This window comes from Halalkalibaculum sp. DA3122 (assembly GCF_043951865.1).
Lineage (GTDB): Bacteria > Bacteroidota > Rhodothermia > Balneolales > Balneolaceae > JAMQKA01.
The window spans coordinates 1-57,671 of sequence record NZ_JBINJF010000004.1 but is presented as its reverse complement, the minus strand read 5'-3'; the positions used below and the strand labels follow the sequence as shown (position 1 = coordinate 57,671).

45 protein-coding genes (1 of these 45 running past the window's edge) are annotated in these 57,671 nt (G+C 50.9%); 18 read left to right on the top strand and 27 right to left on the bottom strand.

What is annotated here, in order from left to right; genetic code table 11:
* The 5 genes from pstC to ACG2F4_RS03965 all read left to right on the top strand — a co-directional run.
* On the top strand, positions 1–646 hold the 3' portion of the coding sequence (gene pstC / locus ACG2F4_RS03985) for a phosphate ABC transporter permease subunit PstC (RefSeq protein ID WP_395258707.1). Its footprint begins 236 nt before the window's first position; the window shows 646 of its 882 coding nt (coding positions 237–882); its start codon lies beyond the left edge, outside the window; its stop codon occupies positions 644–646.
* Complete coding sequence (gene pstA, locus ACG2F4_RS03980) at positions 639–1,496, top strand: phosphate ABC transporter permease PstA (RefSeq protein WP_395258705.1); 858 nt, start codon at positions 639–641, stop codon at positions 1,494–1,496. Before pstC ends, pstA begins: the two co-directional genes overlap by 8 nt.
* Positions 1,497–1,543: 47 nt before the next feature.
* Positions 1,544–2,374 carry a phosphate ABC transporter ATP-binding protein PstB gene (pstB, locus tag ACG2F4_RS03975; protein ID WP_395258703.1) on the top strand — a complete coding sequence of 277 codons (831 nt, stop codon included), beginning with the start codon at positions 1,544–1,546 and terminating at the stop codon, positions 2,372–2,374.
* A gap of 41 nt (positions 2,375–2,415) precedes the next feature.
* Positions 2,416–3,105 (top strand): phosphate signaling complex protein PhoU, encoded by a 690-nt coding sequence (gene phoU / locus ACG2F4_RS03970; RefSeq protein ID WP_395258701.1) that lies wholly within the window; start codon positions 2,416–2,418, stop codon positions 3,103–3,105.
* A 206-nt stretch (positions 3,106–3,311) separates the two neighbouring features.
* Entirely contained in the window at positions 3,312–4,361 is a 1,050-nt protein-coding gene (locus tag ACG2F4_RS03965) for a hypothetical protein (RefSeq protein ID WP_395258699.1), read from the top strand.
* Between the two features lie 226 nt (positions 4,362–4,587).
* Here the strand turns inward: ACG2F4_RS03965 and ACG2F4_RS03960 are convergent, their stop codons facing one another.
* The 5 genes from ACG2F4_RS03960 to ACG2F4_RS03940 form a co-directional block, all read right to left on the bottom strand.
* Positions 4,588–4,785 carry a histone H1 gene (locus ACG2F4_RS03960; RefSeq protein WP_395258697.1) on the bottom strand — a complete coding sequence of 66 codons (198 nt, stop codon included), beginning with the start codon at positions 4,783–4,785 and terminating at the stop codon, positions 4,588–4,590.
* A gap of 218 nt (positions 4,786–5,003) precedes the next feature.
* Positions 5,004–5,618, bottom strand: coding sequence for a hypothetical protein (locus ACG2F4_RS03955; RefSeq protein ID WP_395258695.1), 615 nt, complete (start codon positions 5,616–5,618; stop codon positions 5,004–5,006).
* Positions 5,618–6,346 (bottom strand): cytidine deaminase, encoded by a 729-nt coding sequence (locus ACG2F4_RS03950; protein ID WP_395258693.1) that lies wholly within the window; start codon positions 6,344–6,346, stop codon positions 5,618–5,620. Before ACG2F4_RS03950 ends, ACG2F4_RS03955 begins: the two co-directional genes overlap by 1 nt.
* Before the next feature lies 1 nt (position 6,347).
* Complete coding sequence (locus tag ACG2F4_RS03945) at positions 6,348–9,329, bottom strand: glycoside hydrolase family 3 N-terminal domain-containing protein (protein ID WP_395258691.1); 2,982 nt, start codon at positions 9,327–9,329, stop codon at positions 6,348–6,350.
* 265 nt (positions 9,330–9,594) lie between these two features.
* Complete coding sequence (locus ACG2F4_RS03940; protein WP_395258688.1) at positions 9,595–12,039, bottom strand: penicillin acylase family protein; 2,445 nt, start codon at positions 12,037–12,039, stop codon at positions 9,595–9,597.
* 237 nt (positions 12,040–12,276) lie between these two features.
* On the opposite strand from ACG2F4_RS03940, the gene ACG2F4_RS03935 reads away from it, so the two are divergent.
* Positions 12,277–13,131: a 3-hydroxyacyl-CoA dehydrogenase family protein gene (locus ACG2F4_RS03935; RefSeq protein ID WP_395258686.1), complete on the top strand. Its 855-nt coding sequence runs from the start codon at positions 12,277–12,279 to the stop codon at positions 13,129–13,131.
* Between the two features lie 29 nt (positions 13,132–13,160).
* Here the strand turns inward: ACG2F4_RS03935 and ACG2F4_RS03930 are convergent, their stop codons facing one another.
* From ACG2F4_RS03930 to ACG2F4_RS03915, 4 genes are all read right to left on the bottom strand, one after another.
* The gene (locus ACG2F4_RS03930; protein ID WP_395258684.1) at positions 13,161–13,868 is read right to left on the bottom strand and encodes an SIMPL domain-containing protein; all 708 of its coding nucleotides are present in this window, start codon (positions 13,866–13,868) and stop codon (positions 13,161–13,163) included.
* 277 nt (positions 13,869–14,145) lie between these two features.
* Positions 14,146–15,099 carry a threonine/serine dehydratase gene (locus ACG2F4_RS03925; RefSeq protein ID WP_395258681.1) on the bottom strand — a complete coding sequence of 318 codons (954 nt, stop codon included), beginning with the start codon at positions 15,097–15,099 and terminating at the stop codon, positions 14,146–14,148.
* A gap of 130 nt (positions 15,100–15,229) precedes the next feature.
* Positions 15,230–16,417, bottom strand: coding sequence for an aspartate aminotransferase family protein (locus ACG2F4_RS03920; RefSeq protein WP_395258679.1), 1,188 nt, complete (start codon positions 16,415–16,417; stop codon positions 15,230–15,232).
* Between the two features lie 1,353 nt (positions 16,418–17,770).
* Positions 17,771–19,945: a Tex family protein gene (locus ACG2F4_RS03915; RefSeq protein ID WP_395258676.1), complete on the bottom strand. Its 2,175-nt coding sequence runs from the start codon at positions 19,943–19,945 to the stop codon at positions 17,771–17,773.
* A 94-nt stretch (positions 19,946–20,039) separates the two neighbouring features.
* Between ACG2F4_RS03915 and ACG2F4_RS03910 the strand changes: the two genes are divergently transcribed.
* Complete coding sequence (locus tag ACG2F4_RS03910; RefSeq protein ID WP_395258673.1) at positions 20,040–20,822, top strand: inositol monophosphatase family protein; 783 nt, start codon at positions 20,040–20,042, stop codon at positions 20,820–20,822.
* Between the two features lie 3 nt (positions 20,823–20,825).
* The gene (locus ACG2F4_RS03905; protein ID WP_395258670.1) at positions 20,826–23,168 is read left to right on the top strand and encodes a hypothetical protein; all 2,343 of its coding nucleotides are present in this window, start codon (positions 20,826–20,828) and stop codon (positions 23,166–23,168) included.
* A gap of 24 nt (positions 23,169–23,192) precedes the next feature.
* Here the strand turns inward: ACG2F4_RS03905 and ACG2F4_RS03900 are convergent, their stop codons facing one another.
* On the bottom strand, positions 23,193–24,485 hold the full coding sequence (locus ACG2F4_RS03900; protein ID WP_395258667.1) for an ABC transporter permease: 1,293 nt from the start codon (positions 24,483–24,485) through the stop codon (positions 23,193–23,195).
* Between the two features lie 5 nt (positions 24,486–24,490).
* Positions 24,491–25,411, bottom strand: a complete 921-nt coding sequence (locus ACG2F4_RS03895; RefSeq protein WP_395258665.1) for an ABC transporter ATP-binding protein — start codon at positions 25,409–25,411, stop codon at positions 24,491–24,493.
* A gap of 155 nt (positions 25,412–25,566) precedes the next feature.
* Between ACG2F4_RS03895 and ACG2F4_RS03890 the strand changes: the two genes are divergently transcribed.
* From ACG2F4_RS03890 to ACG2F4_RS03870, 5 genes are all read left to right on the top strand, one after another.
* Positions 25,567–27,003 (top strand): glycogen synthase, encoded by a 1,437-nt coding sequence (locus tag ACG2F4_RS03890; RefSeq protein WP_395258663.1) that lies wholly within the window; start codon positions 25,567–25,569, stop codon positions 27,001–27,003.
* Entirely contained in the window at positions 26,996–28,294 is a 1,299-nt protein-coding gene (locus tag ACG2F4_RS03885) for a glucose-1-phosphate adenylyltransferase (RefSeq protein ID WP_395258661.1), read from the top strand. The genes ACG2F4_RS03890 and ACG2F4_RS03885 overlap by 8 nt, the downstream gene beginning before the upstream one ends.
* Positions 28,295–28,796: 502 nt before the next feature.
* Positions 28,797–30,179: a magnesium transporter gene (mgtE, locus tag ACG2F4_RS03880; RefSeq protein WP_395258657.1), complete on the top strand. Its 1,383-nt coding sequence runs from the start codon at positions 28,797–28,799 to the stop codon at positions 30,177–30,179.
* Between the two features lie 71 nt (positions 30,180–30,250).
* Positions 30,251–31,099: a thymidylate synthase gene (locus tag ACG2F4_RS03875; RefSeq protein ID WP_395258654.1), complete on the top strand. Its 849-nt coding sequence runs from the start codon at positions 30,251–30,253 to the stop codon at positions 31,097–31,099.
* Complete coding sequence (locus ACG2F4_RS03870; RefSeq protein WP_395258651.1) at positions 31,096–31,566, top strand: dihydrofolate reductase; 471 nt, start codon at positions 31,096–31,098, stop codon at positions 31,564–31,566. Before ACG2F4_RS03875 ends, ACG2F4_RS03870 begins: the two co-directional genes overlap by 4 nt.
* A gap of 77 nt (positions 31,567–31,643) precedes the next feature.
* On the opposite strand, the gene ACG2F4_RS03865 is transcribed toward ACG2F4_RS03870, so the two are convergent.
* Entirely contained in the window at positions 31,644–32,111 is a 468-nt protein-coding gene (locus ACG2F4_RS03865; RefSeq protein ID WP_395258649.1) for a GbsR/MarR family transcriptional regulator, read from the bottom strand.
* A gap of 675 nt (positions 32,112–32,786) precedes the next feature.
* Here ACG2F4_RS03865 and ACG2F4_RS03860 point away from each other — a divergent pair.
* Both ACG2F4_RS03860 and ACG2F4_RS03855 read left to right on the top strand, forming a co-directional pair.
* The gene (locus tag ACG2F4_RS03860; protein WP_395258646.1) at positions 32,787–33,788 is read left to right on the top strand and encodes an amidoligase family protein; all 1,002 of its coding nucleotides are present in this window, start codon (positions 32,787–32,789) and stop codon (positions 33,786–33,788) included.
* Positions 33,775–34,575, top strand: a complete 801-nt coding sequence (locus ACG2F4_RS03855; RefSeq protein ID WP_395258644.1) for a gamma-glutamyl-gamma-aminobutyrate hydrolase family protein — start codon at positions 33,775–33,777, stop codon at positions 34,573–34,575. The genes ACG2F4_RS03860 and ACG2F4_RS03855 overlap by 14 nt, the downstream gene beginning before the upstream one ends.
* A 42-nt stretch (positions 34,576–34,617) precedes the next feature.
* Here ACG2F4_RS03855 and ACG2F4_RS03850 read toward each other — a convergent pair whose 3' ends face one another.
* Positions 34,618–34,935, bottom strand: a complete 318-nt coding sequence (locus ACG2F4_RS03850) for a Dabb family protein (protein WP_395258641.1) — start codon at positions 34,933–34,935, stop codon at positions 34,618–34,620.
* Positions 34,936–35,166: 231 nt separating this feature from the next.
* On the opposite strand from ACG2F4_RS03850, the gene ACG2F4_RS03845 reads away from it, so the two are divergent.
* Entirely contained in the window at positions 35,167–37,131 is a 1,965-nt protein-coding gene (locus ACG2F4_RS03845) for an aconitate hydratase (RefSeq protein WP_395258639.1), read from the top strand.
* A 172-nt stretch (positions 37,132–37,303) separates the two neighbouring features.
* Here ACG2F4_RS03845 and ACG2F4_RS03840 read toward each other — a convergent pair whose 3' ends face one another.
* The gene (locus tag ACG2F4_RS03840) at positions 37,304–38,239 is read right to left on the bottom strand and encodes an SMP-30/gluconolactonase/LRE family protein (protein WP_395258637.1); all 936 of its coding nucleotides are present in this window, start codon (positions 38,237–38,239) and stop codon (positions 37,304–37,306) included.
* Between the two features lie 47 nt (positions 38,240–38,286).
* Complete coding sequence (locus ACG2F4_RS03835) at positions 38,287–41,559, bottom strand: PDZ domain-containing protein (RefSeq protein WP_395258635.1); 3,273 nt, start codon at positions 41,557–41,559, stop codon at positions 38,287–38,289.
* A gap of 293 nt (positions 41,560–41,852) precedes the next feature.
* Between ACG2F4_RS03835 and ACG2F4_RS03830 the strand changes: the two genes are divergently transcribed.
* Together ACG2F4_RS03830 and ACG2F4_RS03825 are read left to right on the top strand one after the other, a co-directional pair.
* Complete coding sequence (locus tag ACG2F4_RS03830) at positions 41,853–42,257, top strand: MerC domain-containing protein (RefSeq protein WP_395258633.1); 405 nt, start codon at positions 41,853–41,855, stop codon at positions 42,255–42,257.
* Complete coding sequence (locus tag ACG2F4_RS03825; RefSeq protein ID WP_395258631.1) at positions 42,244–42,582, top strand: hypothetical protein; 339 nt, start codon at positions 42,244–42,246, stop codon at positions 42,580–42,582. The genes ACG2F4_RS03830 and ACG2F4_RS03825 overlap by 14 nt, the downstream gene beginning before the upstream one ends.
* A 65-nt stretch (positions 42,583–42,647) precedes the next feature.
* Here the strand turns inward: ACG2F4_RS03825 and ACG2F4_RS03820 are convergent, their stop codons facing one another.
* From ACG2F4_RS03820 to ACG2F4_RS03765, 12 genes are all read right to left on the bottom strand, one after another.
* Complete coding sequence (locus tag ACG2F4_RS03820; protein WP_395258629.1) at positions 42,648–43,850, bottom strand: FAD-dependent oxidoreductase; 1,203 nt, start codon at positions 43,848–43,850, stop codon at positions 42,648–42,650.
* 12 nt (positions 43,851–43,862) lie between these two features.
* Positions 43,863–44,813: a pyridoxal-phosphate dependent enzyme gene (locus ACG2F4_RS03815; protein WP_395258627.1), complete on the bottom strand. Its 951-nt coding sequence runs from the start codon at positions 44,811–44,813 to the stop codon at positions 43,863–43,865.
* Positions 44,814–44,966: 153 nt separating this feature from the next.
* The gene (locus ACG2F4_RS03810) at positions 44,967–45,437 is read right to left on the bottom strand and encodes a thioredoxin family protein (protein ID WP_395258625.1); all 471 of its coding nucleotides are present in this window, start codon (positions 45,435–45,437) and stop codon (positions 44,967–44,969) included.
* Positions 45,438–45,515: 78 nt separating this feature from the next.
* On the bottom strand, positions 45,516–47,741 hold the full coding sequence (locus ACG2F4_RS03805; protein ID WP_395258623.1) for a TonB-dependent receptor domain-containing protein: 2,226 nt from the start codon (positions 47,739–47,741) through the stop codon (positions 45,516–45,518).
* 286 nt (positions 47,742–48,027) lie between these two features.
* Entirely contained in the window at positions 48,028–49,638 is a 1,611-nt protein-coding gene (locus ACG2F4_RS03800) for a DUF748 domain-containing protein (protein WP_395258621.1), read from the bottom strand.
* A 146-nt stretch (positions 49,639–49,784) separates the two neighbouring features.
* The gene (locus ACG2F4_RS03795; protein WP_395258619.1) at positions 49,785–50,144 is read right to left on the bottom strand and encodes a (2Fe-2S) ferredoxin domain-containing protein; all 360 of its coding nucleotides are present in this window, start codon (positions 50,142–50,144) and stop codon (positions 49,785–49,787) included.
* Positions 50,145–50,782: 638 nt separating this feature from the next.
* Positions 50,783–51,256, bottom strand: coding sequence for a hypothetical protein (locus ACG2F4_RS03790; RefSeq protein WP_395258617.1), 474 nt, complete (start codon positions 51,254–51,256; stop codon positions 50,783–50,785).
* Positions 51,257–51,541: 285 nt separating this feature from the next.
* Entirely contained in the window at positions 51,542–52,000 is a 459-nt protein-coding gene (locus ACG2F4_RS03785; protein WP_395258615.1) for a methylated-DNA--[protein]-cysteine S-methyltransferase, read from the bottom strand.
* Positions 52,001–52,385: 385 nt separating this feature from the next.
* Entirely contained in the window at positions 52,386–53,504 is a 1,119-nt protein-coding gene (locus tag ACG2F4_RS03780) for an MFS transporter (protein ID WP_395259008.1), read from the bottom strand.
* A 323-nt stretch (positions 53,505–53,827) separates the two neighbouring features.
* The gene (locus tag ACG2F4_RS03775; RefSeq protein WP_395259006.1) at positions 53,828–56,023 is read right to left on the bottom strand and encodes a TonB-dependent receptor; all 2,196 of its coding nucleotides are present in this window, start codon (positions 56,021–56,023) and stop codon (positions 53,828–53,830) included.
* Positions 56,024–56,175: 152 nt separating this feature from the next.
* A complete protein-coding gene (locus ACG2F4_RS03770; protein WP_395258613.1) occupies positions 56,176–56,688 on the bottom strand; it encodes a hypothetical protein in 513 nt (170 codons plus the stop codon).
* A 127-nt stretch (positions 56,689–56,815) separates the two neighbouring features.
* A complete protein-coding gene (locus ACG2F4_RS03765) occupies positions 56,816–57,094 on the bottom strand; it encodes a hypothetical protein (RefSeq protein ID WP_395258611.1) in 279 nt (92 codons plus the stop codon).
* Positions 57,095–57,671: the final 577 nt, after the last annotated feature.

The window sequence follows — 57,671 nt, the reverse complement described above, 5'->3', positions numbered from 1 at the left end:
GATCTCGGTGGCCCTGCCCATCGGCATCATCATTGCGGTGTATCTGAATGAATACGCCCCGAGGCGATTTCGGAACGTGGTCAAACCGTTGCTGGAAGTATTAGCCGTAGTACCCACCGTGGTCTACGGCTTTTTTGCGTTAATGATCGTAACCCCCTTTCTAAAGAATTTTGTTACCGATCTCTCCGGGTTTAATGCTCTTTCGCCCGGAATTGTGATGGGTATCATGATTATTCCGTTTGTCTCGTCGTTGAGTGAAGATGCGCTGAATTCGGTGCCTGATTCCCTGCGGCAGGCGGCCTTCGGCATGGGATCGACCCGGCTGCAGACCGCTTTTAAGGTGATGGTACCGGCGGCATCGTCGGGTATCATCGTTTCGGGTATTCTTGCCGTTGCGCGTGCTATCGGCGAAACCATGATTGTGGCAATTGCAGCGGGTATGCAGCCGCGGTTTACCTTTGATCCCACCGTCCCGATTCAAACGATCACCTCCTATATCGTACAGATAAGCATGGGGGATGTACCGTATGGGACCACCGCGTACCGGACCATCTTCGCGGCCGGGATAACGCTATTTATTTTTACCTTTATCCTGAACAATATCAGCTACTGGATTCGCGCAAAATACCGGGAGAAATATGAATAGAGCCAGATATAACAGGTTTAAAGACAAAATGTTCAAAGGGGTGGGCGTGGCTGCCACGCTTGTGGGACTGGTGGTCTTGGCCATCTTTTTGGGATTTATTGTATACATGGGAAGCGAACGTTTGAGCTGGGAATTTATCATGAGTCTTCCCTCCCGGTTTGCCGAGCGATCTGGCATCTATACTGCATGGATCGGTACGGTATGGGTGCTTGTGCTGACCACGCTCATCTCGTTTCCGCTGGGAGTGGGTGCGGGACTCTACCTGGAGGAATACGGGAAAAAGAGCAGGCTCAGTACGTTCCTGGAAATTAATATTGCGAATCTGGCGGGTGTCCCTTCGGTTATCTATGGACTATTGGGGCTGGAGGTATTTGTACGGATTATGAAACTGGGTAACAGCATCTTGGCCGGTGCGCTGACGCTGTCGCTGCTGATTTTACCGGTTATTATCGTTTCTACGCGGGAGGCTATAAGGGCGGTTCCCTCCTCCATACGTGACGCCTCCGTTGCACTGGGAGCATCCAAATGGCAGACTATATGGAATCAGATTCTGCCCGCTTGTATCGGGGGAATCCTGACCGGGGTTATCCTGGCGATTTCGCGCGCTGTGGGGGAAACGGCCCCTCTCATTGTTATAGGCGCCCTGGCTTATGTCCCATTTGCTCCCCAGAGTCCACTTGACGAGTTTACCGTACTGCCGATACAGATATTTAACTGGGTTACCCGCCCGCAGCACGAATTTGTAATAAATGCGGCCGCGGCCATCATTGTACTGCTGCTGATCACATTTGTGATGAATGGAATTGCGGTATACCTTAGAAACCGATGGCAGAAGAAAGTTAACTGGTAGGCAGCCCGGCTCACAACGATGAGTATCAAGATAAAAACTGAAATGACATGGAGACCAAAACCAAAGAGGCAAACGTAAACGCCGTGGAGAAAGAATCCAACAAGCAAAAGAAAGGTGACCAGTTGCAGTACAAGCTGCAGGCAAAGAATATTGACGTATTTTACGGGGATTTCCAGGCGATACAGAACATCAGCCTGGATATTGTTCCCAATTCCGTAACTGCTTTTATCGGTCCCTCAGGATGCGGAAAATCAACGTTTTTGCGGCTTTTTAACAGGATGAACGACTATATCGACAACTTCAAAATGAACGGCAAAATCCTGTTGGACGATCAAAATATTTACGCCCCGTCAGTCCGGGTTGAGGAACTGCGCAAGGCGGTGGGCATGGTCTTTCAGAAACCCAACCCGTTTCCCAAGTCCATTTTTGAGAATGTAGCCTACGGGCTGAAAATACAGGGAATTTCTGACAAGGATTATATTGAGGAACGGGTTATCGAATCGCTTAAGCAGGCCACGCTCTACAGCGAGGTCAAAGATGATCTTGACAAGCAGGCATTATCCCTGTCGGGCGGTCAGCAGCAGCGGTTGTGTATTGCGCGTGCGCTCGCCGTCAAACCCTCGGTGCTGCTCATGGATGAGCCCACCTCGGCACTTGATCCGATCTCCACCGGTAAAATTGAAGATCTTATCCATGGACTGAAAAAAAACTACACCATTGTCATTGTCACCCACAACATGCAGCAGGCAGGTAGGATAAGCAGTAAAACCGCCTTTTTATATATGGGAAAATTGATTGAATATGGCGATACTGAAAAAATATTTACAAATCCTGAAAAAGAGCGTACACAAAATTACATTACAGGGAGATTCGGTTAATGCATACCGATGAATCAGGACAATTAAAAGAATCAGCCACCATGTCACACCTAGAGACGGAGCTCCGCTTACTCAACGACGATATTTTAGAGATCATGTACCTGGTGAAAACCCAGCTTGAGAAAGGGAAAAAAGCGCTGCTCAATTTTGATAAAGAACTGGCCCACGATATTATTGCCAACGAACGGCGCGTCGATGCCCTGGAGTTGAAAATAGATCGCGACTGCGAGAATTTCCTGGCGCTTTTTAATCCGGTTGCAGTGGATCTGCGCTTCGTGATCGCCTCGCTTAAAATCAATTCCGACCTCGAACGGATCGGCGACCACGCCGACAGCATCGCACGGTATATCCTGGAGTACGGAGACCCCATTGATCAGAAGGTGATCAAAAAAATGCGGATCGAGGAGATGTACGAAACGGCTATCAATATGCTCAGCAACGTATTTAGCGCCTATGTCGCCGAAGATACGGAGAAAGCCCGGAAGGTATTTTCCAAAGATCAGTTGCTGAATGAGATCAACCAGGAAGCGGCAAAAACCACGGGAAAGCTTATCCAGAAAGATCCAGACAACGTAGAGCTGTACCTGTACCTGTTTTCCATCATTCGCAAGCTGGAGCGGGTGGGAGACTTGACAAAGAATACCGCCGAGCAGCTGGTATTTTATATTGAGGCCAAAGTCCTTAAACACAAAAAGCTGGGATCAAAGAAAAAGAAGAATAACGAGGAGTAGCCCGATACCGGCTTTGCAGTGGCTTTATGAGATATTAATGAAGCCGCTTCCTGAAAATATATGCCTGGGTTTACCTACAGTGGAACGGAAGCTTTATAACAGGTGCTACAGCGTGGCCGGGTAGCAGCGATGCACCGGATGATTTTTTTGAAAGGACGATCAAACGCCGTCCAAAAACGATCAGCAAAACAAAAAAACACACTTACATGAAGACGTCAGGTTTACTAGGCGCCCTGCTATTGGTATGGGCGTCCACCACATTTGCACAATCTGCTCTTACCGAAAAGGGTGAGATCAGCGGAAGGGTCTACAGCGACTATTTTTGGGTCGCCTCCAATCACAACAGTGACCTGGAGGGAAAAAACGGATTCTGGATACGCAGAGTCTATTTTACCTACGACTACCAGATAAGTGAGGCCTTTTCCGGTCGATTTCGTCTGGAGGGGAACAGCCCCGGTCAGTTTAATACCGAGGCAAAAATTACTCCCGTTGTCAAAGATCTCTACCTGCAGTGGGAGAATGACCAACACCAGATTCTGGCGGGCATATCACCAACGCCCACTTTTGCCCTCATTGAGGATGTGTGGGGCTACCGATCGGTTGAAAAGTCGCCGCTGGACTTGCTGAAATTTGCCAGCTCCCGAGATTTTGGAATTGCGTTTGAAGGAGAACTGGACACGGACGGCAGGCTGAATTACCACTTTATGGTTGGCAACGGGAACAGCAACAGCTCGGAAACCAACCCGGGTAAAAAGTTTATGCTTTCGCTTTCCTATGAACTGACCGATCACCTGGTGGCAGAAGTTTATGGCGATTATAACGATCAATTTGAAAACCAGGACTGGTTCACTCTGCAGGGTTTTTTGGGCTACCAGTCAGACAGTTTTAACCTGGGACTTCTTTTTGCCCATCAACAGCGGCAGAATGCCACGCAGTATTCAGCGGGCAACGAGGTGGACCTGAACCTGGAGATGGCCTCTGTATTCAGCAATTTTACACTCTCAGAGAAAACGCAGGGCTTCTTGCGGGTCGACCGTACGTTTGACAATATAAACGGGGTACAGAACAACGATTATTTTCCGATCAGCAGCCAGTCTGCCTCAACCATCCTGATTGCCGGGCTTGATTTCGAGCTGGACAACAATATCCATTTAATGCCCAACCTGGAAGCCGCTATATATGATGAGAGCGATTTAACGGGCACTACGCCGGGCACAGACCTGATTCCCCGGCTTACTCTGGCCTACAACTTTTAACGGACGTTAAAATACTCTTAGTGCCAGTGACTGATGCAATGAAAGGGCGGGGAGAGAAATACCCGGTTGCGGCGGGAGGGCAGGGCCAGGCCCGAAGAAATGAACAGATAATTTGCAAGAAATTTTATATCGAACGGGCATTAAAAATCATTTAAAATAGAAAAGGCCACTTCAAAAAAAGTGGCCTTTTCCGGTAGGATATTACCGAATTAAATAATTGGGTATCTTATCCTTTAATCTCGTCTACTTTACCGGTGTTTTTCCATTCTTGAATTTCCAAACGAATATCCTGTGCTGTCTTCTTAATCTCTTGAAGAGTTTTGCGAGCACGTGTGCCGGCAGCTTTGTTCCCTTTGTTGTAGAACTTGTTAATATCTGGTTCCAGCTGATCTAACAGTTCGCTCATTTCGTCATATCGGCTCATTATGTAACTCCGTTAAATTAATGTTTAATGTTAATTTTAATCGATTTGATGACATTTGTTTTTATACCGCCATCGATTGTTCGAAACTAATACATTCCAATCTGTACTGTCAAGTAAAAAACCTGATTTTTAACCTAAATTCTGCGTTTTTTCTCCTATTCTAACAGAATAAGGGGGATATCCGGAGTATCATCGGGAAATATTAATCCTTTGTACTGCTATTGGTCCGGATTTTGGTTGATTCGGGTAATGAACTCCGCCGTCGTGGTAATATGGGTTGGGACCGAGAGTCCGGTGAGATCATCCGGGGGAGCGGGGGCCGGGCCCGAAGAGTTTTCTTTGGGTGGCGAACGATGGTCGTACTTTGAAAAGAGGATGAGCTCTTCGGGTGCAAATTGCATATGGAGGAATTCCAGGTATCTGTTCAGTGGCACGGGCGTCGGTTTATTGTTCTTTCGGTTTAGCACGAGGTTGGAAAGCAGCAATACCGGGCCGTGGTGCAGTGATTCAATGTAGTCCATATTGATGTTGAGTTTTCCCTCTTCCAGCGTGATGCATTCTCGCTGATAGCCGTTTAGCCCCACCGCTGAAACACCCTGGTCGGCAAACAGGGCCACCAGTCGATGATTCAGATCCTTGATCGCTCGAATGGTGGCCTCCTCCCGCATAATTCCGGTTTGTATAAGGCGTTCGGTGTATTCACTTTCTCCGTGAACGACAACAAGCCGGGCATCATCCCGGTTGTTCTGAAACCGGGCCAGCCCCTGGGCAACATTGGTAAGGAATAAGCCATTATCGAGATGCTCGTAATCGAGCGTTAGAATATATTTCATTACTGGTTTTTTGTGTGTTGTAAGTTTTTTTTCAGGAAGTCGGATTTAAAGCTGTATGGTAACAGGTCGGAACTAAAGTGCCGGGATAGGGATCCATCCGAATGGTGGATGAAAACGGGGATTTGGGGCAGGTGCTCAATGATAACCTGCCTGCAGGCTCCGCAGGGGCTGCTGTATTCTCCGTGCCGGGTATGGAGATGCAGGGCCTTGATCGACGAAAGGTCGATCCCGCCGGCGATCGCTTTGGCAATGGCCGTGCGTTCAGCACAAAGCCCCGACTCCCAGGCGCTGAATTCAATATTCACACCCGAGACAAGGCCTCCGCTCGTTTCAAGAATTGTGGAAACCGGGAAGTTGGAATAGGGGGAGTGTGAACGGCCCAGTAGACGCTGCAGGCAATGGCTGATATCATCGTGTGAAGTGACGATCCCATCCAGCTCTTTGTCAAAATCAGGCTCAACAGAGTACTCGAGGTCCAGCTCCCGTTCCCAAAAATCGGTCTCTCCATCTGTTGATGGCGGTGTTCGGCGGTAGACTTTTGCCGGTTGTTCTCCCTCGCTTGTGCAAATTACCACGGCGCACTGCATTGCGGAGATGGTCAAGGGGAAGGAGATATTTTCAATTCTTACACCCGGATATAATTTCCCCGAGCGGCTTTCCAAAATAACAGCTGCAGGCTGCCCGGAGTAAGGAGTGTAGGATCGGGTTTCGAGCTCTTCCAACGTCATTTTACTGGTTGTCAATTATGGATGAAATAACGGCATCGGCCACGGCCGCCCTGATTTCACTGATGTTGTGGCCGTACGACCGGTGGGGATGCACCCGGTTGGCAAGAATAATAATTGCGAGGTCCCGTGCAGGATCGATCCAGATGCTGGTGCCGGTAAAACCGGTATGACCGAATGTGTTGTCACTGGTCAACGTTCCCGCCGAACTGAAACCGGTACTTTTCCGGTCAAATCCGAGTCCCCGCTCAGGATTGGCCGGCTGCGGGGCAGTAAAGGCTCGAATAACAGCATCGCTCAGGTACCTGCGTCCGCCATACGTTCCCCCGTTCAGGAGCATCTGTGCGTATACCGCAAGGTCGGTACCGTTGGAAAAAAGACCGGCATGCCCAGCCACTCCGTCCATAAAATAGGCCCGCTCGTCATGAACCCGGGCCCGGACGGTCTCTTTTCGAAAGACGGTGTCGATCTCCGTGGGAGGAATACGGTTGCTGATCCACTCTCCCTTTGCCAGGGGATTAAAGTAGGTGGAGTTCATCCCCATCGTGTAAAACATCTCCTGACGGATGAAGCGGTCGATCCGCCGGCCGGAGACTTTTTCTGCTATTTCGGCAAGCAGGATGAATCCCAGGTCGCTGTATTCGTACCTGCTTCCCGGCGAATAGATGAGAGGTTCATCCCTGACGGCCTGGATCAGTTGACTGCGTTCTTTCAGGGAATCGACATACACCCGAAACGGGGGCAGTCCCGAGTTGTGAGACAGCAGATGGCGAATCGTGATATTCTTTTTAGGTCCCGTATTGAATTCGGGAATATATTCGGCCACCCGGTCGTCAAGGTTCAATTTTCCGGTATCGACCAGTCGCATTACCGCTGTTGTGGTGGCAACTACCTTGGTCAGGGACGCCAGGTCATAGATGTCGGTGGCATTTACGGGGTTCAGCTTGTCATAGGTGTGATACCCGTATCCCTTCTGGTAGGCGATAATCCCGTCTTTAAGCACGGTTACCGTGCCGCCGGGAAAGGTAGAATCGAAAACAGCCTCCTGCATGATATGATCGATGCGGCGCAGGGAGTCCTTGGTAAAACCGGCGGTCCCCGGCTGATCTTTTCGGATAGTGGTTTGTGGAATTTCGATGCCCTGACCGATGACCGAATACCCCGGGATATCGATCGGCATCTTCCCGGTAACAGGGGAGGCCCCGAACAGGGCCGGTACAGTGTTTCGCACCTGTGCGTTTCGAGCCGACCACGCCATCACTTGTGCATCGGTTTGGGAAAGGTCTCGAACAATGTACGGATTCCCGAACGCCACCAGCAGGGAGGGTTTGTTCCCGGCCGCCAGCTGTTTTAAAAAATCGAACTGTTCGGAAGAGAGCTGCATGGGCTGGGCGGAACGCACGTAAATAAAGGAGCCTAGGATGATGAGATCAGCATTTCGGGCATTGTTCATGATCTCCTTTTTCTCTTCCTCGTTTGTTCGCCGGTCGTATACATGAAACTTGACGTTTGGATGATAGGTTTTGAGTTGCTCGGCAAAATAGGTGCCGGTCTCTCCCGAGATGTCGTCGGCGATAGAGATCGCCAGCACGTTCGGGTATTTGTAGGGGCGCAGGGGCAGCAGATCCTGCTCGTTTTTAATGACTGTGATCGACTTGCGGGCGATCTCATCCGCGATCAGCTGGTGCTCCGTAGTATGAATCTCCTTGTCGAGGCTGTCGATGTCAATAGTCCGGCTTTTAAAAAGTCCGTATTCCTTTTTCCATTCAAGCAGTTTTCGCACCGAACGGTCAATACGCTGCTCGGTGATACTTCCCCGGCGGACCGCCTGCTCTATTTCGTTGATTGCCGTCAGTTCATCGGGACTCAGCAGCATCAGGTCGGCCCCGGCGTGAAGGGCTTTGACAACAGTTTCGCCGGGAGAATACCGGGAAGAGATCCCGCGCATTTCCAGCCCGTCGGTGACCACAATGCCGTTAAAATTCAGTGAATCCAGCAAAATACGATCCAGCACCTGTTCATCCAGCGTGCCGGGGGTACCGTTGGAGTTGCCTATTTTTGGAAAAGCGATATGAGCACTCATGATGCTCGAAACTCCATGGTCGATGGCTGCCTTGAACGGGAGCAGCTCCAGGGTGTCCAGCCTGGAATAGGAGTGTGGTATGACCGGCAGGGAGAGGTGAGAGTCGACGTCGGTATCCCCGTGACCCGGAAAATGTTTGGCTGTGGCCACGACGCCTTCCGAGTGTACCCCGTCAATAAAGGCGTTACCAAAGGTAGCCACGGTTTGTGGATCACCTGAAAAAGAGCGCACGTTAATGACCGGGTTTTCCGGGTTATTATTTACATCGAGGACGGGAGCAAAGATCTGATGTACGCCCAGCGCCTTGGCCTCACGCGCAGTAATCTTTCCGGCCCAGTAGGCGTATTCCGGGTTCTGCGTGGCGGCAATTCCCATTGCGGGGGTCAGGTATGTCGAGCGGCGGACCCGCATCGCCGCCCCAAACTCCATATCCTGGGTTATCCAGAGGGGGAGTCTGCTGGCCCGCTGCAGTTTGTTGTGAAGCACGGCTTGTCCGTAAATATTACCGCTGTTGAAGATGATTCCGCCCACCTGGTATTTCCGAATCTTCTGTACAAGCTCATAATAGGTGTCACTGTCCTCATTGACAAAGTACCCGTTGGCGTGGGTAACAAAAAGCTGACCGATCTTCTCGCGCAAGGTCATTTCTTCCATCAGCGAATCGATGGTTACGGGACCGGAGACCAGGGATATTTCAGGTTTCGGTTTTCCGTCACCCTCTCCGTGGAGCTGCTGTTCCAGCACGCTTGGTTGCTCCATCGCCCCGGGTTGATCTGGCTGATTAACAGAGGGAGTCTCCCGGGTGGTGCGGCAGCTGACCAGCAATACCAGTACAGATAGGGAAAGGACTGTTATACGGGTGCTCCAATTTGATCCAACATTCATCAGTAACTTTTTTTCCAAATTTCCAATACGGTTAAGCCGGATCGACCCTCTTGCTGTAGCCTGCCGGTCCTCACTGCCTCTGACTGATATTGGCTGACAGTGGAACTACAAAGCGTCGAATACATGAGGTTTCGGTCCGGTTAAATTTTTGTTTACACAATTCCTGCGGTAGTGCTGAAAAGATCAATACTTTATACAGGTCTTTAACCATGAGCTACCAGCTCTTTGATGCGTAACATACGGCAAAGAGTTCAACTCTTGCAACGCTTGTCGGCCATGTTGATTATGGGGCTTCGGCCGGTAGTAGCCGCATGGTGCGGTAGACAGTCTCCTCAAAGAGGGTACTGTCCTGGTAAAGATATTTGTACTGGCCGTTGAGCCAGCTTTCCGTTTGATCTCCGTAATATTCCGATAGCATCAGCCCCGACTGGCCGGTAGGTGTTATCGAGAGCGTTCTGCTCATATTCGACAGGTCCACAACCCGGCGGATGGAGGGGCCGACAACCATCTCATAGGGATCGCTCCAAAGGTAGGACCCCTTGTTGATGCTCATTTTGTGTCCCCGTGCCGCATAGGGTCCTTTGTTCATCAGGTTCCGGACGATGAGCTTCAGCGCGCTGTTGGCATCCGGCTGTTCGGCCGCCTGACCAAAAAGCTGGGGTTTAAGTGTAACGGTATGGATATTTTCCCACCGCCACTCGTACGGCTCTTCGCCGAGCTCCGATTCCAGGTAATCCGTCGTCTCCCGCATCGTGTTTACAATCAGGTCTTCCCGCGTTTCAATGGTGTCGGTGTTAACATTATCGAAGAACGAGCTGTTTTGCCTGAGGGAACGAAACAGGATACGCGCGGGCAGCCCCGAAAAGCGGATGTAGTTGTTGTAGCCGGCTTCTCCCATCTCATCCTTAAACACATTTTCGTTGAGCCGAAGCATAAAGACATCGAGAATAGAAGCAGCCGTTTCGTTGGGTTCATACTGGAAATCCCAGTTTTCCAGGTAAGATATCACCGTATCGAAATCCTGGTCGGCATTTTGCAGTACGGGCAAGATCATGTTGGTGATCTGTTGGGCATAAATAGAGTAGGTGTCGAGCTGCATGGCCTGGAAAATTTGGGGCGAAAGGCGCTCATTTTGTGTCAAATACTGGCGGATTCGTTCATACCGGGCGTCGGGTTCCCAGTATATGGAGATATACCGCTCAGCTTCGCGAAGCTGTACAGGATTGTTGGCATTGGCAACCCAGCCAGACTCCGGGTTTACGGTTCGGGGCATCTCTTCGAACGGCACGTAGCCCTGCCAGTCATTTTCCGGCTTCCAGCCTTCGCGCAGTAATACCGGGTTACCACTGCGGACCGGGAGTCCGCCGAGGCTGTACATCGCGATATTTCCGTCCCTGTCGGCGTAGATAATATTCTGACCCGGAACCTTGAAATAGGGAAGATGCCGCTGAAACTCTTTGAATGACTGCGCCCAGTTGATGCCCAGCAGCGCATCCACCTCGTGGCTGACCTGCAGGGCCGTCCATTTCATGGAAATCACCTGCTCGCCAATGATCTGCTGGCCGGGATAGATTTCTGATATCACCGGTCCGTGTTTGGTCAAACGGCGGGTTAAGGTGGTATCATTGCTGTTTCGAACTTTTATCAGTTCACGTTGAATCTCAAATTCACGGTAGACCGGCTGACCGTCAAGCGAATCCACCAGGTACTGGTTTTCATCGTTGGGATTGACTTTTTCCAGGAAAAAATCGGTGTCATCCAGCATCACATTGGTGAGCGACCATCCCATAAAATCGTTTTGTCCCAGCACCAGGATCGGAGCCCCGGCCAGGGTGGCCCCGGAGAGATTCCGGCCGTTGAGATTGAGGTGCACCTCATACCATTTGCCGGGCATGCTGAGTCCCAGGTGGGGATCGCCCGCCAGCAGGGGATAGCCGGTCTCCGTCTTTTCGGAACTGACGGCCCAGGCATTACTGCCGGGACTGAATCCCTCCGATTTCAAAACCCGGCGAAGCGCAAGATCCCCCTCCAGCAACGCGAGCATCTTGTCGGAAGTGAGAGAGGCGGGAACTGAGGGCTTTTTGGCAGCTGTAAATTCATTGCTGGGCATCAATTCCCTGAACTGTGCCGGTTCCAGGTGCTTGCTGAGATAGGCCAGCGACAGCTCGTTCTTCCACGCAATATTCAGCTCCCAGGCTATCAGTCGTGCCAGTGCCAGCGAGTGGGTAACCGTCCACGGTATTGGTTCCATGTCGACCAGTGCGAACTCTAGCGGGAGTTGGTTCGGATGGGTTTTGACATATTGATTGACACCGTCGGTATATGACTGCAGGATCCGGCGGGTAGAGTCCGGCAGCTGTTGCTCGATTTTTTGGGCAATCTTCCAAAAGCCCAGCGTACGCTGAAAGAGGTCGGCCTCCACCAGGTCTTCCCCCAGGAACTCTGCCAGGCGACCCTCGGAAGCCATCTGCGTGAGGGTCATTTGCCAGAGACGGTCCTGGGCATGCACATAGCCCAGACTGTAGTAGAGGTCGTTGCGCGTGTCGGCATAAATATGGGGAACCCCGTAGTTGTCCCAGTGGATCTGAACCTCGCGGTCCAGTCCCTCCAGCGTATGGGTGGCCTGGTAGTCGGGCAGCGTCCGGTAGAACGTCCAGTAGATCCCCAGTCCCGTTATCCCGATTAACACGATCAGAATGAGCAGAAGAATTTTCAGAAAATTATTCATGGAAAAATTCGACGATAAAAATTTGTGGAAGAGAGCTTTGCAAAGTCCTCTGGAAATGTACGAAACAAAACTGTTTGATCAATGATCATGTGATATGCAACGCATTCCCAAAAAGGAGTAGATTGAGAAAGAACGGTTGCTACTCAATGTCGCATATAGCGGGTAGATATGTTAGTTTACAAAAGGGTAAATGATTCTTTCAGCCAATAAAGGAGAACCACTAATCAATAACAAGCGATGGAGATTAAGAAAGCAGCAGTTGTGGGCGGCGGAACGATGGGGAATGGTATTGCTCATGTATTTGCGATGAATGGGATCCCTGTTCACCTGGTGGAAACCTCCCGGGAGCTGGCCGAAAACGCCGTGGCAACCATTGAATATAACCTTGAACGGATGGTTGACAAAGGCAAGATCGATCCCGAAAAAAAGCTGGAGACGCTCAATGGCATCAAAACATTCACCGATCTCGCCAAAGGGGTAGAGCAGGTGAACCTGGTCGTGGAAGCGGTACCTGAGAATTTCCAACTGAAGAAGCAGGTATTTGCCGAAGTGGATGCTGCCACCGGTGAGGATGCCATTTTGGCCTCCAATACCTCATCCATTTCCATCACCCGGCTGGCGGCGACGATCCGCCGGCCAGACCGCTTCATCGGGATGCATTTTTTTAACCCGGTACCCATCATGACACTCATTGAGGTGGTCAGGGGACTTGAAACCAGCCAGGCTACCTATGATTCGGTAGAACGCATCGCCAGGGCGATCGACAAAACGCCGGTAGAAGCGAAGGATTCACCTGGATTTGTCTCAAACCGCGTACTGATGCCGATGATCAATGAAGCGATCTTCTGCGTGTATGAGGGCGTGGCCGATCCCGAAGATGTGGATGCGGTCATGAAGCTGGGAATGAACCACCCGATGGGCCCGCTGCGCCTGGCTGATTTTATCGGTCTTGATGTCTGCCTGGACATCATGGAGGTGCTTTACGAGGGATTTAAAGATCCCAAATACCGGCCATGCCCGCTGCTGGTGAAGATGGTGGATGCGGGCAGGCTCGGCGACAAAACGGGCGAAGGATTCTACCGGCACGATTGAAGTCTTCTTCAAAGATAGTCTCCGTCTTCTCAGTTCGTTTTCCCGATGGTATACTGGATTGTGACCGACGCCTCTAATATCACCGTCTGCTCGTACTGCATCAGGCTGGGACTGTCGGCGGCTTTCATGGCCATCGATTCCATCCGCTGGCCGGGATAGTACTGGCTCTCGTGGTAGTTGATGGATTTAATATCCCCGAGTACAACACCGGCTTCTTCGGCGATGATATCCACTTTGTTTTGAGCTTTGCGCATCGCCTGCCGAAGGGCCTCATCTTCTCCTTGCTGCTGGTCGGAGGAGAGAAAATTCCCGCTAAACTGGTCAAAACTGTGTTCAATAAGGGTTACCTGGATCTGCTCATATATTTCAAAATCCCTTAGAGCCAGGCTAACCTGCTGCTTGGTTTGGAAAATTTCTTTTCGCTCACGTTCTCCCCCGGGAACATACTCATCAGTATACCTTTTCTGGATCGAAATCGGCTGAAAACGGATCTGATCCTCGTTTACCTCATATCGGTCCAACAGGTCCACGAGCACTTTTTCGCGCTCTTTGTGTAGCTCATAAGCTTTTTGGGGCGTATCGGCTTCGGCATTAAGATTGATATTGAACTGGATGATATCGGCCGGGAGCTCTACTTCGCCACTTGCGGTTACCGAGATGATATTATCTTGAGGCTGTTGCGCCGGGGCGGGGGGGACAATAAAGTAAAAACTTAACAGGATCAGGAGGTAACGCATATCAATGGGTTTAGATGATTAGGGTTTGTAATCTAACGGGTTGCCGTCAAAATATAGTTTAAGGGAAAGAGAATTTCCTGACGCAGTGTTCGCCGTTAATATTTTTTTAACCGTGTTACTGGTTCCACTCCAACACACAATTGATGGGGTACTGACAATGTGAACAGGTAATAAGAGGGAAAAGAAAGCTCATCGTGTTTCCTGCTGGTTGCGATTAATTTTAACAGCCGGTTAATTTCCGTTTAAAACGATCGGTTTGTTCAACATCTTCGCCAGGTCAAAGAATGGTTTTCAGCTGGTCCCGCGAAATATTTCCCCCGCAGATAATGATGACGGTGGTTTTTCCCCGGAATAGTTCAATTTTCTTTAAAAAACCGGCTACCGCCACTGCCGCGGCTCCTTCCACAAGTTTGCCATGCTTTTCTATCATCATTCTGATTGCATCCTCGATCTCCTGTTCCGAGACCAGGATAAACTGGTCGACCAACTGCCGGCAAAGAGCGAATGTCATGGAATCGCGTTCAAATCCGCCGGCCGAGCCATCCGACAGCGTGGGGCTGGATGTCACCTCCTGATAGCGGCCGGCACGGACCGAGACTGCCATTTCCGGAGAGTTCTCCGGCTGGCATCCGATGATTTGGGTTCCCGGGAGATGCCTGGCAAAATAGCTCGCAACTCCTGAAATGAGTCCGCCGCCCCCGACTGTCGCCAACAGGTTGTCGATACCCTGTATATCCTCGAAAATTTCGATGCCGATCGTTCCCTGTCCACCGATCACCTGCCTGTCATTATAAGGCGATATATATGTCCACTGGTCCTGTTTTTCTGCCAGCTTTTTGGCATGCATCTCCGTTTTATAGGGATCATCACCATAATATTCGATATCTGCCCCGTAAGCCGCTATTTTTTCCACCTTTGCATTAACAGCAGTTTCCGGCAGGTAGACGCGGCCTTCGAGTCCGAGCAGCTCCAGGGACCGGGCAAATCCCAGGCCGTGATTGCCGGTGGAGGCGGTTACCGGGTAAAATGGCTGTCCTCTCTCTTGCAGCCACATCAGCTTGTTGAGGCTGCCCCGCGCCTTGAAGGACCCGGTGTACTGCTCGTTTTCCAGCTTGAGATACACTTCCCCATCGGCCAGTGACCCGAGCCAGCGAGACCGAATCAACGGGGTATGAAGAATATGGCTCCGTATCCGCTTGTTTGCAGCCTCGATTTCATTATAGATCTCCATCTGTTTGACCGTTTCGTTGAAACAGGCGTTTTATACCGGAGCTGCCGGCTGCTCTCCACAAGAAACGCATCCCCACTTCATGCACGAGGTATTGTAAACGACTTGTTAACCCGGGCGGGTCTGTACGCGGTTACCGCACGGCATTAATCGATTCCTCCAGTTTTTCGATGTAGATATCGATCTCTTCAGCCGTAATGATGATGGGCGGGATGATACGAATCACATTGCCCTTGGTACAGTTGGTGATAATGCCGCGCTTCAGCATTTCGGTAACGATATCTCCGCAATTGAAAGAGAGCTCAACGCCGATCATCAGTCCGAGTCCACGTACATCCTTGATCGCCCCGTCGAGCTTGTCAGCCAGTTCATTCAGTTTGTCGGTAAAATAGGCTCCTTTTTCGGCGGCCTGCTTTACGATCTGCTGCTTTTCCATCTCTTCAAGCGTGGCAAGCGCCGCCGCGCAGGCCACCGGATTTCCCCCGAACGTACTGCCGTGCATGCCGGTGTCCATCGCTTCGGCCACTTCTTCGCGGGCCAGGACCGCCCCGATGGGGAACCCGTTCCCGAGCGCCTTTGCAGAGGCGACGATATCCGGCTGAACACCGAAGTTCTGGTACGAAAACCATGCGCCCGTTCGACCAACGCCGGTTTGTACCTCATCCACAATAAAGGCGGCGTTGTGTGTGCGGCAAAGCTGTTCAATAGCGCTCATAAACTCCTGGGTGGCCACGTGAAGTCCGCCGGAACCCTGGATTACTTCCAGTATTATCCCGGAGGTGTTCTCGTCGAACGCCGCTTCCAGCGCCTCGATATCGTTGAATGGAATCTCCTTGAATCCCCCCAGCATCGGGTCAAAGCCCTCCTGGTATTTTTTCATTCCCATTGAAATGGTGGCGATGGTACGGCCGTGAAACCCGTTTTCCATCGTGATTATCTCGCCGTCTTTTCCATTTTTAGCCGCATATCTCCGGGCCAGTTTAACGGCGCCTTCCACCGCTTCGGCTCCGCTGTTGCAGAGGAATATTTTATCCATATCAAACAGCTCAGCCATCTTCTTGATGAGATCGGCCTGCTGTTTGTAGTAAAAAATGTTGGAGGCATGTATCAGCCGTTCAGACTGTTCCTGTATCGCCTTCACCACGCTGGGGTGGTTGTGTCCCAGGCTGTTTACCGCAATGCCGGCCAGGAAGTCGATATACTCATTTCCCTCCTCATCCCATACGCGGGTACCTTCTCCCCGTTCCATTACAATCGGGAGACGGTTGAAGACATTAAAATAATACTGTTCAGTGATTTCAGGAGTCTGTGATTCGGTCATTGTAATATTAATTTTTAGGCACTTTGTGAGCTTTCCCGCTTAAAATAAACAGTAAGAACTAAGAATCATACCCTAAATGAATTTTGATATTGAGGGACCTTTGCAGAACCTGCTATTTTGTTGGAAGGTGGTTGTACCACCTGATCTTATCAAACGGGAGTATACCCCTCAGAACGAAGAATTGAGGAAGTTGAAAATGCACTCTATTAAATTGCTACAGGGAGTGCGACTTAAGCGGTAAAATGTATATCGACAGCCTGGTGGTTCCTGCAGGGAAAAGCCCGGAAAAATAAACCTGAAAAGAGTATATCACGCAGGCAATAATGGATAAATAATTGGATGAAAGGAGGGGGGGGGATATAAGGAGAAAAAACGACCCTTTTGGTATTGAAAATAGGTGTAGAGAGTAGGGTGGAATTTACTTTGGGATTAGGCAAGGGATACCTCGAGGGTACACAGTGTAAGCTGGTTCATTGGAAACACATTTCACAAAATTTTTAATGCTGGCCGCCAGGACGGAATTAGGAAATGATGGGCCCATCCATACAGAAAAGTGCAGGGATGAAGAGGTCACATTAAAGTTTTTGGGGTGATAATCTACCGGATCGGCATTTTGTCATGAGAAAAAGAAATAATAATGTAAGAAAGCTGTAGCTGATTGTCCGACAATGAGTTGGCGTCATGAGTTACCAGCTGGGTCATATCCCTGGAAAAGAGAGTCAAAAAATCTCATTAATTGTATTGTCAAATGGGAAAATATGGATAGATATATTATATATAACTATATGCTGCACATAAGATTAATGTATTTATATATAGAAATTTTAAATATGTATGAGTAGATGTTTTGTGCGTGACTTAAATTATTTAGGCAAGAAAAATAAGTTCAAATATTTGCTGTTAACTTTTACGTTAGGGGCCAGTATAAGTGATTGTTTATCAATGGGTTATAAGCACCTCCATGATCGATATGCTTGTTTTGGCACTCAGGGAAAGTCACCTAAATAATTTAGGTGAATATGGAAAGAGTCGGAATGAGACGATTTGACAGCAATTATAATGAGTATATAAGTTCATGAGCGCCATTACTTTATAGTTTATGCATAAATTATACTTTATGTTATTTGCCGCTTTTTAGAGTCACTTGCGGGATAGCTCACCGCGGAAAAGGTGAAAATAGTGCTACGGTTTGAACAATATCGAGGTATGGTGTTTGCGCTGTCAGAGGGGGGATATAAAAAGGCTGCCGAAAAGAAAACCGGCAGCCTTGCAGCAGAAATATTCAGATAAAAATGGAAGCTAGTTTAACTATATCGGAGTAGTTATCTGCTCCGCTTTTTTGGAGATCAAATCTCAGTCAACGAGCGACAATCCGATGCGCCCCCGTTCCAGGTCCAGTGATACAATTTTAAGCTCCAGGATATCGCCAACCGCTACCACATCGTGGGGATCTTCAACCTTGCGATCGGCCATTTTTGAGATGTGCAGAAGTCCATCCTGCTTGACACCGATATCGACGAAAGCCCCAAAGTCTACGACGTTGCGGACGGTTCCCTGCAGCACCTGTCCCTCACTCAGGTCTTCCATCTTCATCACATCGTCGCGCAGTACGGGCTTGGGCAGTGATTCCCGCGGATCGCGTCCCGGTTTTTGGAGGTTTTCGATAATCAATTCTAGCGTCGGAACGCCGACGCCAATCTGTTCGGCCACCTCCTCCTTATTGATATTATCGAGCTTATCGGATATAGCCTTGTGTTGCTCTTTCAAGTTGGTCAAGTTAATATCAAACAGATTGCATAATTTTTCCGTGGCCTCATAGCTTTCCGGGTGGATGGCGGTATTATCCAGCGGGTTGTCTGATTCCGGGATACGCATAAAGCCGGCCGCCTGCTGGAAGCGGAAATCGCCGACCCCACGGATCTCCCGGATCTCTTCTCGGCTGGAGAAGATGCCCTCGTTTTCCCGGTGCTGTACAATGTTTTTGGCAACGCGAGAGGTCAGCCCCGATATGTGAGAGAGCAGTGGTGCACTGGCCGTGTTCAGGTTAACGCCCACCTGGTTTACACAGCTCTCCACCACATCGTCCAGGGATTGCGCCAGCTGGTACTGGTTGACGTCGTGCTGGTAGAGGCCCACCCCGATCGATTTCGGATCTATTTTGACCAGTTCTGCCAGGGGGTCCTGCACGCGGCGGGCGATGGAGATATTCCCGCGCTGGGCCGCTTCCAGGTCGGGAAACTCTTCGGCGGCGATCCTGGAGGCCGAGTATACCGAGGCCCCGGCTTCGTTGACGATCATGTAGTTCAATTCTTCATCTGGATTTTCCTCCTTCCGTTTCTGAATGAAATCGGCGACAATCTGCTCAGTCTCACGGCTCGCGGTTCCGTTGCCGATAGCGATCAGGTTGACGCCGTACTTGTCGATCAGGCGGGAAAAGACCTCTTCGGCCTCAGCCACTTTGTTTTGTGGGGGAGTGGGATAGGTGGTGGTCCCCTCCAGGTATTTGCCGGTTTCGTCGACCACTGCAACCTTGCAGCCGGTGCGGTAGGCGGGATCGATGCCCATGACTACCTTGTGGTCGAGCGGAGGCTGCATAAGCAGGTTGGAGAGGTTGGTGGCAAAGGTTTCGATGGCGTGCTCGTCCGCTTTTTCGGTGAGCTGGTTGCGCAGCTCGCGCTCCAGGGAGGGAAACAGCAGGCGCTTGTAGGCGTCTTCCACCGCATCCTGGATGTGGGGTACGAAGATGCTCATCTCATTGTTGATGACGACATCATCGATATTTTCGAGCGTGATGTCATCCCACAGCTCAACATTCACAAACAGGATGTTTTCGCGCTGACCGCGGTTGATCGCCAAAATTTGGTACGGCTTCAGGTATTTGGCTTTTTGTGAAAACTCGTAGTAATCCTCAAAGTTGGTTCGTTCCTCGACATCGGGGTTTTTCTCTGTTTTGATGACAGCATGCTCGCGGAAAATATCGCGTAGCTTGTCACGGACTTCCGGCGATTCGTTAATCCATTCCGCCACAATATCGAGTGCGCCGTCCATCGCCTCCTCGGCCGATGTTACTTCCTGTTCCTCGTCCACAAACGTTGCGGCGTGCTCCATCGGGTCGCCCTGCACGATCTCCTGTGCCCAGATCAGTTCGGCGAGCGGTTCGAGCCCCTTCTCCTTGGCCATGTCGCCCCGGGTGCGCCGCTTGGGTTTGTACGGCAGGTACAGATCCTCAAGCGTGTTCAGGTCGGTACACGCTTTGATTTTTTCTTCGAGCTCGTCCGTCAGCTTGTCCTGGTCCTCAATTGTTTTCAGGATCGTTTGCCTGCGATCTTCCAGCGTGTGGTGGAACTCCAGCTTGTCGCGGACATTCCGAATCTGTTCCTCGTCAAGTCCGCCGGTGGCCTCCTGGCGATAGCGCGCCAAAAACGGGACAGTGGCCCCGTCAGATAAAAACTGGGCGACGGTGCCCACCTGCTTCGGTTTGAGACTTAATTCACTGGCGATATTCTTGTGGATTTGTGCTTCGGTCATACGGGTTATTCTAAATTCTTCTAAATTCTGACTTCTGGTTTCTGAGTCCTATATTTCGCATGCTAAAATAACCACACTAATACTTTTTGCATACATGGATTTTGATTTAACAACGATGCACGAAGCGGCGATCGAGATTGCCCGGAAAGGGGGCGACCACAGCTTGACCTACTTTCGGGACACCGTGGAAGTGGAGTACAAAAAAGACGCCTCTCCGGTGACTGTAGCCGACCGGGAGACGGAAGAACTGATGCGGGATGAGATTCAGCGTCAATTCCCGGGGCAGGGGATTGTCGGTGAAGAGTTTGAGAACAGCAACCCCGGGAGCGATATTCAGTGGATCCTGGATCCGATTGATGGAACGCTGTCATTTATTCACGGGGTTCCCTTTTATACTACGCTTGTAGGAGTAACGTACAAGGGAGATCCCAAAATAGGCGTCATCTATGCACCTGCGCTGGATGAACTCTGTGAAGGAGCCGAGGGGAGAGGGACCAGGCTGAACGGGAAACCCTGCTTTGTGCGCTCTAACAAAAACCTGGCTGAAGCCAGTTTTTTGTCAACCGATGTGACCACACCCGCTGAGCATGGCTACCGTGAACCGTTTTCGGAACTTCTGGCCTCAACCCGTGTACACCGAACGTGGGGAGATGCCTACGGTCACATGATGGTAGCGACCGGTCGGGCGGACCTGATGTTCGACCCGGTACTGAATATTTGGGATGCGGCCCCGTTATTAACGGTGGTTCGCGAGGCCGGCGGTATTTTTAGCGATACGGCGGGCCGTGAGACGATCGAAACCGGCAACGGCTTTTCTTGCAGCAAGGCCCTTTATCCTTCAGTGATTGAAATTTTTAAAAAATATTCCAACAAATAATATATGCGTTCTGATAAAATTCGAATGTTCTGCCTGTTAACATGGGCTGCTCTCTCATTTACTTTTCTTTCCGTCAACGCGCAGTCGCCGTCGTTCGACTACCTGCGCCATCCCAAACTTGATTTCAGTTTTAATCACCTGGCACTGGAATTAAATATTGATCCGGAAGAAAAGCTGCTGGTGGGGCAGGCTACCTACGAAATTGAAGCCAATATCGGGGGTGTTGATTCTTTGGTACTGAACGCCGCCCACATGGATATCCGGGCCGTCTTGGCAGATGGCAAAGAGGTGCCATACCGGCTGGGTAACGATTCCCTGTTTGTAGCGCTGGGAGAGACCACTGAGCCAGGCAGCCGCTATTCAGTTGAGATTTTATATGAAACCTCTCCCAAATTTGGAGTCCATTTCGAACCCGATGGTAGCGTGTGGTCCTCCTCGCTGCCGTTGACCACGCGACACTGGCTGCCGGTAGCCGATCATCCGCGCGTTACCTTTACCACGGATATCACCCTGGCTGTGCCGGGCAACTTTACGGCCCTGGCGCCTGGCAGAACCGGTACTGAAGCGATCACCTCGGTTGAGGAAAAACAGGTGCAGTGGCAGAGCCGCCGGCCTGTTCCGGCTTCTGCTCTTTGGTTCGCCACCGGCCCGTTTACAACTGCAGAAACATCATTTGGAATCAAGCAGATTCGGGTTTCGGGAGATACCGTCGTGATGGACCGATCCGGCAAAAAGCTCCTTGAGTCGGCATACCAAATCCTGGATCGTACCGAAAAAGCGTTGGGCGTTGAGTATCCCTTCGAAACTCTCAATATCATGTTGATGGATGACCATCGCTGGGAGAGCAAACCATATGCGGCGGGAGCCGTCTTCCTTTTTGCCAACAGGGGCGGCCTGCAGGCGCAGCTCCGGCGCGGCATCCTCGCGCAGTGGTACGGCGTGCACCAGCGAGAGGAACAGTGGTCGGATGCGGAAGCGATGAACCTGTACCAAACGGTGTTGAACCAACAGCTGGCGGAGGGGACCGCCTCGATTGCAGACCAGGCAAATCCGGCCGCCTCGATAAATCCCTATCACGCATTTAGTGTAAAACGCTGGAACCGGTGGCAACAGTTCTACCAGCAGTGGGAAAATACTACATGGAAACAGGTCGTTGAGCAAAGCCTGGACAGCGAGCCGGCAAGTGGAGGCGGAGTTAAAACCTGGAATGATTATGCGGACAGCTGGTATCAACAAAGCGGGCAGCCCTGGTTTAGTCCACCACAGTTGATCGTAAACCAGGAAACCGGCGAACAGGATTCAATTATTTATCGGGTTGACTACCAGTATGATGAAACCAGCGGGGAACTGGTCCTGAATTTTGAGGCGCAGGACTCCGTGGTAAGTGAACTGATCACGCTTCCCCTGGTGGAACACACCATGCAGGGCGCCGATACCCTCGAGGTCACATTCACCGGCAAGAGTGATTCCATCATGTTAAACCTGGATCCACTGGTCTCCTATGTCACCATCGATGGGTCCGCCCGGGAAGATATTACACTCATCGAATATAAGCCGATACCATTTGTGCTGAGCCAGCTCCGAAATGCCGAGTCGTCTGACGAAAAAGTGGCTGCGGCGCACCAGTTGGCGAATCATTCGGATAATCCGGACCTGCAACTCGCTATTAACGATCTGCTTGAGCAAGAGCAGCCCCCAACGGTCAAAGCCGCCCTGCTCTACTCGATGGGAGAGATAACGAAGGGAGCGACCGGAACAGAACAGCAATTTATTGAGGCTCTGAACGAAGATCATGCAGCTGTTCAGGAAGCGGCAATCCGAGCCCTGCGATACTACCAGGGGAACGACCAGGTGATCCAAACTATCCAGCGCACAGCGCTCCAAAGCGACTCGGTATCCCTGTTCAGGCAGGCAACGAATAGCTTGTTTGCTGTTGTAGACTCTTCCGATACCTCAACACTGAACAGGTTTTCGCAGCAGGTAATGAGTGAAGACAGTACTGGCAACAGGGCTGTTTTTGTGTTCCGGAAACTGGCCCGGCAGGAGTTGGCCGATTCTGAAGTATTGGTTAAAAACCTGGTTCTGTTGACCGGCCACAATTATGATTTTCCGGTTCGGGCCGCGGCACTTGAGATATTAAAAAAGGTGGATACCAGTGAGAATGAGTGGAGCAGCCGTATTGAAACAATGCTTGCTGACAGTGATCCACGTATTCGATTTTTAGCCGTACGTGCTGCCGCCGACCTTGAATTCATAGATGCGGAGAATATATTGGGAGAGCGCTTGCTGGATGAGTATGACGGCCGCGTTTTTTATGAAATGCAGAAGATCGCTGGCGGACGTTGAGCACTTAAACAGCTGGCCATATGCTCACGCCCTGATCCACTTCATTAGCTCTTTAAAGCTGGCGCTTTTGCCGTAATTCAGAATACCCACACTGTAAATTTTGGCGCTGAGCCACAACAAACCCCAAAAGGTGGCGAGCATCAAGATAATTGAAAGGCCGATGTGCCAAAAAGGGACGTCGGTAATGGCGACCCGGGTAATCATTATAATCGGGGTGAAGAAGGGGATGAGTGAGCTGATAACCGACAGGCCGCTGTCGGGGGCTTCCATCACCCTGAACAACAGAAAGTAGGCGATGAAGATCGGCACCATTACCGGGAACATAAACTGCTGCGTATCGGTCTCCGAGTCGGCCGCCGAACCGATGGCGGCAAACAGGGTGCTGTAGATAAGGTAACCCAGGATCAGGAATACAAAGAAGAGGACGATCAGCGACGGCTCAATAGCCGGCACCTCAAAGAGAGAAGGGTCTGGGGCCGGCCCGGCTCCACCGGCTGCTTCCAGGTTTTCTGTCTGGGTCTGCATAAACATGCCGGCCACAGGTCCAGCAATCGAAGCCAGTCCCAGGCCTGCTGCAATCCATATTGCCACCTGGGTGACAGCCAGCGCGCCGACGCCCACAATTTTTCCGCACAGAAGCTCAATCGGTTTTACCGAAGAGGTTATGATCTCAATAATGCGGCTGGTCTTTTCTTCAATAACGCTCCGGGTCAAAAGTCCGCCGTACCCGGTAACGATACCAAAGATCAGCAGCCCCATAGCCATTCCGATACCGGTCAGCAGCCCGATATTGTCGTCCGTTTCAACGCCCTCCTCCGTTAGCCTGCGGCTCTGCAGGCCCGGCCGACTCTCATAAATCTTTTTCACCTCGTCAGAGACGTTGGCGCGTTCCAGCCGCTCCTGTCGGATCACCTCCCGCACATCGTCCCGCAGGTTCCCTAAAAACTGGAGCCCGCCGCTGCCGCCGTATACAAGCTCGGCGTTTTTGTCAGATTCAATATGTTCTTCACTGAAGACGATAAACCCATCAATTTGTTCACGTACCACGCGCGACCGGAGTGTGTCAATGGGAACAGAGCTCGCATCCTCATACCGTTCCTCATTCAGCTCCAAAAGGCGGGGAAGCAGCACTTCCGTGCGATCCACGATGGCGATGGTGTGCTCCGACTCGGTATCCCACACGGCGATGGCCACGGCGATCCCGATGAATGCGACCATTCCCAGTGGAATCAGGATTGTGGTCAGGATAAACGCTTTGCTTTTTACGCGGGTGATATATTCCCGCTTAAGCACCAGTAAAATTTGACGAAAATCCATAGCTGTTAATGTAAATCCTGCGGGTTGATATTATCTTCACCTACGGTGGAAATAAAAATTTCGTTCAGCGAGGGTTCCACGCGTTCAAACTTGTAGATTTCGGCATGCTCCATGGCGATCTCAAGAATGTGCCGGGTGTCCTGGCCATCCAGCACGCGTATTTCAGCAAAGTTGGTCGAACGGTTATTGATGCGCACGTCGTCAAGGGTATCGAGGAAGGAGGGGTCACCCCGGAATTCAAGATTGACGGTGTTTCTGCCATACGAGGCTTTGATCTCGCGGAGGTCTCCCTTCAGGACCGCCCGGCCCTTGTTAAACAGGCAGATTTCGTCGCACATCTGTTCCACCTGCTCCATGCGGTGGGTCGAGAACAGGATCGTCTTCCCTTTGTCTCGCAGTTCAATGACGATCTCTTTCAGCATCTCGCTGTTGATGGGATCGAGTCCGCTGAAGGGCTCGTCGAAAATATAGATATCGGGATCGTGCGCTATGGTGGCGATAAACTGGATTTTCTGTGACATCCCCTTGGAAAGCTCACCGACCTCCTTGTTATACCAGTCTTCGGCCTCAAACCGTTCCAGCCAGTATTTGATCGCCTGCCGGGCCTGCCCGCGCGACAACCCCTTGAGTTGTGCCAGGTAGAGCAGCTGTTCGCCCACTTTCATCTTTTTGTAGAGACCCCGTTCCTCCGGCATGTAGCCGATCAACTTCTGGGTTTGCGGACTCACCTCCCGGTCGTTGATTTTTATCGATCCGCTGTCAGGGATCAGGATATGGTTGATCATCCGTATGCAGGTCGTCTTTCCGGCCCCGTTGGGGCCCAGAAGTCCGAAGATGCGCCCCTGGTGAACCTCGAAGGAGACATTCTCAACGGCGGTTGTGTTCCCGAATGACTTGGTTACGTTTTCGACATCTATTATGGCCATCGCTGTGCATTTTGTGCATGAATTCCCCGGTGAACATAATATTCTGAAAGTTTATAAGAAAGATTTTGACTGGCATTTAAAGATTTGATTACTTGATGAGCGAGTGATGGGTACCGTTTCAACTGAAAGAATAATCTACTATCGGGATAAGTGATATGAATATTATCCACCTTAGTGCGGAGTGTTATCCAGTGGCAAAAGCGGGGGGGCTGGCAGATGTGGTTGGCTCGCTGCCCAAATACATGAAAAAGATGGGGGTGGAGGCCAAGGTTGTCATGCCCAGGTACGCAACCGACTGGATTCATGAGCATCAATTTGAAACTGTGTTTGAGGGAGATACCCCTCTAGGGGCAGGGCAGTTTCACTATAAAATTCAACGGGAAAAAAAGAACACGCTTGGCTTTCCGCTGTACCTGGTGGATATCCCTGAGCGGTTTGACCGCCCCGGCATTTATATCGATCCATACAGCGGCCACGGATACTGGGATGAGCTCGAGCGCTATATGAGTTTTCAACTGGCTGCGCTCGACTGGATCCACTACAGCGACGAAGATCCCGACCTGTTGCACTGTCATGACCATCACACCGCGCTGGTTCCCTTCATTATCACGCGCTGCCACCGGTATCGGGGCATGGAAGATATTCCCACCGTGTTGACGGTGCATAATGCGGAATACCAGGGCGTATACGACCGCGGCGCGTTTTCACTACTTCCCTCGTTCAACTACTCGGAAGTGGGACTGTTGGACTGGGACGGAAAATTCAACTGCCTGGCTGCGGGGTTGAAATGCTGCTGGAAGATTACGACTGTTTCTCCCAGCTACATGGAGGAGCTGAGTAAGGACGGGGATTTAAGCCTTCTCTATCACAGCGAGCGCCACAAGTCGGTCGGCATTCTGAACGGCATCGATACCGATGTGTGGAATCCCAAAACGGATCCCTACCTGGAAAAAAATTATACGCTCAAGACCCACCGAAAAAGCAAGCTGAAGAACAAAAAGGCGCTTTGCGACCAATTTGACCTGAATCCGGACTATCCGCTCATTTCGTATATTGGTCGTTTGGCGCACGAAAAAGGAGCCGACCTGCTGCCCGACCTGTTTAGCCATTTCCTGGCAAGCGAGCAGAGTGTCAACTTCATGCTGCTGGGTACGGGAGATCGGTACCTCCATGAACGTTTTAACCAGCTAAACAGCCGTTTTGTAGGCTTTTTTGATGCCGCGCTCGATTACAATGAAGCACTCGCGCACCTGATCTACGCGGCGAGTGACTTTATTATCATGCCCTCCCGGGTGGAGCCGTGCGGGCTGAACCAGATGTACTCCATGCGATATGGAACGGTACCAATAGTGCGAAAAGTAGGTGGGCTTAAAGACACCGTCAAGGATATTGGTGACGAGGGGGGATACGGGATCACGTTTTACGACTTTACGCATCACGCCGCCGCCGAGGCTGTTCAGCGCGCCCTCTCGCTCTACAGCGACTCCAAAGGAATGAATGCGGTCAGAAAGACCATTATGAAATTAGACTTTTCTTGGGAAAACTCTGCAAACAAATACCTTGAACTTTACAGGGAGCTGATCAATGACTAGAACATATAGTAAATTCAATAAACATCGACCGGTAATTTCAGTAATTCTTGGTGGGGGACAGGGGACCCGCCTGTATCCACTTACTAAAATGAGATCGAAGCCGGCCGTCCCGATCGCCGGAAAGTACCGATTGGTGGATATTCCAATCTCAAACTGTCTGAATTCGGGATTTCGACGAATTTATGTGTTAACTCAGTTCAATTCAGCTTCGCTGAATCGCCATATCAAGAACACCTACAATTTTGATGTGTTCAGCAGTGGATTTGTCGATATCTTGGCCGCCGAGCAGACTCCCGAAAGTAAAAACTGGTATCAGGGTACGGCCGATGCGGTGCGACAGTCGCTGCACCACATGGAAAACCACCGCCATGACCACGTATTGATTCTCTCGGGCGACCAACTCTACCAGATGGACTACAGCAAGATGTTGAAGCAGCATGAAGAGACCGATGCAGACTTGACGGTGGGCACCATCCCGGTAATAGCTGAAGATGCTACCGGATTTGGTATTCTAAAGACCGATGAAAGCAAGGAGATATCCAGTTTCGTAGAAAAACCGGACCGCGATGAACTCGACCAATGGCAATCCAAAACGGATGAAAAGTTTGCAAGTGAGGGGCGCCATTATCTGGCATCGATGGGAATTTATATTTTCAAGAAAGAAGTTCTGCAGGAGCTTTTCGATGGAATGCCTGATGCCACTGATTTTGGAAAGGAGATTATACCAAAAGCTATAAACAGTGATCTGAATGTGCGCAGCTACGAGTTTGATGGTTATTGGACCGATATTGGGACGATAAAATCATTTTTCGAGGCCAATATCGAGCTGACTTCTGAACTCCCGGCATTCAACTTTTATGACAATGAAGATTTTATCTATACTCGTGCCCGCCTGCTGCCGGCCTCAAAACTCTCCGGAACTACGTTCGATCACTCCGTTCTTGCGGAGGGATGTATCATTGAAGCGAGTCGTATTGAGCGTTCTGTCATCGGTATACGCTCGCGCATAGGGCGGGGAACCAGCGTAGAACACTCCATCATCATGGGGAACGATATTTTTCAATCACAGAGAGAGATTGAAGAGGGGACGACCGAGCATCCCCCGATGGGTATCGGGCAGCGCTGCTTTATCAGTAATGCCATCATCGACAAGGATGTGCGGATAGGCAACGATGTGCGAATTGCCGGGGGCGATCACCTGGACGACGGAGATTACGGCAACTACCACGTGGTGGATGGCATCGTCATCATACCGAAAGAAGCCGTAATTCCCGACGGCACCAAAATTTGAATTTGCACCTTGTCGGAACTCAACACTGAAAATGCCGGGTCGTGAGATTCGGCATTTTCTGGTTTGGTGAGGTGAAATTTATTCTGAATCGCCGGTTGTCCCGCGGATCTGCATGTGGCGGAGGCGTTTTATAGAGCCTCGGTTATGATGAACTCGGTAGGAAGAATTCTGCGGGCCTGGAAACACGGGCGGGGAGAGGAGCAGGCGGCAGAACCATTTTCCCCACTTTGATTCCACCGCTACTTGGCTTAAATTCCCACCGAATATAAATAACGGTGAATCGCTCTTGCGTTAATCCAACAGGACGTTGCAAAACCGTTGGTTTGCCCAATCCCGGTATGGTTGCGAATTCAAAAACCACATCTGCATAAGATAAACTGCGGTTTTGAATTCGCCCAGCTGGACAAAACTGCTGGTTTTCCAATGCCCTCTCCAGAGCGATTCCCGGGCGCGTGGCCACCTCCCGGAACATCGGTAATACTTAACCCTAGTTTGGATCTCCATGATTGTCGATCTTCTCAAACCCGAGTTCGATGAACTGATCAAAAATAAAGATTGGGTCGCGCTGAAGGACATTCTGAACGATGTGCCGGCGGTGGACGTGGCGGAGCTGCTGGAAGAGCTGGAAGCCCAGGTGGCGATTGTCATCTTCCGGCTGCTTAAAAAACAGAAAGCCGCGGATGTATTTACCTACCTCAGCTCCCAAAAGGGAGTGGAGCTGCTCGAAGTGTTTACCGCCCAGCAGCTCAGCGAGGTGATGTCGAACCTGGAGCCGGATGAGCGCGTGGCCCTGATGGAGGAGCTGCCCGGTCACCTCACCCAGCGGGTGATGAACTCCATGAAGACCGACGATCGCAAGCTGGTGCAGAAGCTGCTCGGCTACCCCGAGGAGAGCGTGGGACGGCTGATGACCCCGCGGTACGTCAAAGTGCGCAGAGACTGGACCATCCGGCAGAGCCTGGAGCATATCCGCAAGTACGGGCACAGCGCCGAAACGGTGAACGTGATCTACGTGGTGGATGAGCACGAGCACCTGATCGACGATCTCCGCCTCAACCAGCTGATTCTGGCCGATCCGGAGGCCACGATAGCATCGCTGATGGATGAGTCGTTTGAAGCGCTTTCGGCCTTTGAAGACCAGGAGGACGCGGTAAAAATGCTCAGCAAGTACGATCGCGTGGCGATGCCGGTGGTCGACTCCGACGGCATCCTGGTGGGCATCGTAACCGTGGATGACGTAATCGACGTAGCCGAGGAGGAGACGACCGAGGATATGCAGCTGATGGCCGGGATGGATGCGCTGGACGACTACTACTCCCAGACCTCCGTCAGCGAGATGGTAAAAAAGCGGATTGGATGGCTCGTCATCCTGTTTATGGGGCAGATGTTGACGGTTACCGCCATGGCAACCTACGAAAGTGCCCTGGCCGCGGCGGCGATGCTCTCCTTTTTTATACCCATGATTATTTCAAGCGGCGGAAACTCCGGCTCCCAGGCGGCTACTCTTATCATAAGAGCGCTTTCCACCGATGACATCAACCTGGAGGACTGGAATAAAGTACTGAAAAGGGAGTTTCTTTCCGGAGCCCTGCTGGGCGGGCTGATCGGGCTGATGGGATCTGTGGTTATCGCGGCCTGGATGATGTTCCGCGGGGAACTGTTTTCGCTTGGCCTGGTACTGCAGGCCCTGACGGTGGGGTGCAGCCTGGTGGGCGTGGTATTGTTTGGGAATTTAAGCGGATCGATGTTACCTTTTTTAATGTCGAAGATGGGACTCGATCCCGCTGTTACCTCGGCACCGTTTGTGGCTACACTTGTGGATGTCACCGGGATTATTATCTACTTTTCCATCGCTCTTCTGCTCTTGCAGGGGGTGGTATTATAACTTGCAAGATGACAAGAATTACCCGTTTTATCGGTAATGCCCAATAGAAAATTTTAAATAATAGTGAACAGATGAAGCAATATTTAGACCTGGTCCGTAACGTGTTGGAACACGGAGTCCGTAAAGAAAATCGTACCGGCATCGACACCATTTCCAGTTTTTCCGAGTTTTACAAGGTGGATCTCTCCGAGGGATTTCCGCTGCTGACCACCAAGAAAGTCTATTTTCGGTCGGTAATCCTGGAGCTGCTGTGGTACCTGCGGGGCGAAGACCATATTCGCTGGCTGCGAGATGAAAAGGACTGCCACATCTGGGATGCCTGGGCCAATGAGGACGGGCACGTGGGGCCAATCTACCCGGTGCTGTGGCGGAACTTTCCCTATTTTGAGGAGGAAGAGCTCAGTTTCGAGGGCAATGCCTCCGACATTGTCCAAACCCAGCTGATAAAGAAGGAGTTTGACCAGGTGCAGCGGGCGATCGACATGCTGAAGAGCAATCCCAACAGCCGCCGGATCGTTGTGAGCGCCTGGCATCCCGGTCTGCTGAAAAAGATGGCGCTGCCGCCCTGCCACCTGATGTATATTTTCAACGTGGCGGACGGGAAGCTGAACTGCCACCTTACGCAGCGTTCCGGTGACATTGCGCTCGGCATCCCGTTTAACCTGGCGTGCTACGCCGCGCTTACGATGGCGATTGCCAACGAAGTAGGGCTGGAGTACGGCACGTTTGCCCACACCATCGTGGATGCTCACATCTATGAAAACCATATTGACGGGCTGAAGGAGCAGCTAACCCGCGAGCCGCGGAAATTGCCCCGCCTGGAGATCGCCGACAAGCCGGTGGATGAGTTGACGTTCGAGGACTTCCAGCTTCACGGCTACAATCCGCATCCCTCCATCAAGTTTGAGGTGGCCGTATGAAGTTGGTGCTGATTGCCGCACACGATCCCAACCTGGTGATAGGCAAAGACGGGGACCTGCCGTGGCATTACCCGGAAGATATGAAGCACTTCAAGGAAACCACGATGGGGTACCCGGTGTTGATGGGACGGGGGGAGTTTGAAGAGCTCGGAGAAAAGCCGCTGCCCGGCCGCGAAAATGTAGTGCTCAGTCGCAGCAGAGATTATGATCACGTGCCTGCTTTCAACACGATTGACAAGGCACTCGAATACCTAAAAGACTTTGAGTTGGTGTATGTTATAGGGGGAGGAGAAATCTACCGGCAGACGATCGGACGGGCTGACAAATTAGTAATTACGAAGATCCACAAAGAATACGAGGGAGACACTTTTTTCCCGGAGTACCGTGATGATATAGGAACAAAATGGAGAGAAACCAACCGGGAAGAGCACGGGGAGTTTACCATCGTAGAATATGAACGTATCTGAGGTGCTCCTTGGAACGATAAACACAACCCTCCAACGAGTGTATAACGCTCCAATTTAGATCCGAACGGGTTCGTTATTTAGTTCTTTTCCTTTTTAAAATCTTCTATCACCTGCGGCATTTTCTGGGCGATGAATTTGTGGTATTCATACATCTCATGCAGCCGGTCGATCTCTTTGTGGTCGGCGTTTTCCAGGTATTCGGAGGCCAGGTCCCGCAGCGAAAACACAAATTCAAGATGATTTTCCATAACCTGCCGCCAAGCATCATCCACAAGCCTGAAATAGACCTGGCGCTCTCCCGGTTTGCGCACTTTTTCGATAAAGCCCACCTGCAGAAGCAAACGCGTCATATTACTGACCGAAGCCTTGCTGACCTGCAAATTTTCCACCAGGTCTGAAAATGACTGCTCCGGTGGTTCACAAATGATGAGCCACCCGATAATCTGGCCTGCTATTCTGGGATGGCCGTTTTCTTCAAAAATCAAGCTGAAATTTTCAGTAAACTTCAGCTTTTCTTCATTTATTTCTTGGTCTGTATCTTCCATGTATTAGAACTGTATCTTAAGAAGTGAAAAAGCAGTTAAAACCAGGCGTTCCAGGATATCTGTTTTGAACCTCCGAATTTGAGCTTCTGTATTTTTCGGACAAGGTAATTATCGGCGGTTGTAGCAGAGAGCAATTGCCGGGGATATTTCACTCGCCGCGATACTCAAGACCCTGCAGCAGTATAACAAAAAAATGGTTCAATTTTGGTTGAGGGAAGCTGGATCAGAAGGAGGATACTTCTAGACCGGCGCCTTATTTGTTTACCATCCGTCCATCGGTGATAACCACCAGTCCCGGCATAATCACTTTGCCGGAGACATCCGTGATATCGGCATTATCGGGAATATCAAGCTCACCGGCTTCCCCGATACCGGTTATTACTCCATTCTGAACGATAAGAACCCCATTTTCAATTTCACTGCCTCCACTGGGTATGATGTCGGTTATCCGGGCTTGTTGCTGCCCGGCAGCCAGGCAGGGTATCAGCAGCTAAATGGGCAGCAGGTAGAGGCAGGATCGCTTCATCCGAATCTATTGTTGGTTCAGTGGTATATTTTTTTTGATTGTGAGAATAAGATCAAAGGAAGGCAAATACTTTTCACTATTTTACGGGTATAAAGACCATTTCGCTGGTGCAAACGAATTATAATGAACTGTTCAGGAAGGAACTCTTAATGTCATTGGATTTGCCGATTCCCAATAATAGCGAGGGAAAACCCCGAAAAGTCGGCCTTGAGCTTGAGTTTGCGGGATTGGAAATTGAGGAAGCCGCACGGATTATCCGGGATCTGTATGGCGGTGAAATTAAGAAGAGACACCGCTATCAGTTTAGTGTTGTTAATACGAATCTGGGCGATTTTGAGGTTGAGCTGGATGCCCGTATACTGAAAAAAATGGCGGGGACTGAATTGCTGGCAAATTGGGACCTGGATATTGACGAGGAGGCGATTAAAGATTCCATCGGTGATATCCTTGACAAGCTGGCGAAGGCGGTAATTCCGCTTGAAATCGTGATGCCGCCGCTTCCGGTCGGGGAACTCGCGGTACTGGAAGATTTGCGGGAGAAGCTGCAGCAGCAGAAAGCCGAGGGTACCGAATCGTCGTGGATGCACGCGTTTGGGATGCATATCAATATTGAGGCTCCTTCTCTGGAAGTCGATCTGCTGCTCCGTTATTTACGGGCATTTTTTATCCTTTATCCCTGGCTGCTCGAAGAACTGGACATTAACCTTTCACGGCGAATTTCACCCTTCATCGATCACTTCCCCGACCAGTACGTGGAGCGGATCTTGCAACGCGACTACAAGCCTTCGATGCAACAGCTGATTACGGACTACCTGGAGTTCAGTCCCACCAGAAACCGGCCGCTGGATATGATGCCGATCTGGGCGATGCTCGCAGAGGAGCAAGTCGCAGATGTTTTGGGAGATGAAAAAAACCGGCCTCGTCCCACCTTCCACTACCGGCTGCCCAACAGCAGGATTGAGGATCCTAACTGGAGATTTAAATCCGAATTGAAGCGCTGGACAGAGGTCGAAAAACTGGCGTCAAACAGCGAGATGCTGGACAAACTAAGCCGCTTGTACCTGTTCAGGAAAGGAGAGACATTTGTTTCGTTTCGGAAGGAGTGGGCCAAAACCACAGCAATACTACTGGATCTGGATGAAGAAAACTAAACCGATTATAGGAGTTACCAGCCCCGACCACGGCGGCACCGCAGGCTGGCTTTTCACCAAGCTAGCTCTTTGGCTGCAAGGGGCGGAGGCGGTGCGCATAACTACCGAACAGCTTTATCCCGCTGAACAACTGGATGGACTGATTCTGGGGGGAGGGGCAGATGTCAATCCCCGGTACTACGGGCAGCGGCGTGAATCAGCCTCGGGACCGGGCGTTTCCAAAAAGGGTGGTGTGTGGCAATATGTGATTCAGGCATTCTCAATATTCATGTATCCCTTCATTTTTTTGGTGCGCAAGCTGTTTGCTGCTGATACCCGCAGTATTGATAAAGAGCGGGATGAGCTGGAGTTGCGTTACCTGAATCATGCGCTGGAGCGGGGAATACCGGTACTGGGTATATGCCGGGGCGCGCAGCTGATTAATATCAACCTGGGGGGAACGCTCTACCAGGACATCACCGGCTTTTATGGGGAAGTTCCACGCGTTTATTCCATCTTTCCAAAAAAAAGCGTGGAAGTGGACCGTGAAAGCAGGCTGGGTAAACTGCTTGACGAAGGGACGATCACCGTGAATGCGATGCATAACCAGGCGATTGACAAGCTGGCACCCCCGCTCCGTGTAGTAGCACGGGAAAAAACGGGTATCATCCAGGCTGTAGAACAACCAGACGCCCCTTTTTTGATAGGAGTGCAGTGGCATCCGGAGTATATGCCCCATGTGGCGGGACAGCGAAATATTTTCAAGGCCCTGGTCGATGCGGCCAGGGCAGCGAGCGGTAAGAATTAAAGGCTTTACCCGTAACCACCGGTTGACGGTTTCGCCTGGTTCTCACGTATCAACCTTGTAATCCACATACCGGCGCTCTTCGACAACTGATTCAATAAAATCGACAGCCTTTTTGTGATGGGCATTGCGGGTATACATCGTAAAATCCAGTTCGGTCTCAAAATCGGAAATCAGCACTACATCGTACGCCATGTCCGGCTCTTCATCGGAATTAATATTGATCCCAACTTCCACATTTTTTATCTCATCAATATTGGTCTTTAATCCTTCGAGGATCAGCTTCATCTTTTCGGCATTTTTCTGCCTGGTAGCCCCTGCGGCTTCTTCTTTTAATTTCCACATGACGACATGACGAATCATACAGTTCTCCCGATTATTGTTTTGTGTGTTGGTTGTGCTGAAAGTTATCGTAGGATTGAGAGTAATTAACGAACTCTGAATGCGAAAGCCAAATCCTGTTTATCGATCCGGGGACGGACCGAAATTCAAAATGAATCTAAATAAGTGCCTTTGGGAAACGATTTAAACTTTATAAGTTTTTAGTAGACAACAACTTAAGCGATCAAAAATAAAAAAATATTTATATATCTCATGAGTAAACCACTTAATGTTACCCAGAAACTGATTAAAAGCCATCTGGTAGATGGTGAGATGGTTCCGGGTCAGGAAATCGGCCTGAAAATTGATCAGACGCTAACGCAGGATGCCACCGGCACGATGGTGATGCTGGAACTGGAGGCGATGGAACTGGATGAAGCAAAAACAGAATTGTCTTGCCAGTACGTAGATCACAACCTGATTCAAACAGATTTTAAAAACCCCGATGATCACGTGTTCCTGAAGTCTGCCGCCGAGCGATTTGGCATGTGGTTCAGTCGACCGGGTAATGGAGTGAGCCATCCTATCGAAACGGAACGTTTTGCCATTCCGGGCAAGACGCTGGCGGGTTCCGACAGCCATACGCCCGCTTCCGGGTGCATGGGGATGCTCGCCATCGGGTCCGGCGGCCTCGATGTCGCCTTTGCGATCGCCGGTGAACCTCTGTATATCAAAATGCCCAAAGTGCTGGGCGTTGAGCTGAAAGGTGAACTTCCTGACTGGGTGAGCGCCAAGGATGTGGTGCTCGAAATGCTGCGCCGCTACGACGTGGACGGGGCGACGGGCTACGTTATCGAATATTTTGGGGAAGGCTTGAAGAACCTTTCGACGATGGATCGTCACGTCATTGCTAACATGGGCACCGAGATGGGCGCCACCAGTACCGTCTTTCCGGCTGATGGCGAAGTGCGCCGGTTCATGGAGTCGCAGGAGCGCGGCCACGAATTTGTTGAGCTGAAGGCCGATGAAGGGGCCGAATATGACAAGTATGAGGAGCTGGTGCTTGATGAGGTTGAGCCGCTTATAGCCCTGCCCAGCAGTCCGGGTAACGTGGTCCCGGTCCGCGAAGTTGAAGGCCAGGAAATTTACCAGTCATATGTCGGTTCTTCGGCAAACCCGGGCTACCGCGACTTCTGGATCGCCTCCGAGATTGTCAAAGACAAGACGGTAAATGACAATGTATCTTGGGATATCAACCCGACATCGCGGCAGATTATCGAAAATATGGTCAAAAACAATGTGATGTTTAACCTTGTACAGTCTGGCGCCCGTATTCACCAGGCCGGCTGTAACGGCTGTATCGGCATGGGACAGGCACCGGCATCGGGACAAAACAGCCTGCGCACGGTACCGCGCAACTTCCCGGACCGCTCCGGAACCCCGGAAGATTCGGTCTTCCTGGTAAGCCCGGAAACGGCGGCTGCATCGGCGCTGACCGGTAAAATTACCGATCCCCGCGATCTTGAGGATCTCTATAACATGAAATATCCCGAATTTGAGTATCCGCAGGATATTCACATAAATACCGAGATGCTCACGCCTCCAAAGCCAAAAGAAGAGCGCGGAGAGATCAAGAAGGGACCGAATATCTCAACAATGCCGGATTTTGATGAGCTGAAAGATTTCGACGTACCCGTGCTGCTCAAGATGGGAGATGACATCTCTACCGATGAGATCCTGCGCGCCGGGGCGGAAGTACTGCCGTACCGAAGCAACATTCCGGAAATCAGCAAGTTCACGCTCGATGTTGTGGACAAAAACTTCCACGATCGAGCGATGGAAGCGAAGGAAGAGCATGGGGGACACGTAGTTGTTGCCGGCGAAAACTACGCGCAGGGATCGAGCCGGGAACATGCGGCAATCGCTCCGCGCTACCTGGGCATGCGAGCCGTCATCGCGAAAAGCTATGCACGTATTGGCTGGCAAAACCTGATCAACTTTGGTATCCCGCCGCTTGAATTCGAAAACGATGCTGACTATGAAGACATTGACCAGGGAGATATTCTTGAAGTGAACGATATCCGGGAAGCTATCAAGAATGGCAATGAAGTTGTTATCCACAATAAAACAAAAGACAAAAAATACACGGTCAAGCACACGTTTAGCGACCGGCAGAAAGAAGCGGTGCTTCACGGCGGAGTGATTAACCGCTTCAAGGCCGAAAAGAAAGCGGGATAAGTTTCGTTTTCTATTAAATAAACCGGATATCATATCTGGACTGCACTTCACAATCCATTAATGGCACCTTTGAAAAAAGGTGCCATTTTTTGATTCCGCTTTTTGTAACCCGGGTTTGCCGGTCAGGTGAAAAGGCTTGTCGTGAGTTTTTGAACAAGCCCTGTTTCGTTGATTACCGCCCTTCTACGTTCATTTTCAGCGTATACACCGACGTACTTGCGGTCATAAACAGCGTTTGCCGGTCTGATCCACCGAAGGTCACGTTTGCAGTCCAGTTTTCGGGAACGGGTATATGCTCAACCTGTTTGCCGGCCTTGTTGAATATGGTGACGCCATCCCCGGTAAGGTATATATTGCCCTGCTCGTCGATCGTCATCCCGTCTGATCCCATATCGGTAAACTCGGTTTTATCTGAAAGGTGGCCGTTGGATTCAATGGCATAAGAGTACGTTTTTTGATCGCCGATATCTGCCACATAGAGCGTTTCTCCTTCGGGCGTACCGATAATACCGTTGGGTTTGACCAGCTCGTCAGCCACAATGACAACCTCCTGCCTGTCGGGGGTGAGATAGTACACGCGCTGCTGGTCCAGTTCCGGTTCTGTTCGCTCCCAGTAGTCACGCTGGTAATACGGGTCTGTAAAATATACTCCGCCTTTGGGGTCGACCCAGAGATCGTTTGGCCCGTTCAGTCGCTTTCCCCTGAACTGGTCGACAAGCACTTCAACCGTTTTATCCGGGTTGATGCGCCACAGCTGGCTTTTTTCGTCGGCACAGGTAAGCAGGTTTCCCTTGTGATCAAAGTACATGCCGTTTGAGCGACCTGCTTCATCCATATACAGTGTCAACTCCCCGTCAATACTGTATTTCCAGATGTGGTTATTCGGTTGATCGGTGAAAAATACGTTGCCTTTGCGGTCGGCTGCCGGCCCCTCGGTAAAGGCAAACCGATCCGAGAGGAGCTCAAGTTCGGCATTTTCTGCCGCGAGAGACATGTTTTGGGCATTCAGCAGCGGAATAGACAGGAACACGAAGAAAAGTAGCGAGATGGTAAAATTGCACAAATTGCGGTGTGTAGTGGACAGTTTCGAACGGTGATTAATCAGCATGATGTATTTTATTGAATGTTGGCAAATAGTTGTGTTAACAAGCCAGGTTAATTGTTGTTGGCACCCGTGCCGGTCCGGTCTTCGTACCGTGGGCGCTGTGGTTTCTGGTGGGGATTCAGCTGCAACTGGCGCCTGATTTCCCGGATCGCACGCTCCAGCTGTGGATCGGTCCCCTGTGCAAGCTGGGTGGGATCGTCTTCCACCCGGATATCTGGCTCCACGCCGTGTCCTTCGGGAAACCATTCGCCGTCAGGATAATACATGCGGAATGTCGGCACGGTAATGGTGCCCCCGTCAACCAGGTCCGGGACGCCCGTGATTCCGATGAGGCCGCCCCACGTGCGGGTCCCGATCAGGGGACCGAGACCCGACTGCCTGAAGTAGGAGGGAAAGGCATCGCCGCCGGAGCCGCTCCACCCGTTGATGAGCATCACTTTCGGGCCAAAACTGGCCACGGGCGGCCACTGCCAGTCCTGCCCGTCGCGTACAGCCCAGTAGGCCAATTCCGGTCGGTTTAGGAGCTCGATAAAGCGGTCGGGAATTTGACCGCCGCTGTTAAAGCGTTCGTCAATGATGAGTGCCTCCTTGTCATATTGGGCCATAAACTGCCGGACCAGCTCGTTCTGTCCATCAATGCCGGTACTGCGGACATAGATGTATCCCACCCTGTTGTCAGTGGCCTCGGCTACCCGCTGTCGGTTAGATTCAATCCACGCCAGGTGGCGGAGCCGGGTTTCATCTGCGAGGGTTTCCACCAGCACCTTTTGTGCGTTTTCCATCGTGGGTTCGCTGTTTACAGTTAGCTCAACCGTTTCCCCGGCCAGGCCCTGGAAGGCGGCGTATGGATCTCGGCCGGTGTCGATGGGCACGCCGTTAACAGCAAGAATATAATCACCCTCCTCGACATCCACGCCAGGCTGACTGAAAGGAGAGCGTATCTCGTTATCCCAGGGAGCGCCCTCCACAATATTTTCAATGCGATATGCGCCGTTGTCGAGCTCCCAGTCGATGCCCAGCAAACCCACGCCGCGCTGCTCGGCACTTTCCTGGTCTCCGCCGCCGCGATACGTGTGTGAAGCGTTGAGCTCGGCGATCAGTTCCCCGACCACATAATTTACATCATTGCGGGTAACAGCGTCATCGAGCATGTGCTGATACCGCTCTTTCATGGCTTTCCAGTCTACTCCGTGGAAATTTGGATCATAAAAATAATCTCGCACCAGGCGCCAGGCATCGTTAAATATTTGTTGCCACTCTTCTTCGGGGGTAATATTCATGGTCAGCTCACCGGTCCGGAGCGGCTTGCTGATCTCCTGCCCGGGAGAGGGATCAATAATGGCGTACTTGTCCTGGCTCTGAACGAGAATCTTGTCTCGGTCAGCCGAAAGCTGGTACCCGCTGATGCCGTCTATAATCTCCTTTTCTTCCCGCTCTTCCAGATCGTAATAGGCCAGGGTGCTGCCATTTCCGGCCGCCCCCGTTCGGGGAAAGCGTTGATACAGCACTTTACCGGAGAGTGCACTGATATCTCCATAATTTCCGGCCTCGGGGGGAAGCTGTACCAGGCGCGACTCAAATCCTTCGAGATCGATCTCGACTTCTTTGGTTTCTTCCTGCTCACTTTTACTCCCATTCCCATTAACAGGCTCGCTCCCGTCCTTAATTTCCACTTCGTCATTGCGGGGCGCCAGGGGAGAATCGATTTCGTCGGTCAGGGGAACGGCGACAATATTGGTGCTATTGGCGTATATCCAGGTATTGTCGAGATCGCTGTACGCCGGGTTCATTGTCCGGCTGGAAAGGAAATAGAGATAGTTCCCATCCGGATCAAAAACGGGTCGGCGGTCGTGATAGTAGCTGGAGGTTACCTGCGTCGTTTCTCCAGTCTCGGTATGGTAGATAAAAATGGCGTTCTGGCGGTTGCCCATTCCCCGTGAAAATGCGACCCAGCGACTGTCAGGCGACCAGCCGGCTGAAAAATTGCGGAGGGCGCCTTCATACATCCACTGCCCCCTGCCAATGGTTGTGAGGTTATCTTCTTCTCTGTCGTAGAGTCTGATATTCATGGCGTTGTCAACAAATACCAGCTTTTTGCTGTCAGGCGACCAGTACAGGTTGTACTTGAATTTGGAACCGGTGGTTGTCAGCGTGCGCTCATCTCCCGTTCCCCTGTTATCGCGAACAGCCAGTTCGTATTCGCCCGATCGGTCGCTCCAGTAGGCCACGTAGTTCCCGTCCGGGGACCAGGCGGGAAAGCGTTCGGCAACCCCGGAGCTGCGCGTCAAATTCAGGATGGGCCCATGTTCTGCCGGAACAGAAAAAAGATCGCCCCGGGCCTGGAAAAGGGCGCGTTTCCCGTCTGGAGAAATGAAACTGTTCTGAATCAGGGTACTAACATTCTCGGTATGCGGTTTCAGGGAGGTTTTGTCCGTCACTACATCGACCTCAATTTCCCGGGTTTCCTCGGTATCCAGGTCCATCAGGAACAAGCGACCACCGGCCTCAAAGACCATGTCGGAGGGACCGATGGCCGGGAAATGGATGTCATAATCGGTGAAATCAGTAACCTGGCGTTTTTGCCCGCTGTGTTGATCATACGCCCAGATGTTGTAGCGGAGATTATCCCCGCGGTCTGACACAAAATAGAGCGTGGAGCCGTGCCACATAGGCTGGTCATCGTTGGCATCACTCTCGGTAATTTGCTCTGATTGGTACGTCTCCAGCTCGAAAAGCGTGATATCCGGGTTCATGCCGCCTCGGTACCGCTTCCAGGTGCGGAATGCCCGCGATATCGGAGTGTAGGCGATGGTCTGTCCATCCGGGGATATTGCGCCAAATTCGCCATACGGCACCGGCAGCTTTTCCGGCAATCCACCGTTTACAGGTACCCGGTAAAACTGGTTGTAGCGCTGGCGGCCGCTTTTTTGGCTGGATGAAAACAGGATCTCCTCCCCGTCCGGGAACCAGTCCAGCACCCGCTCGGTCATCGGGTGATGCGTGATACGACGAGGCACGCCCCCCTTGGCCGGGATTACGTAAATATCATTATTACCGTCGTAGTTGGCATTAAACGCCACCTTAGACCCATCCGGAGAAAATCGCGGAAATGATTCCTGACCGCTGGCAGTTGTCAGTCGGTTTGCAGTACCGCCCTCTTTCGGCACGATCCAGATATCGCCGGCGTATGAAAAAACAATATCTGTTTCAGAGACGTCAGGCTGGCGGAGCATCCGGGCATCGACCTGGGCCGACAAGTCGGCAACCAAACCAATACAGAAAATAGAGGTGAGTAATGAGGTCAGAAAGGTAAATTGTTTCATGATATCCCCGAATTCAGCTTGTTAAGTAGATTTATTATGGAGGGTTTAGCAAAATCGTTGTTTTGGCCAAATTTGCCATGTGTGCGAAGTTTAATCCTCATTTATGGGATTTAAAACTGTATATCAAATTCGCTGCAGGCACTGATCTGGGAAAACCCTCTTTCTCAGTAAAAAACGATTACGATAGCACAGCCATCGTGTTTCAAAAAATGTACAAAAATGTTTTTACAAATTTCCAATCAGTGTGTATATTTATACACACTGAAGTGTTAACAAGAATTTTTGTTGAAAAGTTGAAAAAAGAACCTTCCCCTGCCCTATGGGATCGTCTCGGCATCAGTCTTTCGGGGATCTGCGCTGTCCACTGCCTTTTTTTCCCGGTAGCTATAGCTCTTTTACCGTTATGGCCGGCAGCCGAGGCGATCCACGACTGGACGCATCCGATCCTTTTTTTACTTATTGTGCCCACCGTAATTTTTGCACTGCGGGGCGGAGTAGTCGATAGCCGTGTCCCCGCTTTGCTCTATGCCGGGTTGCTTGTCGTGGGGTTGGCGTGGCTGCTGCATGACCCGCTCGGAAATTTCGGAGAGGCTGCCGTAACGATGGCGGGGAGTGGTCTGCTGGTCGCCGGTCACTGGTTCAATTACCGGTATCACAAAAATCGCTGCAAAACCGCACTGGATCATGAAACGTCTTAACTTTACCCTCAACGAGGAAACGGTAAAGCTACTCGAGCAACTTTCAGGCAAGTATTATGACGGGAATAAATCCCAAACCGTACGGGCTGCCCTGGAAAGCCTGGCCGCCCACATCGGTCATGAGGGCTGGGTGATCACCGGGTACACCCCCAAAGAGATTGATGACGAGGTCAATTGCCATTCGTGCGGCGAGTCTCACCACAAGGGAGAAGTGTTGTACCGCCCGGTATTTGAGCGTGGCAAGAGCCCCAGGGCGCTGCCCCGGATTCCCTCAGAAACCTGGCTGGACTGCCCCGAATGCGCAGAAAAACAGTTTGAGGCCTGAACCCGGGACCCACAAGAAGACACCTCTTTCGATGGCAGTTCACGACATATCGGGAGATGGGAAATTCACCTGCGGTTTATCATCTGTTGAATGGCTTTTCGCACCTTTTTCAGGGTGTTGTGAGCATATGAGTTCTCTCCCCGCGGCCGTAACTCCTGGTTCAACTGTATTGCCACCCGGATGGCGCATCCCCAGGAGAGGGTGACGCCTGCACCGCCGTGGCCGTAGTTATGGATGATTAACCGGTTTCCTTCCAGTGATTTTTCAAGGCGAAGGCCGTCCTGCTTATTCCTGACATACCGGTAACCGACCTGGGCCGTACGATCCCGGTAACGGTTGAGATCCATTCCGTATGTGTATGCCAGAATATCCTTATTCAGCTCTATGACAGGTTTGGGAATCAGGATTTCCCCAACGCTGGTAGTGGCTTCTGGAGAGATGCCCTTCCAGCGGCCGCTGGAATCCATGGTACCCTCCAGCCGACTGCCCCCGATAATCCAATCCCCGTTACGGGGGTAGCAGTATACATCCTGGGCGTTGCCTTCCGCATCGGCATACACCGCTGTCCTGGGATTATAGTTGTATGAGATGGTTTGCCCGAATCGATTTTTTATCTCCGGCACGCCCCGAATCTTGAGCAGATGGCCCTTAAACACGCTGACTGAGCCGGAGTCACCAAACAGGGAGTGACCGGTCAGTCCACTACAATTTATGATTGGGGTTGAAAGTCGGGCGACCGATTGTCGATCGAGTGTCCGGATAGAGATACGGCCTCCCAGCTTCTTGTACCACCGGAACAGCAGGGGCAGGTATACCGGCCAGTCTGCGAACAGGCAATTGAAGGTCCAGCCACAGAGCTTTCCCGTTGCAGTACGGAGAGGTACGTCTTTCTCTGTTTGCCAGGTGGTGTAAATACGCCGAAAGTGGCTCATTATCGGGGCATAGTCGGGGGATTCTTTGTCATATTCGAAGACTTCGAAATGTTGATTCAGTGATATACCCTCTACCTGTTCGTCAAGTAGGAGTTCGAAAATTCGATGCGAATCGCGGAAACAGGGGAGGACCTCTGCTCCAAATACGGAGTGCGGAATAATTGAGGCGGAAGGGTAGAGGCTGGCAAATTCTGGATCATTGGGATTCAGAGGGGCATCCGCACGATCTTTTGACATAATGTGGGTTTGATATCCCAGCAGTTGAAGAACAACGCCCGTAGTAATACCACTAATTCCCGCCCCGATGATGGTTACCTGGTTATTGAGGCTGTTCATCTTCAGTGAATGTTATTTGTCATTCCAGGGAAGGCGATCAAAATCCACATTGCCACCCGAAACGATGACCCCGACATTCTGGATGGTACCGTTGACTTTTCCATTCATCAAGGCCGCAATCGGGACCGCACTGGAGGCCTCTATCACAATTTTGAGCCGTTCCATTACAAACCGCATCGCGTTTTTGATTTCAGTTTCCGATACTGTAACGATCTCGTCTGCATGGTTCCGGATGCAGGCAAAGGTCAGGTCTCCCAGGGAGGTTCGGAGTCCGTCGGCGATGGTTTCGGTGTGCTCAATGGGTATTAACCTGCCAGACTGGAATGATTGAAACGCATCATCTGCCTCTTCAGGTTCCACGCCGACGACGTTAAGGTCGGGATTCCCGGATGCTGCAATGGCAGTGCCGCTGAGGAGCCCCCCGCCTCCCACTGGTGCGAGGATCGTATCGAGGTCTGGCTGCTCCTCGATGAGTTCGAGCGCGGCGGTTCCCTGTCCGGCGATAATCCGGGGATCGTTATAGGGATGGATGAAGGTCGCGCCCGTTTCTTTGACCACCCGATCGAGCGCGCGTTCTCTTGCCTGCAGGGTCGATTCGCAAAACGTTATGTTGGCCCCGTACCCGCTGACTGCATTTACCTTGACGCGCGGCGCGTTTTCCGGCATCACGATATAGGCCGGTATCCCACGCATTTTCGCCGCGAGAGCCACAGCCTGTGCATGGTTGCCGGAAGAATGGGTAGCGACGCCCTGCCTGGCTTCCCCGTCCGAGAGTGAAAAGATCGCGTTTGAGGCTCCCCGGAACTTGAAAGCGCCAACCTTTTGAAAGTTTTCACACTTCAGAAATACCCGGCAACCGGCGGCACTATTAAGGGACCTGCTGGTCAATACCGGTGTGTTGTGTACATGGGTGCGAACAAGCTTGTGTGCAGTACGAATATCTGAAAGAAGAGGAACTTGCATAATTGCGCTGGGTTGTTGGGGTGTTGATGCACGGGAATCTAACCATTCACCTAGAGATATTCACAGTGATTTTAACAGTGAACTTTTAGAAAACAGGAGAGGTCAACGTCTACTCATTCAAATACTGGTGGAGAACCCCTGCAGGATGGGAACTTACCCGTTATCTCTCGTTTGATTCTGAAAATCTGTAAAAGATTCCTCAAGATAGGCGCCTTTAGCTATGTATGACAGAACCGGGGAGAGTGTCTCGGCATCCGTAAATCCGGAAATGTGTAGCAGGTAGTCGCCGTTGGGAGCCAGCAGCACCACCGTCGGGACATAACCGGCCCTTAGCTCTTGTGCCAGTGATAGTGGAGTATAAATATTATTGCGGTACTGGACTGTTGAGCTGTGGTCGTCGCGATTGAGGCGGGTCAAAATAAAATCTGATGACAGCGTTTGGGAAAGAGCCGGGTACACTTCCTGTTTCATCTTATGGCACCAGCCGCACCACGGCGCCCAGATATCCACCAGCACCGGTTGGTCAGCCTCGTCGGCCAGGGAAAGGGCTTCCTCAAACGGGTGCCATGTCAAGGGCTGTGTCTGTGCCTGGGAAGTGGCGAGGATCCCGATAAGCAAAAACATCAGGCCGATACTACCGGTTTTATGATAACTCAACCATTGCATAGCGGTATGGTTTTAGGGGTTCGTTTGTTTTGCCCTTTATCTCAGGTTGAGACGCATCCCAAGGGAAAAGGTGCGTCCAACGAGCGGGCCCCAGGTGTAGATCGTGTCAAACTGTGGTCCGAACGGGCGGGCGGCGTCCACTAGGGGGCTGCCCTGCCTGAAATCTAATATATTTTCTATCGAAAGGTAGCCCTCAACGCCGATTCCGTTGCGGCTGTTTACATTGCTAAACTCTTTGGTGAACTTCAGGTCGTGGGTGGTGTAAGCGGGCGACCAGCGATCGCGTCCGAAATTTTCGACGTAGCTGTCTGGCATGCGCTTGGGACCCACGAGGCTGCCCGTATACCCTATCGACAGATCGAGCTTTCGCAAGGTGTACGTGGCGCCAAACGTTCCGGTGTAGTCGGGGGCATACGTCAGGGACTGGCGCTGCCCGTTTTCTTCCGTAAAGACATCCATGAGGGTAAAACTTATGTTGTAGCTGAAAGGGAATGCGGTAAAATTTTGGTCGGCATCAACCGAGAAGCCGCGGGTGACCGAAAAGCCATCCAGGTTTTCATACACAATCAGGTTGGGATCCTGGTCATAGTCGGGGATAATTTTGTTCGAAAAGCGGGTATGGAAAAGATCCATCCCAAGGGTCATGGGATTGGCACCAAACGAAATGATATGTTCGGCACTGGCCGTAACACTCCGCGAACGTTCCGGGTCAAGGTCTTCGGTAAAGACGACCTCACGCGATCCGGTCAGTGCGGCATGATCTTCTGTAAAGACATTCACTACGCGAAATCCGGTGCCCCCGCTGGCACGGAAGGTGGTTTGCTCCGAAAGAGCATACTTGGCCGAGAGCCGGGGAGCGGTGACAACTCCATGTTCCCGCTGATGATCAAAGCGGATTCCCCCAAGCAGGGTAAGGCGACCCAGCGATAGCTCGCTTTGGGCAAAGATTCCGGGAATAAAACGGCGCTCGGCTCCTCCCGTTGTGGCAGGCGTATTGTCATCGTAGGCCTCATAACGGAGGGTACCGCCTGCCAGAAGGTGCAAATCGTCAGAGAGCGGCTGGCTCCATGTAGCCTGCCCATAGATGATCTCCTGGCGGGCATCATAATGTTCGGTCCCGTAATAGCTGTCCTGGTCGTGATGGGTCAGGGCGCCATTGAACTGCAGGCGCTGATTCAGTCCCGGTGGGCGATAGTCGACCAGTAATTCTGCCCGCCGTGTGTAGATCGATTCCCCGTAAACCTGGTCGGAACCGCGCAGTTTATCGGAATAGGCCTTGACACCGCCCGTTCGATTCTCGTTATATAGTTTTGTGGCCAGGTTGAGTCGCTCCTCTCCATCGGCTCCTTCTAGCGTGCCTTTTCCAAAAAGAGAGAGCCTCGAATTTTTGGCCACATCATTGAACTGGTCGTCATTTTTGTCAAAATAGTTCTCCATCCGCAGCGCATTTCCACTTATAAAGCCTTTGAAGCGTCCAACTGTTGGGGATACGGCCAGGTTTATGTTCCCCTCCTCGGTGCTTTTGACATAAAGGTCAGCCGAAAAGGGAGGTGTGACAGCCGGATTTTTCGTAATAATATTCACTACGCCGCCAAGTGCCTGGGTGCCATAAAGCGTGGACTGCGGGCCTTTTATGACTTCAACCTGGTCGATGATGGTGGGACTGATGCCATTAAGTCCGTATACAGATGCCAGGGCACCCATAATGGGCATCCCGTCGATAAGCACGGCCGTATTCGGACCCTCCACGCCGTTTATTCGGATCGCATTGGTGCCGCAAACTCCACAGTTGAGCTGCGTTGACAGGCCGTTCACGGTATTGATAAGATCCATGATGTTGGAGCTTGTTTTTCCCTGCTGCAACCGCTGCGGCGTGACCACAGCCACCTTTACCGGTGATTCCTTGACATACGTTTTTCGCATGGTTCCGGTAACGACGACCTCTTCAAACTGCTCCGTCTTTGGTTCCAGCTGGATATCGACCGTAATGACCTCCGAAGCACCGAGAACTAACTCCTGCTTGTATTCCTGGTACCCGACGGCCGAGACCACAAGGGTATAGGTTCCCGGACTCACATTCCGGATGAGAAAGTTACCCAGCTCGTCCGAGGCTGCTCCCTGCTGAGTTTCAGGAATGGCAACATTGGCTCCTGTTACGGGCTCTCCTTCATTGAAGACCTGTCCCTTGATAGTGCCGGATCCGGATTGCCCATATATTGATAACGGAATAGTGAAAAGCAGTATAACCAGTATTCGTACCATTTTGTACCTGCATTAGCCGCGATTAGTTGTAATAAAGTTAAGGCAATATTTAATTTTAGTCAAAGCTAAAAATATTTTTATTCAAACGATATCTGTTGTTGGCACCCGGTTGGTTCTTTGTAAACGTGGGCAGGAAAATATCAGGTTATGCAAGAGCCTGACTGCATTTATCACAAAAGATTGATTGATCGGGGCCGGAAGAAGTTTTCCTCCGTTTGGGGATTTTTTGACAGAGTTGCGGGAGGTAATGCCTGCCAGTCGGCTGGCGGTAGAGGCCGGCAGGCTCCTAGAGTCCGATGCTGTTCCTCAACCCGCTCAGCAGGGATTTCCACCAGTAGTGGAAGATCGATTTTTGAGGATCCCGCTCAAACGATACGGTCCCTTCCCGGAGGGGAAGCCGGTCGTTGTCAGATTTTATTTTCAGCATATTGGCCAGGAGGGAGAGAAGCTCGTTGCTGGCACCCGTTTCAATATCCTCGCGGTCAAGCATCTGTATGTTGAGTCCATTATAGGCCATGATAACAGAACCGGTAGCTGAGCCCGGGGCCAGTTCCATTGCGAACCGCATGGAATCGATTCTGCCGGAAGTGATTCTCGCAAATGCCAGGGGCTCCAGGACAGGGTTTAGTTCGTCCATCTCCATTTTTCCCAGGGTTCCTTCAAGGGTATGGCGGTTGGGTTGATCCAGGGGAAAGGTGGCCCGGAGATGCAGGGGAGCGGCATCCATGATGCTGGTTTGGGCTGACAATTCTATGGCTTCCCGGCTGGTTCTGAGAGAAGCCTGATTTGCAAGGCTGGTGATCGACGCTGATAGATCTCCGAATGTGATGGTGCCGGCCCTGGAGGCCTCCGGCTGATGTTCGGAATATGTTATCCATGAATCAAGGATTGAAACCGTATCGATTGCGATTCCCGTTGAAAGGGTGTCGAGGGCCTGGTGGGGAAGGGGGCGATGCGGCTTTGCAGGAAAGGGCATCCGCTTGTCGTGGAATATCTCCATTTTGGCGCCATTAACCAGCACATGTTGTGCCTGCAGCTTGTTCCTGAAAATTGTTGAAAGATCCGGTTTCACAATGTCGATTCGGGATATTTCCAGGTCGATACGGTCGGTTTCAAACCCATGATGCTCCGCAAATGTGTACCTGGGATAACGGGGGGTAACAGCAAGCGAGTTCATGGTGAGGGAGGAATCGCTGCTGGAGATGAACAGGCTATCCAGGCTGAAAGTATAAAAATTTTCCGGAGTTTGGCTTTGCAGTTGTTGGGCACGGATATGCAACGACCGGTACCGGATAAAGGGGGGATCGGCCGCTGTCGCGGAATCGAGGGTGACTTGGTCAAGCTGTATATCGAGCTGTTTTACAGCGGCCTCGAGGGAGCTGTCTGCCGGGTGCCACAGCTGTATGCTGGCATCGGTAATGCCGAAATGCTGTACCTGGATGGGAGGCAGCCGGTGGTTCGATAATTCGGTTAACCATTTTTTTTCGGTGGAGTCTGGGCGGCGAACGCGGCCTCTCAGGTTTATGGAAGGCCGGTCAATCGAAATGTCTTCAATTCTAAACATTCCGTTCCGCAGGTAAGGGAGGAGTCCAACATTATCGAGGTGTATAGCGTGAACTCGAGTTGGAGCAAAATGTGCCGAGTCATCTGACGGCGAAGCGGGGCGCAAGATTATTCCTGATACCGTTACGTCCCGGTTCAAAAGGTTGACATGTAAATCATCCATTTGAAGTACATATCGGCTGCCGGCTATTTCCTTCATCTGCTTTTCAAGATAATACTCCAGGTATCTCTGTGCTCCCAAAACCACAATTGCCAAGAGGATCAGGAAGGCGGCGGCAGTAAATATCCAGGATTTGAACGATCCGTGGTCGGTATATTGGCTCGATTCCGGCATACCTGAGGATATAAAGGTGGTTCAACAGTTGGTTGACAGACATCTCCGTCTTACACACGTCAGATGGAAGTTATTACTAAATTAGTCCAACTGCCAAACATGATGAAAGGATGCGTGTAAGAATTTCCTGAGACTGAGCAGCTCTTTCAGGGGAGAGGATGTTCAAAAAACATGTACTCCCGGACCGGTTTTCCATTGATGAGGTGTTCCTGGATAATGCGTTCGAGCACGTCGGGGGTACAGGAGTGGTACCAGATTCCATCGGGGTAGACCAGGGCGATGGGACCCCGCTTGCATATCCGCAGGCAGTTGGCTTTGGTGCGATAGATGCCGCCTTTACCATCCAGGTTTAACTCCTTCAGTCTTTCTTTTAAAAATGACCACGATTCGAGTCCGATCTCTTTTTTACAGCACTTGGGCTTGGTTTGATCAGCACACAGAAAGATATGCCGTTCAATAGAATCAACTTTTAACTCTTTCGCTTTTTCCCGTGCCTGCTTGCTCATGTCAGCATTTTTATCTTAACGTGAATTTGGTCGTGAAACTCCTTCAGTGTAGTGAGTTCGGAGGTAATGCAATGGAATTAACAGTAAATATTGACGATCCACAAGGCTGTCCCAGCCGCAATACTTTTTGTCTGGCGAAGGGCGTGGGGAATGAGGAATATAGATTGAAGAATAATGAATTTCGAAGGGGAGATCGTATGAACGAGTTATAGCATCATGTCCAAGACCGGAAAAATTTCTGTCTGACGAGGGACGGGCACCTCATCTGAGCAGCGGACGGTGCGCGATCCGCCCCGAGGAGTTAAATTCTTCTTGATCTTTTTGTCCCTTTTGGATCAAGCCAAAAGGGACATCTCCATTGTGAAGAATAGTCTCCAGCTTCCTTGTTGGGGCCTCTTCATCCTCTTTCCCTGTTCATTTTGTACAACTAAAAAAAGCCGTTGCCGGAGATTAGGTATCTGTTATAGCGAATAACAAGTCACAAATAGCGGAACGGCACTTCCGCTGCGTTTACCAGGGGGGGACTCATAAATCCACAGGCCGGAGTGGATAAAATTTAAATTCCTGGCAGCCACAAGTCCAGAAACTCCCCCCGCCTCAAACAAGGTGACAGCGACTAACTGGGTCCTCTTCGACTGTTAATTCAGGTAGTAACGAAATCCAAGGGCCCCGTTGAGACCAAAATTGAAATCGTTGAACAGTATAGTCGGTGCCAGCTCAAAAAATACATCAGCCGGGGCCGCTTCAAACTGGTAGCTTGATCCGAGTGGAAACCGAATACCGAAATCAACATCATCGGTAACATCATTGTAATCAATGCGGCCGCCAAACCCGTAGTAAAGGCGCATAAGTCCCGATTCCAAATTTAAGTTGCCCTCTCCGTTGCCGTGGACCACAAAATCGGTATGCATGTAAAATGTGGAAAGGTCGCCAATACTGAACGACATTCCGCCGGAAAGTGCCATATCCTCATTTAGCCACGCTTTATAGCTAATACCTGTGGGACCGTTGATCATACCGCCCAGGCCAATACCGTCATTCTGGGCGTGTGCAGTGTGCGAGATGACGGTTAACGTAAAAATTAGCAGAGCGACAGAGGCTATCTTTTTCATAGTCTTGAATGATTAGTTTTAAATTGATAAATGATCTTGTTTGTCTCTATTATGCTGAGAGTGTTGAAACCCGGGCTAGTCCTGGATAAACGCCTGAACGAATGGGCGAAACCCTGGTATTGGGCAAAATAACCCTTTTGCAAAACTCTTGGTTAATATAGCGATTTTATCTTATCCCCTGGAAGTAATTTTGTGTAGCATGATACTGTTTTTGATAGAGTTACCCAACCAAAACGGGATGATCATGTAATTTCAGGGAAAAGCCCTTCTCTTCATCGGCCCCATTTATATCAGCAGGACTCCCTCGTGTTGTAGAAGCCATTTCTTTCGTTCAATGCCTCCTGAATATCCCACCAGTGTTCCCCCGGCGCCAATTACCCGGTGGCAGGGAATAATAATTGGGATCGGATTTTGTCCATTGGCGCGGCCCACCGCACGAACGCTATTGGGATTGCCCAGTGCGTCTGAAAGCTGACGATATGTTACGGTTTTGCCCATCGGTATATCGGAAAGCGCTTCCCAGACCCGCTGCTGAAATCCAGTGCCCGCGGGTTTGATCGGAAGATCGAACCGGGACCGTTCGCCATTGAAATACTCCTGCAGTTGACCCCGTGCCAGCTCCAGTACCGGGAGGGATGAATGACGGCCGGAGGTCTCCGCGGCGAATTCCAGCTTGGTTAGACATTCTTCTTCCGCAAACAGATGCAGAGTGCCGATCGGTGAATGGAATTCATCTCTAATCATGTCGCAGAATAGGTAAAAAGAAGAAAAATTAAAATAATTTGTAACAGTAAGTGATGAAACTACTCTTGTAAATAGAACAAGCGCTCAAGTTTGTCTCTCTAAGACCCTAATCTAGTTAGTCAACTAGTCACTCCTAAATGCTGAAACCTAAAGCATGAAACCCGGGACGGACACTCCCGGGTTTTAATTTTTTATATCCCCTCTGGAAAACAACTAAACTTTTTGGCTGTCGTTTTTACTGGTTCATAATCTCCATGGTTTATTATTTGGGACTTTTGCAGAACCTGCTCTTCTGTTGGGAGGTGGTTGTGCCACCGATCTTTTTAATCGTTTAAACGGGAGTACAACGCCCTCAAAACGAGGATATTAGGATTTTCAAAACCCTCTATTTGATCATCAACAGGCTGATCACCACGAACAATAGGGCCAGTCCCGCCGTAAACAGGAATGTTCCGGTAATGCCCCAAAAACCGTAAATGGTCCCCAGAAGCACCGGTCCCAACGCCTGCCCACCACGAATTACGGTCCAGTTGACCGAAAGAAAAGCAGCCCGGTGTTCCGTCGGCGCCTGGTGCGTCAACAGGGTAAGCACACTGGGTATGTTGATCCCCTGCGCAACTCCAAAAAGAGCAATTGGAATAAGCAGCATCCATATATTGCCTGTAAAAGGGATAATGAGAAATACGCTGATATAGATGACGGCGGCTGTCAGGATCAGGTTGGGTTCCGAAAACCGGGCCGTAAGTTTGCCGAGCTGGGAGGAGGTCAGAGCCGTCACGAATGAGGAACCCGAGAGGATAATACCGATGACAAAGGAGGATTTGCCAAACCGTTCATCCATGAGGATCGGGAAAAAGGTTAGATACCCGCCGTACAGCATTACGAAGGTGAGAAAGTTTGCAGTGAACAGACCGATTACTTTTGTTGACTGAATGGAACCAGCAACGTTCTTGAGGTATTCAGTCAGCGTGGTGCCGTTGCTGGGTTCCGGGTTTTGCAGGACCATCAGCACAAAAAGGCCCGTAGGAATAGCCAGAAGGGACAGGTAAAATGGGAAAAACCAGCCCAGGGTAGCCAGTGCACCACCGATCGCGGGGTAGGCGGCCGTACCGATACTCAGCACGCTGGAGTTGTACCCCATGGCTGTAGCCCGCTGGTTGCCGGAGTAGAGGTCGCCGATCAGGGTTATGTTGAGCGCTCCCAGTGATGCGCCGCCGATGCCCTGGAGAAAGCGCAGAATGAGCAGCCAGCTGAAATCGGTGGCATATGCACACGCGGTTCCACTTATTCCAAACAGGAAAAGAGAGGGAATGAGCACTGCTTTGCGTCCAATCCGGTCGGCCAGGACCCCAAAAACAGGGGTAAGAAAAATGCCCGGGAGGGTAAACATGGTAATGAGCAGGCCGATTTGCTGGTTGGAAACCTCGAGCACACGCCCCATCTTGGGCAGGGCCGGGGCGATGCTGGCAACTCCCATGACGGCTGAAAGGGTGACGCCAAATATGACATACAGGTTTTTGTCTTTAAGGAGGGATACGTGTTTTTCGGTAGTGATACGAGCGTTTTTTATGCGGTTTCAGTCAATTTTATAATATACCTGGCTGGCAGGTGACAATGTGCACATAGGCCATACAGAATAAGAAACAGGTTGAGATCTATTTGTTACAGTAACATAAATGGTGAACAACAAACAGAAAAATTCTGAAAAAAACATCACAAAGATTCTTTCAACGTCTCGTTCAATCGATCTTCTGACAGGGAGGATCTTTAATCAGGCCAATATAAAGAAAAATGAACAGGATACGTTCCGTCAGCAACTTATGAATTCTAGAAATAGATTCGGTACAAAAGCGAAACGCCAAAACCTGCCTCGGGCCTGATTTCCTTGATCCTGGACAGGTGCTTTCGGTAGGTGGTATCAAGGATGTTTTCAGCGTTCAGGGAAAAGGTGTGCAGCACAGCTCCCGACTGGAGCCGGTATTGTCCGAAAAGATCAATTACGGCGTATCCCTCTGTAGGGGTCTCAAAATCCCCGGTCCGGGTCTGCCGGGCTGCGAGTCGGAGGTTGGATCCCACCTGGAATCCACCTTTGGCATACTTAAGGCCCAACGACCCTTTGAAAGGGGGGATCATGGGGAGAGGATGCCAGGTGGCGCCTGCTTCGGCACCGGGCTCCTGGTTATTTAGTTTCCTGCTGGCGTGGGTATAGCTGAGCGATCCGGAGAGCGCCCAGAAATCCAGTAGCTGAACCTGGGAGGATGCCTCTACACCCTGGAATAACGCGTCTACGCCGGTAAACTGGTAAACATTCAGCGATGGAAACCGGGCACTGGGCTGACCGGTATTGCGCGGGTATATATAGCTGTCGAAGGAGTTGTGATAAAAGCTGAGTTCGGTAGTGGTGGTACTGGTTTTGTACCGGAAAAAAAGCTCTTTGCCCAACCCGCGTTCAGGGTCAAGGTCGGGATTTCCCACCTCATAGGAGTAGGAAGCCAGGTGGGGACCCTCGGAGTACAGCTCTTCCTGCGAAGGGGCCCGGAACGAGTGTATCCAGGTGGTTCCGGTAAAAAAACCGTTACCCAGGTCATATATAGCGGTTGCAGAACTCGCCAGTGCACTGAAGGATCGTTCTCGTATAAAACCGATTTGGGAATCGGGATCTCTCTGTGCAGGGGTGGTTTCTACGTAATCGAACCGTGCTCCCAGCTCCAGGTGCAGAGCTCCCACATCTTTTTCCTCGATGATATATCCGGCCAGGCTGTAGGAGTCGGAGTCGGGGGTACGGGCGCCCTGGATTGCATAGTTTTTGGCTTCACCCCAAAGACCCATTTTCCCGCTGTCGAAGAAAGCGAGGGTTCCGTGACGGGCAAATACCGAGGCGTTTCCCGTTAATACGCCGAATTCTGTTCCTATATCTCCGCTTGCCTCAATTTCCCGATGGTAATAATTTTTATAGGAAATATCGGCTTTTATCGATTTGAAGGTGGAGTTGTTGAGAAATACTTCAGAACCGGCTTCCGACTGGTATTTCCTCATCTCAATATCGACCCCTTGGGGATGTCCGCCCTCGGGATTTGGGGGAATACCGTAGTTGTTGAAGTATACGCTGGAGGCAAGCCCGGCATATCCCCAGGGACGGATGTAACTGAGCCCCAATGCGTTATTGGTAGATAAAATACCGGAATTTTCAAGTTTGCCCTCGGGAGTAGCGGTATTTCGGGCAGATCGGAGATTGCCATCCAGCTTCAGGGCGAGGGTTTTGCCGAGGGGTGCACTGGCTTCAAGTCCCGCAACAGCCCCGGTGTTGACAGATTCACCCTGCAGGCTGGCGGAACCGTGCAGATGATCGGGCTGGCTTGTAGCTATCTGGTTGCGAACAATGTTGATTACGCCGCCGATGGCATTCGATCCGTACTGCAGTGCGGCCGGACCGCGGGCGATCTCAATCTTTTCAGCTGACATGGGATCAACTGTTACTGCATGGTCGGCAGATTGCCCGGACACGTCGCCGGTACGCTCACCGTCCTGAAGTATCAGCAGTCGCTCGCCCCCCAGTCCCCGCACAACGGGTCGACCCGGCGCTGAACCCATGGTCCGTGAACTAAACCCGGGCACCTCATCGAGTGTGCTGGCCAGCGTAGTGCCCAGATCCTGCCGTAATTCGGTTCCAGAGATGGTTTTGGAGGCGTGTTCGAGGCTGGAGCCGGTTCCGCGCTCGTCGGTCGCAATCACTTCTACGGCTTCAGAATTCAGTACGGTGGGTCGCAGGGAAACCGCTATCTCAGTGGTTTCGTTTTCTGCTACCCGTACGGTTTGGGAGATCGTTTGGTACCCGACACGATAAACGGACAGGGTATAGCTGCCGGTTGGGACGTTGGTAAATTCAAAGCTGCCGTCGCTGTGGGCTGTAACGGTACGATTTATCTCTTCAAGATGTAGATAGGCGAAGGCAACGGGTTCGCCCGTATCTCTGTCAGTGACAGTGCCGGCCAATATACCGGTCTCTTCGTCAGGCAAAGCCACAACGGTTTGGCTACCGATGAATAAAAAAAGTACAAGCGCGATGGTGCAAAATCTCATGGGTCGTAAATTTTTTGGAATAACCGGGTAAGGGTTCAACAGGCCTTACCCGGTGAACTATTCCTGTGAGCTAATGGAGCTGGCTGCCACCGCTGCTATTCATTTTGATTTACGGCGTCAACATGAATTTCTATAGCCTCGTCCTGTGTTACAGCGGGGGTTTCAAAGTCGGCATGGTCGCCATGCAGCAGCTGAAACTGCACTTTGGATGCTCCGGCACTTTTGCCGTGCATATGGAAACTCCAGCGCCCGTCTTCATCATGCTGTTCGATCGCCAGAATATTTTCATTCTCAATATTCCAGCCGAGGCTGTACTCCTCATCCAGGTCATCATCATGAATATGTTCTCCCTCTTCGTTGAGGAACTCAACAGTAATAAGGGCGGTCTCTTCACCTTCATTGATATGGAGATCGCCGGTGACCTGGCCGTTAAAGTACTCAATGACGGTTTCACCATTCATTATTAGTTCCAGGCCATATGGCTCGGAGTGATCATCATGATCACTGTCGCCATCGGAACTTGCAGGATTATCACATGCTGTTATTAGCAGGGCAAAGGAAAAAAGCAGTGTAAACAGGGAACGTGTAAAATATGGTGTGGTTTTCATGGGTCTATAAATTGGTTGTAAAATAGGATATGGTTCGTCAACAATGGGATACTCACCGCTATGCCACGTGTCGCTGAACATTGGCAGTACCAGGTGGCAACCGGTTCATTGTCTTCAAAAAGATATATCAGCCGAAAACAGGAGGGGACCGGCCTTTATTTACAACCTCAAATACAGAGATGGGGTCAAAATAGCCTTCAATAGTCAACTCTTCTGACGAAAAACGTATGATACCGCTGGACGTATTGGACGGCAGATCTGTTTTAAATATATAACCGCAAATCGGACACGGAGTCGTATTGGTAGAGATGCAGTTCCCGGTGTCAGCAAAATCCTCCGGGTGGTGATGGTGCCATTCCAGGTCGTGATGAGAGTGAAGCGTAGAGATCGTAAGCCCGGTAGCCATAAAAGCTATCAGGGCGAGGCTGACACATAATTTGAGTCTACACTTATACATCGGCGGTCTTTAAATCAGATTAGATTATAAAGTTAAGATAATTAACGTAGTTGTGCTAACGCGAAGTATGAAAATGTATCAGAATATTAATTTCCCATCCACACAAGTCTGCGAGTTATCGAAGATTGAGGTATTGCATTTATTTGGTGTGCAGGTAAAACCGCTGGTGGAGAGATGATCGAGCCGCATAATAGTCCTCCCTGTGAAGTTAAGGAGATGGTGACTGGCCTAAATTCATTGGTTATTCAATTGAAGATTCGTCAAATGTACCTCCAGCCCTGTTGTACGCCGGGGAAAGGACTTTGTATGAATTAATTCCAAAAAAATTACAGGGTACCCCTTTTTTGAATTGTAATGACAATGAAAAGGGATGTAATAATGTAAAAATGGAGGAATCTTGGATGTTTGCGATGAACGAGTAAGCGAATGGATACGGCGCATTCGTGAGGGGGACCGGTCCTCGTTCCGGGAGCTGTTTTTGGCCCTGTATGAGCCGTTGTGCAATTTTTGCTGGCGGTACGTGCGC

Bases quoted from the DNA above. Each gene is read 5' to 3' on its own strand.
- pstA (WP_395258705.1), top strand. From the start codon at position 639: ATGAATAGAGCCAGATATAACAGGTTTAAAGACAAAATGTTCAAAGGG.
- pstB (WP_395258703.1), top strand. From the start codon at position 1,544: ATGGAGACCAAAACCAAAGAGGCAAACGTAAACGCCGTGGAGAAAGAA.
- phoU (WP_395258701.1), top strand. From the start codon at position 2,416: ATGTCACACCTAGAGACGGAGCTCCGCTTACTCAACGACGATATTTTA.
- ACG2F4_RS03965 (WP_395258699.1), top strand. From the start codon at position 3,312: ATGAAGACGTCAGGTTTACTAGGCGCCCTGCTATTGGTATGGGCGTCC.
- ACG2F4_RS03960 (WP_395258697.1), bottom strand. From the start codon at position 4,785: ATGAGCCGATATGACGAAATGAGCGAACTGTTAGATCAGCTGGAACCA.
- ACG2F4_RS03955 (WP_395258695.1), bottom strand. From the start codon at position 5,618: ATGAAATATATTCTAACGCTCGATTACGAGCATCTCGATAATGGCTTA.
- ACG2F4_RS03950 (WP_395258693.1), bottom strand. From the start codon at position 6,346: ATGACGTTGGAAGAGCTCGAAACCCGATCCTACACTCCTTACTCCGGG.
- ACG2F4_RS03940 (WP_395258688.1), bottom strand. From the start codon at position 12,039: ATGAATAATTTTCTGAAAATTCTTCTGCTCATTCTGATCGTGTTAATC.
- ACG2F4_RS03935 (WP_395258686.1), top strand. From the start codon at position 12,277: ATGGAGATTAAGAAAGCAGCAGTTGTGGGCGGCGGAACGATGGGGAAT.
- ACG2F4_RS03930 (WP_395258684.1), bottom strand. From the start codon at position 13,868: ATGCGTTACCTCCTGATCCTGTTAAGTTTTTACTTTATTGTCCCCCCC.
- ACG2F4_RS03925 (WP_395258681.1), bottom strand. From the start codon at position 15,099: ATGGAGATCTATAATGAAATCGAGGCTGCAAACAAGCGGATACGGAGC.
- ACG2F4_RS03920 (WP_395258679.1), bottom strand. From the start codon at position 16,417: ATGACCGAATCACAGACTCCTGAAATCACTGAACAGTATTATTTTAAT.
- ACG2F4_RS03915 (WP_395258676.1), bottom strand. From the start codon at position 19,945: ATGACCGAAGCACAAATCCACAAGAATATCGCCAGTGAATTAAGTCTC.
- ACG2F4_RS03910 (WP_395258673.1), top strand. From the start codon at position 20,040: ATGGATTTTGATTTAACAACGATGCACGAAGCGGCGATCGAGATTGCC.
- ACG2F4_RS03905 (WP_395258670.1), top strand. From the start codon at position 20,826: ATGCGTTCTGATAAAATTCGAATGTTCTGCCTGTTAACATGGGCTGCT.
- ACG2F4_RS03900 (WP_395258667.1), bottom strand. From the start codon at position 24,485: ATGGATTTTCGTCAAATTTTACTGGTGCTTAAGCGGGAATATATCACC.
- ACG2F4_RS03895 (WP_395258665.1), bottom strand. From the start codon at position 25,411: ATGGCCATAATAGATGTCGAAAACGTAACCAAGTCATTCGGGAACACA.
- ACG2F4_RS03890 (WP_395258663.1), top strand. From the start codon at position 25,567: ATGAATATTATCCACCTTAGTGCGGAGTGTTATCCAGTGGCAAAAGCG.
- ACG2F4_RS03885 (WP_395258661.1), top strand. From the start codon at position 26,996: ATGACTAGAACATATAGTAAATTCAATAAACATCGACCGGTAATTTCA.
- mgtE (WP_395258657.1), top strand. From the start codon at position 28,797: ATGATTGTCGATCTTCTCAAACCCGAGTTCGATGAACTGATCAAAAAT.
- ACG2F4_RS03875 (WP_395258654.1), top strand. From the start codon at position 30,251: ATGAAGCAATATTTAGACCTGGTCCGTAACGTGTTGGAACACGGAGTC.
- ACG2F4_RS03870 (WP_395258651.1), top strand. From the start codon at position 31,096: ATGAAGTTGGTGCTGATTGCCGCACACGATCCCAACCTGGTGATAGGC.
- ACG2F4_RS03865 (WP_395258649.1), bottom strand. From the start codon at position 32,111: ATGGAAGATACAGACCAAGAAATAAATGAAGAAAAGCTGAAGTTTACT.
- ACG2F4_RS03860 (WP_395258646.1), top strand. From the start codon at position 32,787: ATGTCATTGGATTTGCCGATTCCCAATAATAGCGAGGGAAAACCCCGA.
- ACG2F4_RS03855 (WP_395258644.1), top strand. From the start codon at position 33,775: ATGAAGAAAACTAAACCGATTATAGGAGTTACCAGCCCCGACCACGGC.
- ACG2F4_RS03850 (WP_395258641.1), bottom strand. From the start codon at position 34,935: ATGATTCGTCATGTCGTCATGTGGAAATTAAAAGAAGAAGCCGCAGGG.
- ACG2F4_RS03845 (WP_395258639.1), top strand. From the start codon at position 35,167: ATGAGTAAACCACTTAATGTTACCCAGAAACTGATTAAAAGCCATCTG.
- ACG2F4_RS03840 (WP_395258637.1), bottom strand. From the start codon at position 38,239: ATGCTGATTAATCACCGTTCGAAACTGTCCACTACACACCGCAATTTG.
- ACG2F4_RS03835 (WP_395258635.1), bottom strand. From the start codon at position 41,559: ATGAAACAATTTACCTTTCTGACCTCATTACTCACCTCTATTTTCTGT.
- ACG2F4_RS03825 (WP_395258631.1), top strand. From the start codon at position 42,244: ATGAAACGTCTTAACTTTACCCTCAACGAGGAAACGGTAAAGCTACTC.
- ACG2F4_RS03820 (WP_395258629.1), bottom strand. From the start codon at position 43,850: ATGAACAGCCTCAATAACCAGGTAACCATCATCGGGGCGGGAATTAGT.
- ACG2F4_RS03815 (WP_395258627.1), bottom strand. From the start codon at position 44,813: ATGCAAGTTCCTCTTCTTTCAGATATTCGTACTGCACACAAGCTTGTT.
- ACG2F4_RS03810 (WP_395258625.1), bottom strand. From the start codon at position 45,437: ATGTTTTTGCTTATCGGGATCCTCGCCACTTCCCAGGCACAGACACAG.
- ACG2F4_RS03805 (WP_395258623.1), bottom strand. From the start codon at position 47,741: ATGGTACGAATACTGGTTATACTGCTTTTCACTATTCCGTTATCAATA.
- ACG2F4_RS03800 (WP_395258621.1), bottom strand. From the start codon at position 49,638: ATGCCGGAATCGAGCCAATATACCGACCACGGATCGTTCAAATCCTGG.
- ACG2F4_RS03795 (WP_395258619.1), bottom strand. From the start codon at position 50,144: ATGAGCAAGCAGGCACGGGAAAAAGCGAAAGAGTTAAAAGTTGATTCT.
- ACG2F4_RS03790 (WP_395258617.1), bottom strand. From the start codon at position 51,256: ATGAAAAAGATAGCCTCTGTCGCTCTGCTAATTTTTACGTTAACCGTC.
- ACG2F4_RS03785 (WP_395258615.1), bottom strand. From the start codon at position 52,000: ATGATTAGAGATGAATTCCATTCACCGATCGGCACTCTGCATCTGTTT.
- ACG2F4_RS03770 (WP_395258613.1), bottom strand. From the start codon at position 56,688: ATGAAAACCACACCATATTTTACACGTTCCCTGTTTACACTGCTTTTT.
- ACG2F4_RS03765 (WP_395258611.1), bottom strand. From the start codon at position 57,094: ATGGCTACCGGGCTTACGATCTCTACGCTTCACTCTCATCACGACCTG.